The organism is Acidaminobacter sp. JC074 (assembly GCF_022496765.1).
In the GTDB taxonomy this organism is placed as follows: domain Bacteria; phylum Bacillota; class Clostridia; order Peptostreptococcales; family Acidaminobacteraceae; genus JABXKX01.
Genome location: NZ_VANV01000004.1, coordinates 230685 through 283761, shown reverse-complemented (window position 1 = coordinate 283761; position 53077 = coordinate 230685). Strand labels below are relative to the sequence as shown.

Genomic DNA, 53077 nt, shown 5'->3' with positions numbered 1-53077 from the left:
AAGAAATGACATAATACATATAATGACATAAGATCGGCTTTAACAAGGCGTTTGGGGCATTCTTACTGAGATACGATCCCATTCTGTAGGCGAGATTCCTACACGATACAAAGGAGAGCCGTGGCCTTTGGGGTCTTAGGACTTTAACCAGAATGTAATTTTCTATGTTTTACTACATTTTTGGTAACGGTGTATAGAGCGTAATAGACCCTCATTTTGTCCGTTTATATATTCTCTATTATCACGACCTACTTCTTAACCTTTTTCCCAAAATAAAAATCAGAACCACTTCAAGCAGCTCTGACTTAAAAATTATAACTTTTCAAGCTCTTTCTTTGTTTTTACCTTTACTTTGATTTCATCTTCAATTCTAAACTTAAGTCGCTTGTCTGCTTGAATCAGAAATTCAAACTCTTCAAAGCTTACAAGACTATAATAGTTAATTTGCAAATCAGTAAAGATATCTCTAAAAGACACATAACGTCTTTTGTCTTTTAGTTCGTCGAAGGCATAATCACATATGTTGTCTCTTCTAAGTATAATAGGCTTATTGATCCACTTAAAATCATGTTCACTTTTGTTCATACCAAACAGAGCATCTAAAATAATATACTCGACGGGATTTCTCCGGCCCATTTGTAGTAATACTTAGAAATAAAGTCTATGGCTTCCTGATGCATTTTATTGAGGTTATAGGCTTCATAACTCTATAATCCTATAGACATCCTCTCGGTCATTTAAGAACTCTTTGATTTTGTAATCCAAGTATCTCTTATAATCTTTCTTTTCAAGTAGATATTGGTCTACTTCCCAATCTTCAAAACTAGGCATAAGATATCCTTTCTATAGACCAAAAACATCTGATATCTTTGATGCATCCATGGTTCTATCAGTTTTCTTACCCACATGTTCTAGCATATTATCAAGTTTCTTTTCAATAGACTTCTTAATAAGGCTTTCCGTTTCTATTTGTCTTAAGGTAAAGAAGAACAAGGGATCATTATCAAACTTTGCGCCAATGGCGTAAAGGGTTGCTGCTATATGTTTGCACATATAAGCCACATCAGGACAGGAACATCCAAAATGGATTTCATCTGGTGATGGAAAAAGTCCATATGACTTGTCTTTAAAAATCATTAAAAGTTCATCCGAAAAGTTACCAGTTAACAAATCATCTAATGTAGAGATCTTATTTTGACAGTGTTCTAATACCCGATCCCATCTTTCATCAGATAGCTTATCTATATGGATGTCACAGTCATATATCTTAGAACCAGAACCATTAATTTTTGAAAGAACTTTACCTTCTTCAATCTTAAGGTCTAAGACCGCTCCTTGCTTGACATAAGCCTTACCTCTTGAAATCCTGTTACTGTAATCAGCATAGGATTCTAGATTAGTACACCAGGCCTTACCCCACCATGACTTGGCAATGGTTCTGCCTTCTATGGTAACAGGCTCTACAGTCGGATCTTTTTTCATAAGTTTTTTTAGTTTATTCTGTGCCTTTCTTTTCTTTTCTGCAGCCGTTTCGTATCTTCCATAAAAACTCATTTATTCACCACCTAAAGAGAACAACTTCATCAGTTCTTCATCATTGTATTCAGTTAACCACTTCTCACCTGTTTCAGAAAGTATTTCTCCAGATAACTTGATTTTTTCTTCAATCATATCATTGATCTTATCTTCAATTGTCCCAGTAGTTACAAACTTATGGACCATCACTTTCTTCTTCTGACCAATTCTAAAGATTCTATCTGTTGCTTGATTTTCTACAGCAGGATTCCACCATCTATCAAAGTGAATAGCATGATTGGCACCTGTCAAATTCAGTCCAACACCACCAGCTTTTAGAGATAAGACCATAAAAGGTATGTAGTCTTCTCCATTAAAGGCTTCAACCATCTCTTGTCTCTTTTTAACTGGTGTACCACCATGTAAAACAAGACCTTCTTTTTTAAAGATAGTAGACAAATAGTCAGCAATAGGTCCTGTCATCTCCTTAAACTGGGTAAAGACAAGGACACGTTCACGCTTTTCATAGATGGTCTCACAAATGTCTTTAAGCTGCATAAACTTACCAGAGTTTTCTGGTTTATAATCTGTATTACCAAGGTATTGATCTGGGTGGTTACAGATTTGCTTAAACTTCATAATACTAGCCAATACAAGACCCCTCCTGTTAATGCCTTCAGCCTCTCCTATCTTACTTTCAATGTCTTTTAACAACTTCTTATATAAGACTTCTTGCTTCTTGGTTAGACCTGTATATGTGTTCATTTCTAACTTGTCTGGTAGGTCAGAAATGATCTTAGGATCAGTTTTCATTCTTCTTAGAAGAAATGGTTGGATCATTTTTCTAAGCCTTGAATATCCATACGGATTGTCTTTTAAAGACTTAGAGAATGTCTTAAACTCTTTTGGCGTCCCTAAGAGTCCTTGATTCATAAAATCGAATAATGACCATAAGTCGTCTAATCTGTTTTCAATTGGTGTACCTGTCATGGCAATTTTCATCTTAGCAGGAATCTCTTTAATGGCTTTAGTTTGCTTTGTACCGGGATTCTTAATGGCCTGTGCTTCATCTAGGATCAAATAATCCCAGGTCTTATCTCTTAAAAAGTCCAACTTCTTAGCCATAGTATAAGTGGTCATGACTAAGTATTCATTAGAAAGCTCTAGTTCTTCACCTTTTTTAAGCCTTGATTTATGAAGTATTTGATAGGTCATCTCAGGCGCAAACTTTTCAACTTCTTTTACCCAGTTGCCAATTAAAGAAGCTGGCAGTATTAGAAGTGCCTGGCCATCAGATACTTTTCTAGCCTTTTCTAAAAAGGCAATGACTTGAACAGTTTTTCCAAGACCCATATCATCTGCAAGACAAGCTCCAAAACCAAAGTCATTCATTTGATTTAACCAGTTATAACCATCATTTTGATAATGTCTTAGCTGGGCTTTAAATGAATCTTCTAGTGGATAGGTTTGTTTTATTTGGCCACTTAAGGCCTTATACATGTCTTTTAACCACATGCCATTATCAAAGGAAACATCTATATCTGTATCATGATCAAACTCTTCAATCTGCATTCTCAAGGCTTCTGATACCGTCATTTGACCATCTGACAGGACTTTATAATGCTCTAATGCCTCAAGGGCTTTTTCTATATTTTTCTTGTTAATTTCTATCCACTGACCCTTATAAAGCAGAAGGCCTTCTGCCATTTCAAGAAATTCTCTCAATTCTTCTTCTGTAAGGTCTAGACCATTTAAAGAAAGGGTCGGTTTAAAATCCATAAGTGCATCTAAACCTACTTTAGAAGGTTTCTTATCACCAAGTGTAACAGACATCTTAAATGGATTTTTCTTCTTCCACCAGTTAGGGATTCTACACATAATGCCATACTTCTTATAAACATGAACATCTTTTAAAAAGTCATAGGCTTCTTCAGCATTTAACTCAAGTGGTGAAAACAATTCGCCAGATTCTAAAATCTCTGAAATAAAATCACTTTCACCTGCAATCTTGGTTACTGATGCAATTAATTGAATAAGCTTCTTTTGATCATCTTTAAACGTTTCAAAAGCATGCATCAAAGGCATGTGCTTGGCACCAGATTTTGTCTTAACTGAGTATGTTGCTATAAAGGCAAAAGGTAGGTCAGACTGCTTGTTTTCAACTAAATGAAAATAGATTCGATCTGCAACATGTATGTTTTCATCTAAGCTGTTTAGAAACTTTTCAACCGTGTCTTCATAATCTAAAATAAGTCTAGAAAAAACATCATTCAAATGTTGCCACTGTAGATGTAGCCATTCACTTGTTACATGTTCTGCACCAAGTACAAGTGGTAGTTCTTCTAGTAACAATGTGAGATCTTCATCTAGTAGTGGTACCTCAACATCTTGTCTTGAAATTTCTAAATCAGACTGCTCAGACAATCTTTTTAAAAACAAGGATGACAGGTCATGTAGAAAAATAAGTCCCGGTGATAAATGTTCTTTGTCTTTAAATGTTAAATTGAATAAACCTTCATATTTATCTGAAAAAGAATCATATAAGTCTTCTAAACCTAAACATTTTTCTATATAAAACGAATCTTCAGTAAAATAGCCATATAACAGTGTTTTCTTCAAAATCAGTCTCCTTGTAACAATCTTATTACTTCACCAATAGCTTTGGCATCTTTTTTATAAGCTTTTGTTTGCCATACTTTTAAAAATTCTAATACATGTAAAATTTTATGTACTCTAATATGATGGAGTAAGGCATGAATGAGTTCTCTATCCATCTTCACATAAAGTTCAGCTAAACTTTCATAATCCTTTGATTCAAGTATTTTGATGATCTGCTCTTTAACAAATACAGGTTGATACCTGACCCAGCCTTTGTTTGAAAAGACAATTAAGGGCAGTCTTCCAGAATACTCAATACTCAGGTACCTATTTCTAACCATCCAATCTACCATAGGTTCAATATCTACCATTCTTAAATGATTGTAATAGCCATATACAGGACACTTGTCCAGTTCATGTTCTATTAGTTTCTTGTCCTTAGAACCTTTCAGTATTTTAACAAGCATACCTCTACCAGATAAATATATAATATCATCAGCTGCACGAAGAATGACTTCAATATCCTTTTCATCCAGCTTAACTTGACTGGTATCACTTAAATGCACACTGACGCGTTTTCTTCTTTTACTCATGTTTTCACCCGTTCTTTAGTATTTAAAATAAATTGGACCTGATAAAATCCATTAAGTAAATGTGTTTCACACCTTCAATATTGTCTTCATAATGCTCATCCATTGAAACAACATATTTTGGATAATGGTCTTTTACTGATAATAATGGACCAAACTCTCTTGCTATTGTCTTTTCACTCTCCATTTTGTATGTTACTTGAACATACAATTTATCACTTTTCTTTTCAGCTATAAAATCTATTTCTTTGTCTTTAATTTTTCCAATATACACTTTATAGCCACGTCTTACCAACTCGTTATAAACAATGTTTTCTAAGACACCGGAGATATTTCGATTTTTATAACCGAAAACAGCATGTTGTATACCTTGATCTGCGAGATAATATTTTTCTTGTGTTTTTAAAATCTCTTTACCATGTAAATCATATCTATTGACCTTTTCAATAATAAAGGCACTTACAAGAGCATCGATGTAATTATAAACTGTTGTAATATCTACTTTTCTATATTGACTCTTAAAATAATCGGAAATGCTTTTTGCCGAGAATGTATTACCGACATTATCCATAATGTATTTCATAATGCGGTTCAATAACTCAATGTTTCTAATATTATACCGTTGTACAACATCTCTAAGTACTATTGAGTCATAGATATCATTAATGATCATATAGGCTGTTTCTTCATCGTATTCTGCAATGTGAATAGCTGGGAATCCACCTTGGCGGATATATTTATCAACAAGTATATTCTCATCAGTTTCTCCTATTAACTGATTTTGAAAATTAGTCATCTCCACAAAAGACAATGGATACATTCTAAACTGGACATATCGTCCTGTTAATAAAGTTGAAAGCTCTGAAGATAATAAGTTGGAATTAGAACCTGTTATATAAATATCAGCGTTAAAGTCAACTAAAAATGAGTTGACTGCCTCTTCCCAACTATCTACCAACTGAATTTCATCAAAAAAAAGATAAGTTCTTCGTTCAGAAGTGACTAAACTAGAAATATAATCATAAAAGGATTTTGATGATCTAATATTATAGTTTTTCATACTTTCAAAATTGACATATATTATATCTTCATCACCTATACCACGATCCTTAAGATGTGTCTGAAGCAACTTAAGCATCGTTGACTTCCCAGATCGCCTAATACCAGTAATGACTTTAATAACTGGTTTATCTATAAATTTTTCAATAATAGCGTAATATTCATTTCTTTCAAGCATATTCATCACCTCATAATAATTATAATCCTAAAAACAGTTATTTTCAATAAAGTTTTTATGGTTATAACCATAAAAACCTCATATTATTTTTGTGCTATTGTAGATATAATCTAAATAAAGTTAAAACATTTCTCCTTAGAAAAGTTTTCTTCTATCTTTGACTTTAGTGAGTCCAGAACATCAATATCATTTTTTAGATTCTGCTGCTACATTCGGCAAATGCAAAGTCTTTTCCATCAAACGTATAAATCTCCTTACAATCTAAATTGTAACAATTTAGATTGTAAGGTCAAACTACCAAATAACTATAGCCATGTATCTTATTGTACATACTATCTAGAAAGAAAACTGCGAACAGTCGTTGTAGTTCCAGTAGGACAATAGACCGAAAAAATTAAATCTACTCTGACTAATATTTATGCTGTAAACTATTCTGTCATCATTAAAAAATGTAATGGCTAAGCATGCTTTTCTTATTCTTATAGTAGATAAATCGTGGTATAATAGTCAAAATAGAAAGAGGTAATATGAGAACATTAATGTTAATAAAACAACTACTAAAGGACTCAGACTTATCATCAGTTTCATTTAGTTTAAATGAAGATGGTAGCTTAAGTATTCAAACAAATCCTTTAGATCTAGATTTACAAGAGAAAATCCAATCCTTATTAGATAGAGAAATGGATTCATTCTTAAACAAAATTAACTAATCCGTCTGGGATTAGTTTTTCTTTGTTAGCTTAAAAAGAGAACACACCATAATGGTATGTTCTCTTTTAAGTCTTCTGGCTACCGATTTTATTAAAGCACACTATTCGTGCCATTTTTTCCAGTGTTCCTTATGTGTCTGAAGATAAGAACCCGGTTTAAAGAATTCATCGTAAAAGTCAAGATCAATGTGATGAGCTTGCAGGTAAGTTAGAATATAGAGTGAAGGTACTGTTCCCGGGAACTTACCAAAAGTATCAAAGATATATTGAGCCTGTAAAGATACACATTCTATAAATCTTTCATCATGTACCCTTGCTGCTCTACGAACTTTTTCAGAATCTTTCCAAGGACCTGGCGTTTCAGGATGATAAGGTCCGCCTTTACCAAATTTACGATTAACAACAAACTCTACTGCAGCTCGCATATTAGGATAATTGGGTGGACATGTTGCTTCCATTACTCCTTTTAATCCTGTAAAGTTTGGATATGTCCAATCCTCTTTCATAGTATAGTCAAATTTAAGACCTGGTGCCTTATCATCTTCACTAGCACCTAGTATACTAAATGGATCAACGCCATCAAACATCCAACCCCCAAGCCCTAAGGCATTAAGCATCAAAGTACCTGCATAACAACTCGTAGACATTTCAGTTGCAAGTTCTCCCATACTCAATTGTTCTACAAAGGTAAGTGGCCAAACATTGGAAGTGTCTACAATGTCCTTGAAGTCTTCAATACCAGGTATATCACATTTATTAACATCATCATATAAAACATAATTGTTTTGAAGCATATAACAAAGTCCAAATATGACATGTTGAGCCAAATCACCAATCGGAAAAACAAGGAGTGTACTAGGATGGTTTACTACCCATGTATTATGTGCTTCAATAAAAGGCGTTTCAGGTGGTAACTGTAACCGCCCATCTTGTATTTTCTTAACATCTGATTTCATAGCTTCAACTAACTTATCAAAATCAAGCTTGCCATCTGCATCTCTTTCATCAAATGCCCCAGCATCACGATTATCTATGACATAAACGCCTGTATCATCCGTAAAGAAAACCTTACTTGTATGAAATCCAGCTGCTGAAGGAAAAATCCTTCCGCTTGCAGCACCAGAATAATTAGATAGAGTTGGTGCATATGGTTTTGCTCTCATAATCATATGATGCCAACTTGTATTACCGGTCATTGCAGCTAATAAAATATACTTTTCGACTTCATGTAAGGGCTTGTGTTCATGTTTAGATTTATAGGTTAATACACCATCAGGTATTTCTGCTCCCATAAAAAATCGCCTTGACCTTCGCCCTAGCAAGGCTTCTAGGAGTGAAAAACTATTCAGTTGACTATAATCATAAGTCATTTCAAAACCTCCAAACTATGCTGTTGTTTAAGTTAATAACTATATACCATATCCTTACATCTCTAAACATACAGTCCTCGAACTCATTATGACATTTATGTTTAACAATAAAAAACATCTATAAGCAGTTCACTTTATGCTTATAGATGATAGATATAATTTCTGACATTTGAATCCTAAATGGCTTTAAAAATATAGTTTTTCCACAATGACTCAGAATTTTCAACATGCTCATAAACAAACTCAAATTGCTTCTTTGATGCAGTTAAAAGCTCATCAAGTGTATGATCATAAAACTCACGGTCAAAGTCTTCTCCGTCTACTGTTTGCAGACTCATACGTTCACTTTTTCCTATGCCATCATTTACAATAATCAATACATAAGCATCTTTTTTAAGTACTTTGTATAATTGTTTAAAAGCCATCTCTAATCTATTATTTGGTATATGAACCAAACCTGCTAATAAAATACAACCGTCAAACCTACCTAAGTGACTATAGTCTTCTAACATATTACCTACATTGAAGTCATTTTTAGGATAGTTCTTTCTAGCAATTTTTATAGACTCTTCACTAAAATCTAATCCTACAACAGAGGCTCCTAATTGATTTAAACGATCACTGTCTGAACCTACACCACAACACAAGTCTAATATTCTAGGACTTCTGGGTAGATATGTTAATAGTCTCTTAAACATAGGTATTACTGAGTCATCATCTTTTCTTCTATCAAGCCATTCAAAGCCGATTTATTATAGTAAGCTTTAGTACCTTTCAAATCTACTCCCTTCTACATATCCCATTTCAGTTGGCGTCCACCTACTAAATGATAATGCATATGATAGACTTCCTGACCACCTTCTTTATTGGTATTGGTAATTACTCTAAAACCACTTTCATCAATATGAAGTTGTTTTGCAATCTTCTGGAATGCAAAATGAATTTCAGCTATTATATGACTATCCTCGGGTTTGATATCCATGACATTAACAATATGCTTTTTGGGTACAACCAATACATGAGCTCTTGTAAAGGAATGTAGACCATAAAAGCATATGACATGGTCATTCTCAAATATAATCTCCGCCGGTTCCTCTCTGTTTATAATCTTACAAAATATACAATCTTTCATGTGTCCTCCAATATTATCTAATCTATATAGCCTATAAGCTTATAGATATCATCCTCATTATCTTTTACTGATGCTTTAAAGCTTATCATATCTTGATTCTTTAGATACCAATCATAGCAGGCTGATAAACCATCTAGAAAGTCTACTTCTTTATCATAAAAGACCCTAATTTGCGAAGTATCTAGCACATTGTCATAGTCAAAAAACGGAAAGAAATCTCTATCTTTTTTATTATGTGATTTATAATCAAACTTAATTATTTTTGCCTTTTTACCTACTACTTTTTCACAAGATGCTATCCATTCAAGGAAGTTCATAGCTTCTTTATTGCCTACATTTAGTCTCATGTTTTCTTCTGTTTCAGTAGATACTAGCTTTATAACTATCTCGGCTAAATCAATGCTATTGATAAGCTGAATTTTCGACTCACCATTGTTTGGTACTAAGATTGGTCTTTCGTTCTCGATATGGTCAAAGATGAAACTTTCTCTTTGTGCATAGTTTTCTTCACCATAAACATAAGGTGGTCTTATGGCAATAAAATGTGTCTTGGTATTTTTAAAATATTCTTCTAAATACCCTTCTGCCTCTATCTTATTTCTACCATAAAAGGTCCACACTGAGTTTTCTTTTAGGCTATCATTCTCATGATAGGGAGTTTCTAGATGATCAATATCATAGACAGCACTTGAACTCATAAAAATAAACTTTTTTAAGTTAGTCATATCAAGAGCACCACACAATACTTCCATTTGATTTCTATTAAGACCACATACATCAACAACATAATCAAATGCTTTTAATTTTAATGTCTCTTCCATTTGTGTTTTATCATTACGATCTGATATTAGGTTGACTATTTCAGGATGATCACATGGCTTAGAACCTCTATTAAGAATGGTTACATCGTAATTTCCCTTTAAAAACACATCTACAATCTTTTTTCCAATAAAATAACTGCCACCCATCACCAATACTCTTTTCATTCAAGACTCCTTTGTTTTCATCGATAAAAAATAATACCTTTTATACAAATATCCTATAATAAAAAGGCATTCTAAAGAACGCCTTTAACATTAATTACTCAAAAACTGCTTTGCAATATTTGCAAACTCTTCTGCTGATGTCATAACAGAAGGATGTGAGCCAGATTCAAAAATGTGAACACTTACGTCTTGTATAGTTAGACCGAGTTCTTTAAAGAGCTCACTAATCTCTGGACAATACTCATCTTCCTTTGATCCAGTTAAAAGAGTTGCTACCTTAAGTTCACTTATATCCTTATGAAAGAAGTCGCCAACTTCTTTATGATGTCTGATGATGACGTCTGTATCTGCATCAACAACATCCATCCAGTCATCCCCATGCATATAGGCAAAGAAATTTCTGGCGCCTTCATCTACTTTGGAAGCCTCTCTCTCTTTTTGTACTTGTCCTGCGAAATGCTCTATTGATCTTACACCTTCAAAACTATCTGCAATTAACTTTGATACCAAATCAGGATGTTCTAGTGCTACATTAATGCCAGCTAATGCACCACCGCTCGTTCCAAGAATGTTGATATCTTTATAGCCATTTTGCTCACAAAAAGCAATGACCTGCATGCCCTGATCATACCAAAAATCAATTGGAAATTCCTTTATTCTATCTGACTGTCCATGACCTAAAAAATCTATGAGAATAACTTTAAACTGATCCTCATACAAGTCTATGATCGAATCAAACATCTTTGATGAAACAGAGTTTCCATGTAGCATTAATAGCGGCTGACCAGTTCCATACTCTCTGTAAAATACCTTCTTATCTTTATACTTAAAAAATGCCATCTTATCCTCCTAGTTCATTATTTCATTCCATACTTCTTTTCAACTAGATTCTAAATAAACATTTTTACCTCCCTAACAAGCTATACTTTTATCCTCATTCATCATATCACAAAAGGCTTTTAAGATTAATCAAAAGCCTTTTACAGGATTATTACACTCTAAATATTTTTCTTAAAACAAACCAAGCGATTAACTTCCTCAAAGCCTATGGCTTTGTGAAAGTCTATACTTAAAGTATTTTCTAATTCGCAATCTGACGCCAGTTCTACACAGCCTCTATCTTTGCCCCACTTTTCAGCAAAGATCACCATATCCTGAGCGATGCCAGACCTTCTATTGCCTTCTTCTACAAAGATACCTTCTAGATAGGCAACTGGTGAGCTTTCACATCCTTCCACATAGTGATTTCTTATAGATAACTGGATAAAGCCAATATACTCATCAGCGTCCTCATAAAGAAACATATCTTCATCATCTGATACAATAGAATCTCTAAACTCTGATTTCAAATCTTCATAAACATTATCTGGCCACAGTTTTAAGCCAAGTTCTGTTAACTTATCTAAATTCTTTTCGTTTGCCTCAATCATCATCTTACATCTCTTTACATTTTGAACCTTCAACATAAGTCCATCTAATTCTTTCTTACCTTCTCACAGATGTATACTGTCGTACTTACATCCGATGAAATATATGCATCCAACCTATCAAATAAAAGATCCAACTTTATCTTTAGATCCTTTTGCCTTTTTTCATCTAGAGATAAAAAAGAGGATTGAGAATAAAAACCATTGATGGTCTCTTCCCTACTTGCTAAAAGTTGCCATTTATGATCTAGATATGATTTTAGTTGAAATTCTCCACTAGCAGAGATAGCCTTTTTACGGTTTTCTTTTAACACTTCACTATCAATGTGTTTTTTATCTGGACAGAGCTCCCATAATAAGTCGTAAGCATGCTTGATAATCTCATTTTTACTTTCTGAAAACACATTCCAAATGAGTATTAGTTTGCCTTCATCTCTTAAAAGATCAGAGCATTTTTTATATTTAATTTCTGGATCTAACCAATGAAAGGCTGTGGCACAGTAAATAAAATCATATGGTCTTTCAGATGTATTCTGCCATTTTTCAAAGGAAGATACATCCACACTGACATTCATATCCTTGACCTTTTCTATAAGAACATCTGCCAGGTTTCTGCTTAACTCTACACACTTAATTGAAAAACCTCTTCTTGCAAAGGCCATGGTTGCTTGTCCTGTACCAGGTGCAATTTCTAATAATTGATGATTTGTATTCATCCCTGTAGATTTAAGAATCCAATCGTTTATTTGACTTGGATAAGGTGGTCTACCTTTATCATAGCTATCTGCTGCTTTATCATAGGATGCTTTATCAGACATTTTTTCCTCCCACCTTATACTCAAAAAGAGCCATTGCTTTTCCGTTCTCCAAAAACACTTTTTCTACAATTTCGAAGCCCATTGATATATATAGTTCTTTCATTTTGTGCTCATCCCAGCCAGTATCTAAACGTATATACTTTGCACCACGCTTTTTACACTCATCTTCTGCATACTTTAAACATGCCATGGAAAGTCCTTTTCCAGCAAACACTCTTTTTAAACATAGCTTGTGTATATAAGCAGCCTCATTTTCTATAGCATTAGGCCACCAAGTTTCATCACGCCACTGCAGTATCATACAACACGCTGGTAGACCATCAAGGTAGCCAACACAAAAGGTATCAGCACTGGCTTCATGGGTAATAAGTTCTTCACGAACAAGCCACTCATCTAGCCAAACCCTATAGCCTTGATTTCTTCCCCATTCAGCAACTTCTTTCATAATTTCTATAGCTAAATCTACTTCATTGTTTTTCATCTCAAAATTCATATTCTTATACCTTCATTAATCGTGACTACATGACTGACTATCACTAATTCATGTATGACTTTACTCGACAATAAGCTAAAATAGCCTCTCTCTTTATCATAAGCTTTTCATCACTCGTAAACTGGTCTAAACCTAAGTAAGCTTCTTCTTTGAACTCTTCTAGTTTGTTTGTTTCAGCTATTGCATCTAAGATAATTCTGACAGCCGTGTTATTTAAATCTTCCCACCACTCGTCCTTACCCATGTTTTGGGAAAGAAGGCTCCGCCCATAGCGTTGATACGCATATATTCGAGTCTTGGGCGGAGATGAATTTCTTAGCTTCTCGATGATTTTCTTTGCTGTATAAATATCTAGTTGTCCTGCTCTTGTATGTACTTCTTTATAATTTCTATTGGAGCTCCACCACTTGATATGATTAGATAGGAGTTGGTCCATAATTTATCTTTCATATAAAACTGGTCTAAATGACTTTTGTATTCTTTTCTTATTCTTCTTGAAGTACCTGATTTAAAAACATTAATGAACTCTGTAAGTCTTATTTTAGGTGGTGCTTCGAATAACAGGTGTACATGATCAGACTCTCCTCCAAACTCAATCACTTTACATTCGTGACGACTTGTTATTAGTTCAGATATCTCCCTCATTCTATTTATCATTTCCGGTGTTAAGCATTTTCTACGATATTCAGTTGCAACAACCAAATGGTAAACCAACTTATATCTTGCATGTCTACTTTTATCATACATTGTTTTCATAGGACCTCCTTTTGTTTGTTAATTCTAGTATAGAGCATTATTTGTATAATTTGCAATAGTATAATACATTATAAAATAATATAACTTTAGTATTGAAAATCTCTTTACACCCAAACGTTTGTTTGGTACACTTGAAGTGTAGATAGGAGGCCTTATGATTAAAGCTACTAGTAAAAAAAACAAACCTAATAGTACACTTAAAGATAACATGGTTTTAGAACTTGAACTTGTTACAAGCGGTTCTGACATAAAAGCATTGGATAAAAGATTTAAAATTGCTGCTAACATCTACAACACTTTGATTCGCGTATTTAAGAAAAGAGTAAACAGACTACATCATTCGAAAGAATATAAAGAAACCTGTGACTTACATAAGGATGATCCAAATAGAAAAAGAAGGTTTAAGGAACTAAGAGAAGAATATGAATTATCCAAAGGTGATATTGAAAAATATGCAACAGACTTAACCAAGAGATTTACATTCCAGAAAGTTGGTACGACTAAGTTTCAAACACCTAGAGTACATATACATTCTCAAATTGCTCAAAATCTTGCCTATAGAGCTTTACAAGCTATTGAGCAAATGATGTTTCATCGTGCTGATGAACTGACTTTTCATAATTTAGAAAGCTTAGGTACATTAGAAGGAAAATCAAATACAACTGGTATACGATTTATAGATAGAAAAGTTAAGTGGGCTGGTCTTGAAATGAAAATAAGAGTAAAGAAGAATGACACTTATGCAAGGCAAATGCTTACAAATAAAGTTAAATACTGTAGAATCGTCAGAAAAACGATTAGAGGCAAAGTCAGATTTTATGTGCAATTAGTCTTAGAAGGTACACCACCTTTAAAGCTTGATAAAGAAGGAAATTTTAAACATATGATTGGTACAGGCACAGTAGGTATTGATATCGGTGTCTCTCAAGTTGCAGTTACAAGTGAAAATGGCATGATTCATGAGGAATTAGCACCTGGTGTTTTTCAACTAGAGCAGAAAAAGAAGCGTCTTCTTAGAGCGATGGATAGGAGTAGAAAAGCGAATAATCCCGAAAACTTTAATGAAGATGGTACTGTCAAAAAAGGTAAGAAGAAATGGGTTAATTCAAAGCATTATGAAAAACTTAGATTTAGGCATAAAGATATTTGTCGTAAGCAAAAGGTTTATAGGATTCAAGCTCATAACAGGATGGCCAATCAAATCTTAGCTTTAGGTGATGACGTTAAAGTAGAAGAAATGAATTTTGCAGGCTTGAAAAAACGTTCTAAAAAGACAGAAAAATCAAAAAAGACTGGTAGAAATAAGAGGAAGAAGAGATTTGGTAAATCTATTGGTCATAGAGCACCAGCAAGCCTATTGTTGATCATTGATAGAAAGCTCGGTTATATTGATAAAGATTTAAAATGCATAAACACCAAAAAAGTCGCAGCTAGTCAGTACAATCATGTAAGTAACCAGAGAGTCAAAAAAGCCCTAAGTGTACGTGTCCATATAGTTGATGGAAAGCTGGTACAAAGAGATCTTTATTCATCATTTGTTCTTATGTTTGTGAATAATGATTTGGAAACAATTAACCAAGTAGGTATGATTCAATTTTTTGAAGAATATTTGAAAATACAAGATGACATAATGAAGAAAAACAGTGAGATAGCAACACCTAAATGCATGGGTGTCAAAGAGTTTGTTAAAAAGGTAAGTTAAATAAAGTAATAAAAAGGATTGACGATCCTTGTAGGCGTTAATCGCTTATCTGATTCGTAACAATAGTTATTGTAAATCCAGGTAAACGGTTGTCTATGAATGGGGAAAATCTTGAAGAACAATACTTCTAGATGAGTACCACTACGAAGACTACTTTTTATAGTAATATTAAGTATAGAGTCGCTACGAAGCATTATAAGTATCTCGATGCATTGTACGTGAAAACTTCAGTAGTAAAGAGCCTCCGTCCATAGCGGTTCTTGGGCGGAGAGTACGTCAGTGTTAAATGCAAAGTACTTACTGAGGGTTTTTATCTTAATATCTTTAAAGCCTTCAGATTCAAGAATTTCTATTATGCCTTTTTCAGTTGATAAAGGACTTATTTTTTTCTCTTTTGTCTCTATATTTAAATACTTATTTACTAGACCTGTTATCCAGTCTTGGTCTTCTTGTTGTGTCCATGAAGTCAATGCAAATACACCATCTGTTTTTAAAAGCTTGTGTATCAACCGATAGTTTTTATTTATATGAATAAAGCCTAAACCAAAACCACACTGTATGTAATCAAAGCTATTTTCTTCTGAATTAAAATTTTCAAGGTCACTGCAAACGAGTCTTATATTTGATAATCCAAGCTCATCTACTTCTTCTTGCGTATGTCTGATCATCATCTCTGAAGTATCTAGTCCGGTAGCTGATCCATCTAGTCCTATTTCATTAACCGCTGGAAATAGCGATGCACCTCTACCACAGCCTATATCTAGAACCTTTTGGCCTAACTTCAGGTCTGAATGTTCAACTAACTTTTTACCAAACCATGCCCAGTAATCAGGCCCATGTTTTCCAAAATCTTTAGCGACCTTATCCCAAACATTTGTATTTGTACTGATAATGCTCTCCTTTCTCACTCCTATAAGCATTCTTCTTTTTTCCTTAAATACTATATAGTTATTTTTCAATAGGGCTTCATACTTACTTTTCTTAACCAGTTCTTAAACACTACATATTAATCTTACAACATAAGTTTGAAAGATGACATTATTAAAGAATTAAATCCTACCGACTTCATAGACGAAAATATCTTAAAACCAGCACCAACTTACGGAGCCTTGTGCATACAGCACCAAATAGACTGTACTGCTTTAAACACACAGCCCAATGACAGCCCTTTTTATGATCTGTAGAATTATTGTATGGACGTTTATTTGAAAGGAGTAAATATGGCGAATAAAACATATGGTTGGATGGGAAAATTTCTTGATGTAGACTTAAGCAAAAATATGATTGCGATTAAAGATTCCGATTTTGAAACATTAGACTCATATCTTGGTGGCAATGGTATTGGCACCAAAATTGTATATGATGAAGTCACTCCAGAAATCGAGGCATTCGACCCAAGAAATGTACTTGTGTTTGCTGCTGGAAATCTTGCAGGTACAAAGGCTTTTTCTTCAGGTCTCTTAACAGCAACATCAAAATCACCTATTGGAAACAATATGATTGCCTCAAGTCAGGCGAATGGCTTCTTCGGTTCCAGACTAAAGTTTGCTGGTTTCGATTATATTGTTATCAGAGGAAAATCGAATAAACCTGTAACTATAAAAATTACAGATAATCACGCAGAGTTGGTAGATGCTAGCCACCTAGTAGGACTTGATGCACTAGAAACTGCAAAATGTTTAAGAGAGACTTTTAATGAGAAGAAGGTATCAGTTGCAGTAATTGGTGGTGCTGGTGAAAAGAAATCTTTACTTTCAGGGATTCTTGTTGATGATGGACACTTCATAGGATCTGGTGCTTTAGGTGCAGTCATGGGTGCAAAAAACTTGAAAGGAATTGCCGTATCCGGTTCACAAGAGGTACCTGTTTTCAACTCAGAAAAGCTTACTGAGATGGTGAAGGCTTGGGCAAATGATATAAGACAATCGCAATTGGTCAACTTTTTGAGGCAGTCAGGTACAGCAGGCACTGTAGGTCCTTCTTTGGATATGGGGGATCTTATCGCAAAAAATGGTTCGACGAGTATTGGTAACTATGAGGATTTATCATCTTTTTCTTATCGTTCTAGACATAAAGTTAAAGTAGAACCATGTTATAAATGTCCCTTAAATCATTGTAGAGAAATGACCTTACTACAAGGTCCAGGAAAAGGCATTGTTATGGACGAACCAGAGTTTGAAGGCATTGCATCCATTGGAAGCAATCTCGGCATTACCGATGGTGATGTCATGCTCTACCTTCATAGTATCGTGGATAGAGAAGGTCTTGATGTTAGAAAAGTCGGCTCTGTAATCGGACTTTGCATGGAGTGTTATGAGATAGGGCTCCTATCTATAGATCAACTTGATGACATAGACCTCACTTGGGGAAACTACAAAAGTGTTGTAAAACTTATCGATAAAATTGTCAAACGCGAAGGCATTGGTGATGTGTTAGCAGATGGCATTATACCAACCGCAGAATATATTGGTGGAGATGCAAAAGATAGGGCTCTTCATGGTAAAAACGGTGCTGCTTATCATACCCATGATCTAAGAGTTTACTTCGATTATGGTTTAGGTCATATCATTTCAAGTTACTGCGGTACAAAGGAAGGTGTGGGAGTCGGCATGGTTCCAGATACCGAGGTATATGCTGGTCAGCTAAACCCACATACCCCAGAAAAGAAAGCCTACGTATTAAATGAAACTGCTGATAGAGAAGGTGTATGCGATTTAATTGGTTTGTGTCATTTCGCAGCTATATATGATGTTGCACCATCAACACTTGCAGGTGTATTTAATGCAGTAACAGGTCAAGATTACACTTATAGTGATTTGATGAAAATCTACAGAAAGAACAGGGTTCTAGCAAGAGCTTACTCATGTAGACATGGTATGACAGCTAAAGATGACACACTTTCAAAGAGATTTCTTGATAAACCATTTGACGGGCCGAATGTAGATGCTGATTTGAGAAAGCACATGGAAGAGATGAAAAATGACTACTATGACCTTGTAGGATTTGATAAAATATCAGGAAAACCACTACCTGATACACTTAAGAATTTAGGTCTTGACTTTGTTATTAAAGATTTATGGTCATAATATGAAAATCACTTTACAATACTATGAACATAAATCCTTAACTAAAATAGCCGAAGTCATAACGCTCTCTTCTGGTACTACTATTGAAAGTTTTATGAACAATCAAACCTATGATAAAAGCCGCATCTACAGGCTAAATGGCACATGAGCATCAAATGATACAATTTTACAAGAAGGCGATACCTTAACCATTATCCCTTTGATAGCAGGAGGCTAAAAAGAGGCCATTCACATGACCTCTTTCTTTATAACTTACTTAAATAGTTTCTGACCTTTAACGAAAAAAACAACTTAAAACTGTTTTCACCATCAGATAAATCCATGTTTGTGATTTCTCTTATTTTTTTCAACCTATGATTAATTGTATTCCGGTGTGCATATAACAAGCTGGCTGTAAGTGTTATGTTTTTTCCTGACGACAAATAGCAGTGTAACGTATTCAAATAATCTGTTCCGTGTAAATAATCATACTTTTCTATTCTAGATAACTGTGGCAAACAAAGTTGATCTAGACTTACATCCGATACATGCCTTAATAATGAATATACAAGATAATCTTCATAAAAATACATACATCCGCCTGATTTCATAATCTTTGATAGACCTAGTGCTTCAACGGCCTGTAAATAAAAAAACCTAATATCCAGGATATCATCAAACTCATATGAAATACCTGCTTTAAGATCATGTTCTTTTAACAATCCTTCAAGTTTTGAAAATGTCTCTAGATTTTTTTTCGCTTCAGGTAACAATAGAATTAACTCATCCTCACGATCTAGAATAATCCCCTCTGAAAATAGATGATTCAAATACATTTTTAAATAGTAGGTGTTAACAGGTTTATCAGCTATAATTTTTATAGCATAAAATTTTGGAAACTTATTAATCTTTAACATTTCTAGTCTTCTGCTAGCCAGTTCCAAGGAATCCATCTTACCATCTATCAGATCAAAAAGTATCTTTTTATAAGTACCTTTCCTAAACCCTAAAACTGACTTATCTCTTTCAATTTCAATTATCAAAACAGCTGTAATTCTCTTAACTAAAGACAGGATATTCTTGTCTAATCGTTCTTTAGATTGAACAATAGCCAATATAGCAACCATCTTATTTTCTAATGATATTTTACTAAGTATCATAGGTTGGCCACCAGATAATGATTCCACAATTATTGGATTTTCACTTTTTAGTAACTTCTCAATAACCCCATTTCTACGATACAGCCTAATAGCTTCATTGGTAGAATAACCTTTCTTTAAGGTCTCATCCCAAGAAGCATCTTCAAAAGTCTCATTAGCACTGTGATTAACAACTTTATATGAAGCATTCAAAAGAAATACAGGATTCTTTAAAAGCTCAGCTGTTCTATTTATTAAGCTTTGCATGCCTTTTTTTTCTATAACATCATCAAAGAGTCTATTCAGATACGCATCATTTTTAATAGCTTTTGTTATACTGTAACTAATCTCATTTAACAATTTAATTTGGTCCGTATCATAAGAAAATGTCATTAGACAAGAGAAATTTTTGTCACAATCTCTTATAACAATCAAGTTATTATCGAAACTGACTTTACAATCAACTAGATTAGACGCTTTTGCTATATAGAGTGTTGTATTTCTAAAGGTCACAATTTCTTTGTGAAAAATCGTTACATTATCAAAATAAATAGTTTCAGCTGGTAAAAATGTCTTAATAATCTTGTAACTTGATAAGTTATCGATAATTTCATTTAAACTAATCATCATATCCTCCCCAAATATGGTCTTTATAGATCTGATTAATATATCCCTACATGTGTTGAAATCTCTATCACTATTTGACAAGAAATAATCTTCCTTCGAAATTGAGGCAGTTAAGCTACATAATCATTTGTAATGACAATAGGGATAGATGATTCTATCCCTTGTTTGATTATTGTAGTTTAAATCTATCTGTCATCATTTTTACGTATGCTTCATCGCCACTCTCTTGTCTATATCCTATCAATTGTTCAGCATCTTCACCCACAGTATATCTCATTTGACTACTATTATCAGTTGCTGCTTGATAAATAACTTCTGCCACATTTACAGGATCAATGCCAGTATTTTCTGAAGTCATGTGTGAAAAATGACTGATGTATGGCATGTATGGATTATTTTCATCTACTGATGCAAAATCCATTGATCTCCCACCAAAATCAGTATTGATGGTGCCTGGTTCGATAATTTTTATACTAGTATTAAACTCATTAACCTCATAACTTAATGATTCAGCAAATCCTTCTACGGCATACTTTGTGCTGTGGTACGTAGAAACAACAGGAAAAGTTATTTTCCCACCCATAGAAGTCACGAACATAAGTATACCTTTCTTATTTTCTCGAAAGTGTTTAACAAAGGTTTGAGTTGTTCTAAAGACACCAAATACATTTACATCAAACTGTCTTTGAAACTGTTCTTCAGTATAATACTCAAAAGGACCACTTAAAGCATATCCTGCATTGTTAAGAAGTACATCTATCCTTCCATAAGTTTTTAATATCTCTTCATAAGCCTGATCAATAGTCGTTTGTTTTGTAACATCTAATTCAAACAACTTAATATTTTCAAATTCAGTTAATTCTTTTCCTGCTTGTATGTTACGCATAGTAGCTGCTACTTGCCAGCCTTTTTCAGCAAAATACATTGCAGTAGCCTTACCAATACCTGAAGAAGCACCTGTTATCACTATTACCTTTTTGTCCATTATTCATCATCCTTTCTCTTTAAACAGTATATGCACCATCTACAACTAGCTGACTACCTGTTATATAAGTTGCCTCATCTGAAAGTAAAAAGCTTATTGCATTTGCAACTTCTTCAGGTCTACCGAGTCTTCTAAGAGGAATGGCCTGTTTCATCTGTTCTACTGCCTCAGGTTCTGTTTTTAATAGTGGTGTGTCGATGACTCCAGGCACAACTGTATTCACTCTTATATTTTCGTCAGCATAATCTAAAGCTGCAACCTTTGTCATACCATGAGCACCATGTTTGCCTGCTGAATATGCCAGGTTATACATCATGCCCTTTGTACCATATACAGAAGTGACATTGACAATAGAGCCTGAGCCACCTGCTAGCATATGAGGTATTTGAGCTCTCATCGAGTAATAAACACCATCATAGATAATACTTGTTACACGCTTGTATTCTTCTATTGGCAGATCTGCAGTTTTGTCAAAGGCTTGATTTAAACCTGCATTATTGACTGCATAATCAAGCTTGCCATACAGCTTTATTGTTTCAACGAGAGCTCTTTCAATGGATGTTGGATCAGATACATCACACTGAACAGCACTTGCTATGCCACCATTTTTTTCTATTTCATCTACGACCTTATTAAGTTTTTCTAGGGTTCTACCTACAACTACGACACTTGCCCCTTGACTGGCCAGTTTATAAGCAGTTTGCTCGCCTATACCTGAACCACCACCTGTGATAAACGCAACTTTTCCTTTATGTCTCATAAGTTTTCCTTTCTACTTCATTTGTGAAAGCATCATTCTATCAAACATTCTGTCCGATAATAGACGTCTCATCCATAACATCATTGGACCACCAGTACCTACACAGTAACGCGTTTTTGGTCTTCTTGAAGTAACAGCTTTTACAATCGTTTTTCCTATAACACTTGGTTCAGAACCTCTGCCACCAAATCTATTTAGCATATCTGCGTGTTTTCTAGTCAAATTACCATAAGCAGTATGACCTGAAACTTTCAGCATATTTTCTACTGCAATGCCACCCCACTCTGTTTTAATAGAACCTGGCTCTATGATGATGACATCAATGCCAAACTCCGCCAACTCCATCCTTAAAGAATCACTCATTCCCTCTACTGCGAACTTTGCTGCATGGTACCAAGCACCATGAGGTTCACCGATTTTACCTCCAATTGAAGAGATGTTGACGATTGATCCTGAACGCTGCTTTCTCATTAAAGGTAATGCTAGTTGTGTTAAACGGCCTAAGCCCAGTACACAAACATCCATTTGTCTTCTTGCTTCTTCCATTGGGATATCTTCAAGTGCACCGTAAGATCCATATCCTGCATTGTTAACAAGAACATCTAATCTTCCTTCTTCATCTGTAATCTTTTTTATACAGTTGATCATTGATTCATCATCCGTCACATCTAGGTAAATAGTTTTAATACCTTCCTTTTTCAAACCTTTCATTCTCTCTACACGTCTTGCTGCACCATAGACAACATACCCTTCTTTTTTCAATCTTCTTGCTGTATCCTCGCCAATGCCTGATGATGCACCTGTTACTAAAGCTACTTTTTTCATTTAAATTCTCCTTTTAAAGTTTGGATGGATTAATCAATCCAACGTGTTTATTTTTTTACTGCTTGAATCAACAAGCAGCAACATATTAATTATTAACTTTTTACTGAGTCCCAGCAAATCTGCAAAAATGCATTTTCATCTTTGTCTGTAAACTCATACTTACCTGTTCTCATACCTCTGGCAATTGCCATGACAGAACCATTGATCACTTGAATCAAAACTTCTATCTTGCAATCTTTAATCAGTTTTTCTTGCTGACCTCTTTTAATCAAGTCCACTAAGGCAGAGTAGAAACCATCATCGTCAAGTCCGACAATAACGTTGACATCTGCATAGAAGTAAGAAAACTGCTCAACAAAATTTACTTCGTCAATATTATCAATACAATACTTTAAGTATCTAGATACAAACAAATTTAGTTTACTTCTTACATCCATTTGATCATCAAAGTCTGCCAAAACAATATGACTGATTTTTTTTCTGATTTCTTGGTATAAAACTAGAATAAGTTCATCTTTAGACTTAAAGTGGTTATAGAGTGTTCCGTATCCTGCATTTGCCTCTTCTAGAATTGTGGCTAATGTCAAGCTTTGAAATCCACCTTCAATTATCAACTTCAAGGTTGCCTGAAGTATATCATCTTTTTTACTCATCTTATCTCGCCTTTCCGGATTGGATAATCCAAGTATAGATTGTTCAATCCAAAATGTCAAATCTTTTTTGAAAATTTTTTTAATAGACAAAAAAGATACTCATCAATATTTTGAGTATCTTTCCATCATTTATAAATCATTTGCTTGTATATCTTTATCCTTAAACCTTAGAATTTCAATGTTTTCAAGTATGTCCTGACCATCTCTGTTACTATTGTCATTTATACTTAAAATATTACCATCTTTGGTAATAGTATATTCTTGAGAAGAGCCAGAAAACTGTACTACATCATTACCAGCTTTACCATCAATGTGGTTATTGCCACTGTTTCCAAGAAGGATATTGTCGTTGTCATTCGCAGAAATATTAGAGTTGTTTTTTCCTGTTAGACTCAATAGATCTAAGTACTGAGATTTAAATGTATACTTGTCTTTATCATCGAGGTGCATTTTAAAGGTACCTTCAAAACTTGGATCGACTCTCATCATGACATTCATTTGCTTAGGTAAGAAGGATTCTACAATCTCTAGTCCCATTGGATCTAGAGTTTTCAATCCTTCTCTGGTCTTGCCTAGGTATTCCCCAAACAAAGCAGTTGTGTCTGATGCTTCCCATAGACCATAGTAGGTATCAATCACACATATGATGTATTCTGCTTCTAGAGAACCTGGTTCGTTAGCCCACTCCTCTAAACTTTCTTTAGCATTCACACCCCAGATGCCTTTTTTACCCCAGTCCTTCTTATCTTTAGGTAAAGCATTGTTTTTACCATCATTAATCATATTTGCAAGCTTCTTAGAACCACGCTCATTGTTAACAGTACCAACACCGGAATCATGGACAAAGTGGAAGATTTCTTCAAATGTCGAATCACGATGCTCATAATCGTTTTCTATATACCACTTAGAACCCACATTAGCAGTTTCTAATTGATATTGTGGCTGCCCTATGACTGCCTTTTGATTTGTACCATCATCCTTGCCATTTGGCATGACCAAGTAATTACCACTTCCACCAATAAGATTAGGTATCTTTTCACCATAAACCTGAGTCAGGTTCCTTAAGTATAGTTCCATCACTGCATGTGCATAAAGTAACTGCTCATCAGAAATTTTATCTTGGGCTAGAATCTTAATGCTTTTACCACTAGGTGCTAGGTATTCAATGTATTTGGTGTAATACTTTTCTGCTTTACCACCCAAGCCTTTTGTAGATTTAATATCCTTTGTAGACTTATACTCTACGTAATTAACGTTTTCTATTTTCTCTTCTACTTGAGTGGTCTCACTAGTCTGAGCCACCTCTTTAACCTGATTATTTTGACATGAGATCAGCAAGACTTGTGAAAAGATGAGAGTTAATATCAAAATACTATTTATTATTTTCTTCATTGTATGCCTCCTTAACATATATCCATCATAAAAGGCATGTGTATCCTTCATGTATCCATAAGTAACAAATGTTTATAAGCTATCAAGAAGCCACTGATTAACTTGTAGTTCAAAATCAAAATACTAGTTAGTAAAAATAGCTGCCAAATGGCAGCTATTTCATTACTTATTCATAAACAGATACATAACTACTGCTGCTTCACCTCTTGTTGCATTACCTTGTGGTTTAAATGAATTGTCTTCATAACCTGAGATAATTTCAAGTGCTCTAACAGCGTATACCGCATCCTTGTATTCTATACTTTCATCATCAATAAATGTATTCGTAGATGCTTGAGGATTTTCATTAAACTTAATTTTGTATGCTCTGTAGATCATAGCAGCCATTTCTTCTCTGGTAATAGCTTCTTCTGGTCTGAAGGCCATATCAGCTGTACCAGCTGATAATACATTTAACCCTGCTTTACCTACTACATCATAGTACCACTTGTCTTCTTCTACATCTTTAAAGTTTCTTGTCACTTCATCAGTTAGATTTAGGTGGTTTACAAGCATACTTACAAACTCAGCTCTAGTAAGGGTACCGTTTGGATCATATGATGCATCACTTTTACCAGCTACAACACCTCTTGCAGCTAATGATGTGATGAATTTCTTACCCCAGTACTTATCTACATCTGTAAACGATGGCTCATAAGTCATTAATGAGTAAATAGAGAAGTGAGGTGCAGTAAAGATTACTTGACCATTTACAATCTTATAATCAAGTTTTTCCCACTGGCCATTTTCAAATACACCAACCATCAATGAATCTAAATCAGCTTGTACATCATCAAGTGGGAATGACAGTTCAATCAAACCTTTAACATCCTTATCACCTTCAGATACATGTAAATCCATCGTCTTAAGTTCAGTAGCCTTACCTGACTTAGTCTCCTTATTTAAAGATTTCTTATCAGCTTCTTCAACTGGCTTAGATTCAATCTTTAAGCCTGTAGAAGCTGTCTTTAATAGAGCTTCAGGAATAAGGAAACTTACCCCCTTTGCAGCAACTTTAAGGTCTACTGACTCCTCACTTAATAGTGATGTTACCTCAGTATCTAAAGTCAGTACTACAGCTTCCTCTTCTTCTGTTTCAATGTTTAAGTTAACTGTTTCTTTAACAACAACATCTGCCATGTCATTCTTCTTTAATGTCTTTTCTAAATCTTCTTTTGTCTCTTTTACTTTTAAGATAGCAGAAGCCAGTTGACTCTTAGATGCCTTAAAACCTTCTTCTGTTTTTGTAGGCTTCACTTCTGAAGATTTTTCCATCACCTTTTCAATCATCATAGAAACATCTTCTTTAACTTCAGACTTATCTTCTAAACTAGACAATGTACCTTCAATGACTTCTGTTACCATTTCTTTGGCTTCTTCATAAGAAGTTTCAGGATTATCAATGGCCTTTTCCACCATGTCAGAAAGATCTTTTACAATCTCTTTAGCATCTTCACTGTCCATATCTTTAACAACTTCTTTTAATGAATCATTAATAGCCTTTACAGTTTTGTCAGCATCTTTCGCTGATTCTAGGTCTTTATCTAACTCATCTAGTTGATCTTTAAGTTCTTCTCTATAAGCTTCTTTTTCTTCATCAGTAGCATCTTTCTTAGGCTTTTCAATTTCTACTTCAACCTTATCTTCTTCTTTATCTTTATTGCCAGTGTTAGAACCGCCAGGATTTGAAGAATTACCAGAACCCGAATCAGAATCATCTTTGTCATCATCTTCATCATCATTGTCCTTTGGTGGTTCAGGTGGTTCGGGTGTTTCAGTAACTATTGAATCATATGCTGGTGTTTCATCTTCTGTTATTTTAGGTAAATCCTCTGTTGGTGGCACTGTAACATCATCTTCTGCATAAACTGCTACACTTGTAAAGAGTAGAAGACCTGTTAATAGTAAACTTATTATTCTTTTTAAACTCATGACTACTCCTATTCTAATGACACTGTACCGGCATTGACTTCACTACCTGAGTAAGTTTTTGTAAATACATATGCCTTTTCATCTACAACAACCACAAACTCATATGTACCTTCCTCTAAATCACATACAGAGAACTCACCAAATGCATTTGTCATTACTGTTGTTACAGGATTCTTATCTTTATAAATAAATACCTTCTGAAGATCTAATACTTTACCATTTAAATTGATGATACCCTTAACAGATGCTTGATTTCTTAAAAGAATTTCTACATCATTGGTACCTTTTATCACATCTAATTTTTCTGACTTGTAATAGCCTTTTGTGTTGTCAACTTGTACTTGATAAGTCACACCATCTTCTAAGTTACCAAACTTAAAAGTTCCTTCAGTACTGATTTGTGAAGTAGCAATTACAAGGCCATCTTTATAGAGCTTGACCCAACCTTTTTCAAGAACATTACCGTCTGGTAGCTTGACTGTTCCTGTTAGATCTGAAGTGCCTAAGGCTAAATCTTGTGTCAGTGGATTACCTGCATAATCAAACTCAACCATTTCGCTTGATGTATCACTTGCTGAAGCATTAGGTACAGCTTGAATATAGTACTTACCAGATAATAAACCGCCTAAACTAAAACTTGTATCCTCCGCTTTTACCACAGTCACAAACTGTTTGTTATCATCGTAGACAATCACATCGATACTCATTGCATCATCTTTTTGAATAGATCCTGTCACTTGAGCCTGTGTCAATCTTAAATCTAAAGCGTTCTCATTATTAACGCTATCATTTGTAATTGTAAATGTACTCATCGGTGAATCAAAATCGCCACCTTCTCCTAAGGCCTTCACTTTATAAGCACCATCAGCTAAAGCTGCTAATACATAGTTACCAGAGTCGTCTGTACTTGCAGAGTAGACCATGTCACCTGAAGCATCATAAACGAGTACCCACCCTTTAACAAGTGGTTGACCATTTGCTAAAGTTACATTTCCTCTAGCAATCTTTCTTATTAATGGTACATCAAAGTTTGATTGTCCTGAGTCATCTACAACAAATGCAACTCTTTCTGAAGATGCATAATCTGCAGCTAACTCTGCATAAGGTGTCACAAAGGCTTGTGCATAATATCTGCCTGTATCTAAATCTGATACACCAAATAATCCATCTTCTCTAACTCTACCATTAGTAACATATTCACCGAATTCGTTGTATATATTTACATATGTTCTTCTAAACTTGTTTTCATATTTTGCTTGATGTTCTGCTAGAACAACCATCTTACCATAAACCTTGTTCTTAGGAAGTTCAATTTCCATAAAGTCAGCATGAGGTAAGGTAATATCTACAACTGTACCTGCATATTGAAGGCTTGTTTCTGGTTCACCGATAATAAGCTTGTAGTCACCATCTTCAACCTTAATACCACCCATAACAAATACACCTGACTTGTTGACTGGTGTACCTGGTACTGTAGATGAATAAGTTGAAGCTCTAACAACTACCTCATCACCCTTCATTAGGGTTACATTTATGTGGTCTGTTGTTGCCACACCACCTAATAGAACTTGACCCTTTAAGAAGGCTTCTGTCATTTTTATGTCTAATGTGATTAAACCATTTTGGTCTACAGTATAGTTTACTGTCTCACCAAACTCATCAATACCTTGATAATCACCTGGTGTATCATGATAAATTAGCTCAACCCATGGTGCTGCGGTTAAAAATAAATCATCAAAATCACCTGGATCAGGATGAATATCTATTCTATACTTCTTACCATCAACCAAATCACTTGTCTTATAAGACCCTGTGTTAATGACATAGTTGGCAATCTCAACACGTGAGTTTTCAGTAATTTCCTCTATTTTTACATGAACATCACGGCCTTGACCATTTGGAATTGGATTGCCATCAGGCTTTAACATGTTTCCTTGTAGCTTTGTCTCACCCTCTACATATTCAACGGTCTCATCTTCCGCAGTTGAAATATCAACTGTCATGTTAATCTTTTCTGGCTTGTTATATTGGAAGTACTTCAGTTCAAACGTGTTACTAAAGTCTTCACCAAATGATGCAAAAGCAGCTACATTGCCTACAGCACTGATAGAACTCGCTTCAGCGCCTATAATGTTGGCATTTTGACCCTGATATGCACTTTCTACTCCAAATACCAGTTGATTCCAACCTGAACCATCTTCGTTAACTACAGTCGCTGTATACTCAGGTTCTTGGAAATCAGCTGAGCCCATATCAAATATCAACTCTGAGTTACCCATAATATTTGTAAAATCTTTATACTCTGCATTGGCATAAACTTTGTCATTTACTTTTTCACCTGGCCATAATAAAACAAAAGCATATTCAACATCTAAAAGACCATTCATTACAGGAATCGGTAAGATACCATTGTAAGCGTGAGCATTGGTGTTACTTCCAGATTGACCTTTATCTCCTTTGTAGCCAACAAGATAATTGACATTACCTTCATATAAACCATCAGGAGAGGATACTTGAAGTTCACCTAGCTTACCCTTGTAAACAACAATATGTAATCCCACTGGCACATGATTATCATCAAAAAATACATTACCACCAAATTGATCTGCGTAACCGCCTGAAACAGGGTATACCGTCAACTCTTTTGTATCTTTATTATAGCTCGGTTCACTGGCATGACCATCATTGAATCTGATGTCTATGACAGCATCACCAATATCTAATATATCTCCATTCTCATCTCTAAACTCAAGCTCAAGTTTCGATGTTGCATTTGATCCTTCTGGAACCGAAATGTATAAACTTCTCTTTCTATCACTAGTATAAAACTTCGAACCTGGCGTAGGTTGATCGTTAGTTGTTATGATAGGTGTAATTGATGCAACTTTTTCGTGAAGCTGTTTTTCTGTAGGTGTATTATCTCCACCATTGTTTTGGTCACCATTGTCTTGATTTCCATCGTCAGCACCGTCTAAAGTCCATAATACATCATCAGATCCAATACTTACATCCCCAGTTTTTAGATGATTCATATTACCTGAGGCAAACTGATAAATCGATATATGAACACCTGCAAAGTAGTCAGATCCAAAACTTGCTAAATGCAGTTTGTCATCTGGGTATGTAGAAATTGTTACACCTGATGCATTCAATTTTCCTACAGAAGCTCGTACTGATATATTCGAAACATTATTACCCTGGTCATCTTTTAACGTCACAGTCGTTTCAGGAGTTTGGAAAGAGATTTCACCACATCTGTATCTCACATCATTTTCAACTGTTGGTGACAAAGACGTCACTTGTGTATTGGCAAAGTCACTTCTTTCAGGATAGGCAATGATCGATAAAGTGTCATTGGTAGCAGCACCTTCAGGTAAAAATACAACCATGTTGCCACCGATGGCTTCTGAACTGTAATTGTAGAGGGTATCATCCCCATCTAATAAAGTATAGTTGACTCTACCATCATAATCTTGGCCATCTGCATCTTTTACAGCTACGTGACCTAGTTTATCTCTAAATGAATAAACAACTAGTTGACCAACTCTTGCAACTGAACTATCAGATACCTTTTGAATGTAAACATCCATTCTTTTGTCAGCATAATGACGATCATCAGCTATTGTTTCAGTTGTAAAACTACCGAAAGTCTTATACTCTTCTCCATCTTTGTAAACAGCTTGGTAACCATCCATTTCGATACCTTCAAAAGTTACAGCTAAATCAACTGTCTCTTTCTGAGGCAAATAGATACTGGTATACTTATTGCTATACTCATTTCTAGATCTCTCATTGGCACTATCATTGCCTGAGATAACTACATGAATCTTGTTTATCGATCCCACTAGTGCATTCACATCTGTTTGTTCAACTTCATTTGCATAAACAAACGTTGACATCAGCGTGGTAATCAACAAAATTAGGCTTAATATTTTCTTCAAATCTTCCTCCATTCTCAACCACAAAACCCTTGTTATATTTTTAACCATCGTATATAAAAGTATACTGTAATTGCACACAAAAAACCACAAAAACACACGATTCTAAGGCCTCTTGCATAAAAATATTCAATATTCTGACTTTATACTTACAGTGCTAGAAAAGATTGGTATTTATATTCTCATAACTAAAAAAATATTCTTAAAATTTAGAACATCTTCCTGAAAAATTTATATGATTAAAGCCGGTACAAGACCGGCTTCATTTTAATATCTATTGATGATTTTTTCTCTGTAGTCAATTCTGATGTTGTCTTTCATATGATCAATTAATGACTTGATCATGGCAGAACCTTCTGCTCTTGTTACATGGGCATTTGGTTTAATTGTATTATCTGGAAAACCAGATACCAAGTTAATCTCATCCGCCATGTAAATAAATCTCTTTGACCAATTTGGAATGTCAGCATCATCCGAATACCTTGTTTCAAATGGTAACTGTGGTGCCCTGTTTTCTAGGCCAAGGGCATTTACCATAATGGTAATAACTTCAGCTCTAGAAATCTTATCTTCTGGATTAAAGTAATTGCCATAACCATTCATAATATCATTGTTATAAACAAAGGCTACGTAATTATAAAATTCATAGTCATTTGGTATATCATTAAACATCTGAGTAGCACCAGGCCTTAATGATCTTATGATCTCTGTTTGCGACCTGTCTTCTATAGTTGCTATGGCATTTGAAATCATTTCAGCAAATTCTATTCTAGTAAGAGGCTGGTCTGGACCGTAAAACTCTGATTTATTGTTGATGACTTCTAAGCTGGCTAAGAAAAAGATGTTGTCTTCTCCCCAGTGTCCGCCAGTATCTTTGAAATGGGGTACTACCATTGAGTCACCGTCAATGATCTTATCATTTCTTAAAGTTTCTTCACCTGTATTTCTCTTGGTAGTCGGTAAGTTATTCTCAAAGACAGGCATGTCATAAGTATACTGGAAGACATTTTCTATCTCATCGATTCTTACATAGGAGCCTACAAAAGATATAGATTGCGGTGCCGTCGATTGATATTGGAACTCAGAAAACTTTTGATAAGAAGATCTTAAGTCTACCTGACCGTACCATTCTAGTTTTTCTTCTGAATCTGGGTCTGATGAATCATAATCTGGATTTGGTACTTCACCGTTAAGGGTCATCTTTGACATATACGTCTCTGCATTCCCCCATAGGTGATCATAACCTATCATAGCACCTTCATCGTGATTAGATGTTATTTCAATGGTTACCTTGATGTTATAGTTTTCAGGTGTACCACCTGTATAATATGTTCTTTTTAGATACATATTGCCTGAGAAATAATCTACAGCAGCTGTATTATCATAGATCATTGAACGATTGTATAAAAAAGAATTAAGAACATACTCTGTTCCAGCCACATTAATGGTCTCGTCTAAAGACGTCAGCTCATACTTGTAAGTCGTTTGACCATACTCTTCTTTAGAAGTTTTGGTTACCTGGAAAGTTGCTGTTCTATCTACTTCCACATTCTTATCAGAGTTTAAAAGCTCATAATTATAAGTGATGGTATATTGATCTGTATTTTCAGGTACTGTAGGTACCTGGACTGTTCCTGTCATGACGATAGGTTCACCAGTAATAAACAAAACTTCTTGATAATTAAACTGATTATTGGTTAGGGTCGGATCTCCTACAAGACCCCCCTCAAATGAAACCACCTCTGCCATGGATGGTGTTATTATCATTGCCATAATTATTAATAATATTACTATCTTCTTCATAAGCATCCCTTCTTACGTTACTCACATAAGTTTATCGGCATAATTCTAACTTCACTTTATGTAACATATTCACTGTAACCTTATCTTAATATGAATTCAAGAAGATAGGCTTAATCGTAAAGGTTTATTAATACGTTACAAATAGATGCAAATTGTAAAATCAGTTCAGATATGTTAATATACTTATAAGTATACTACTCGTAAGTATATAAAAGGGAGACTATTATGTTCTTAGCTAGAGAAAAGGAAATGATGCAACTAGAGCGCTTCTATCAATCAAATAAATTTGAAATGATAATTATGTATGGTCGTCGTCGTGTAGGAAAAACCAAATTAATCACAGAATTCATAAAAGATAAAAATGCAATATTTTATGTTGCTGAGGAAAATAATGACCTTCTTAATAAGAATAAATTTACCCGCACAGTTCTTAGTCACTACAAGATGGATCTTAATATTACTTTTGAATACTGGGAAGATATATTTAAATTTATATCAACACAAGCAGGTGAGAATAGACTCATCTTGGTCATTGATGAACTTCCGTATTTAGCAAAAGCCAATACAAGCTTTTTATCTATTCTACAAAATATAATTGATCATCAACTTAGTAATAAAAATATCATGATTATACTCTGTGGATCATCTATTAGTTTTATGGAGAATGAACTCGTTTCCCATAAAAGTCCTATCTATGGTAGAAAGACAGGACAGATGAAGATATATCCCATGAATTATATGAGCTCACAGCTTTTCTTTCCAGAATACTCTGTAGAAGATAAATTTAAAACATTTTCAATACTAGGCGGTATTCCTCATTATATGATTCAATTTGATCCTTCAAAAACCTTTGTAGACAATGTCATAGAAAAATGCTTAAACAATACGACATTGTTTTATGACGAACCAAGAAATCTTTTACATCAAGAGTTAAGAACACCTGTCGTTTACTATGCGATTATTGAAGCAATAGCAAATGGTGCTTCTAAGCTCAACGAAATTGCTACTAAAATTGGAGAAAGTTCATCAAAAACTAGCAAGTACATTCTTTCATTATTAGAGCTAGAAATCATAAAAAAAATTCAACCAATAGGTGCCAGCAACTCAAAAAAAAGCATCTATCATATCGCAGATCCACTTTATGTCTTTATGTTTAAATATGTCTACAACCATAGAAGTTTAATTGAACAGGATTTAGGCCCTGCTGTATGGGAAATGAAAATAAGTGAAAATATTGGTACACTCTACGGGCTAATGTTTGAAAAAGTTTGTACCCAGTATTTAATAAAGAAAAATCAGACTATGGACTTGCCATTTCTCGTTGAAGTATTTGGTTCTTGGTGGGGAAGTAATCCTGTCACCAAAACACAAGAGGAAATTGATATTGTAGGACTTTCTAAAGATTCAGGCATATATTGTGAATGCAAGTTTAAAAACGAAAAAGTCGGAATCAAAGTTTATGAGAAACTCATTGAGAGAAGCCTGCTTATAAATCGTGAGAATAAGTATTACTATATTTTCTCAAAATCAGGTTTCACAAAAGAGCTACTCAAGTTAGAAGAGCAAGTCACGCATTTAAAACTTGTTACCTTAGACAATTTATACGAATAAGGAGTTTCAAATGAAACACGAAAGCATATTTTCAAGTATTATTCTTGAAAGAGGTTACGATTATTATATGAATGACCGTGTGAACATTATAAACTACAACAAATCAAGCCTTGAGGCTAATGTCAGTGGTTATGATCTATATCATGTTTATGTTAAATTTGATGGACAATCCATAAAATACATGAAATGCACATGTCCTTACTATTATGACAATCATTCTTGCAAACACATTGTTGCAGCCTTATATGAATATGAGAATTTACCACAAAGAGACTATGACCTATCTCTTGTAGATAGACTCGATGAAGATGATTTAAGAAAATATTTAAAGATAATACTCGAAAACAATGCAAATTTAAGAGAATCCTTCATGGTTAAGTTTGCATCGACTTTAGATATCGGTCCAATGATTTCATACATAGAAAAAACATTTCATAAGTATGATTATATAGACGATTATACTTATGATGACTTTCTAGAAGAAATCGATCAAGTACAAACTTACATCAAGACACTCTACGATAAAGGACAACATCAAGATATGCTTGAAGTATTTAAATCTTTTGTAAACACCTTAGGTAACATAGACGACCATACAAGCATGTCAACACCCGACAACTTCTATTGTATACTCCAAGTTCTTGAAAAAGAAAGTTCGATCAGATCAGAAATACTTTCATATTGTTATACCGTCTACAAAGAGAGCTTGTTTTATTACTCTTATGAGATAAAAGATTGGTTCATTAATTTTTTAGACGAACCAGTCTACAATGAACTTTTCTTAAAAGAGCTAGAAGATGAACTACAACATGAAATTGCATCAGGGAGATATTATTCTTCTACAATATTTAACAGAGATTCTCTTTATGAGAAATTTGGTAAAAGCTATCAGGAAAGATTAGATGCATTAAGTACTTTTGAAGACAACAGTTTGGTTTACAATCGAATCATTGAAATGCGTTTAGAGGAAGAAGACTACCACGGCCTAGAAGCCTATATAATGAATGCTCCTAAAAATTATTATACTTTTAACTACCTCAAGCAGTATTATCTAGCAATAGATGACAAAGATAAACTTATCCAGCTATACCTTGATAATTTAAACGTGAAAATTAGTATTTCATATTATCAAGAGTTAAAGGCACTTTACAATGATGAACAGTGGCAAGTAGGAAAAACTATAATCATCTCAATGCTTTCTGACTGGAATCAGATTGATTATGTCTATTCTTCTGAAAATATGATTACAGAGTTACTTAATTATGTCTTGGAAAACAAGTCGTTTTCAGCTTTACATAAACATCAAGATCAACTTAAAAGTGACTTTAATGATATTTTATTAGACTTTTACAGGATAGGAGAAAAAAAAGATATTACACAACTTCGCTCTCGAGGACAGTATGCCAACTACTTGTCCAACTTCCATAAGCTTTTTGAGTTAGAAGGTGGTCAAGATTTATTCAGCGAACTATCTTCTTTCTGGAAAAGTAAATATTCAACTAGAAAGGCTTTTATAGATGAACTTAATAAGTTTGAAAGCATGCATATATAAAGATAAGACCATCGCTTCCTGTGATGGTCTTTATTTTGATAATTTAAAATGATCAAATTGTTCTTTTAGTTTCTCTGTTAAGTTGTTAAGGGCATCTGCATGTTTCTTGACTTCTCTCATAGATTAATTTTGTTCAGTCATGGCATCGATGCTTCTTGTCTGCTTGTAGTGGTCTCTTCAGATACAACTAATATATTAGAAGTAGCATCTACAATGATGTCCCTATTAAACTCTATAACAAAAGCATTCTTACCCAAGATTCTCACTAATTTTCTTTTCATGAAATACATTAGAAATATTCTTATAAAGTTTAGGTAGTAGACAAAGTGTTATGATACCACCAATGACTTCTGATATGGGTTGAGCACTTACTGCTAGGTTAAAACCAAAGTTTTTGAGGATGAGCAAAAGAGGCATAAAAAGGATTAACTGTTGAAGTGTAAAGATTATGGTTGAGGTATTCTCCATTTCAACTAATGTCATCACATATAAAAACACATTTGTTGTAAATATAAATGTTGCTGTATAGCCATAAACCAAGGCTGGTATTCTTGCACTTGCCATAACACTTGTTGAGTCTGTAAATATTGCCACAAGCCCATTTGAGTTCAGTATCATAGGTAAATTCAGTATCAAGGCTGATAAAGAAACCAAAACCAAAGACTGCTTCAAGAGGTTTTTAAATCTACTATAATCTCTAGCACCCACACAATAGGACATTAAAACGACTGCTGCTGATAATATACCACTTGCAACAGAGCCTGTTGCAGAGAAGATATAAGCTGTGATGGCCTGGACCGATAAAGCATCTGGTCCAAAGGATGATATCACTTTGGATTCAAAAGCTAATGTAATAGAAAGTAATATCATGGTCATAAAACTTGGCATACCAAGTGGTACAACTTTTTTAATAAAGGACCATTCTAAATGAACATAAGAAAAGTCTATCTTCAAAGCCACCTTGTCTGATTGAATATACTTAACCATAAAAAAGATTTGTAGAATCATTGATACAAGCGTCGCAATGGCGATACTCATCACACTTAAATTTAATATCCCAATAAAGACAAAGTTCATAATCACATTGGCAAGAAGTTGGAAAACTGCTAAGTAAAGAGAAATTTTTGAATGACCTTCTGTGTATAACATTTCATTCAGCAAAGTACTTATTAACATAATTGGCATACCTAAGCTGATGATCTCCATGTATATTTGTGAAAATTCCCTGGTAGCCTGACTTATTTCAAACATAGACAATATATGCGGTATCATAACATAGGAGAATATACCTACGATACATCCCGTTATAAATGTTAAAACCACTGTATTCATAAAAGTTTGATTGGCCTTTTTTACATCTTTTGCACCTAGGCTTTTACCAATAAGTATCATGGCACCAGCTGAAAATATGGTGCCTATTGAAATGAGTAACAACATAAAGGGGAAAATGATAGACATGGAAGCCACAGCCTGGCTTCCGAAGTATTGTCCCATAAAAACAGCATCAATAACTGAATTCAGTTCATCTATTAAAGCCCTTAATACAGATGGCATGCCTAATGTGAAAAGGGCTTTTAAAGGTGTCATCTTTAATAATTTCTCAAAAGTTTTCATCTTAAATCTTTCTATATAAATCTGCTTGTCTTATCAGTTCTTCTACCTTGTCTATTTGTTCCCAAGGTAAGCTAACATCGCTTCTACCAAAGTGACCATAAGCAGCTGTTTGCCTGTAAATCGGTCTTCTTAAATCCAGTGTTCTAATGATACCGCCTGGAGATAAATCAAAGACGCTCTTAATCAGTGAAACAATTAAATCATCCTCTAGTTTACCTGTTCCAAATGTGTTGACATAAATTGAAATAGGCGTTTTGACACCAATGGCATAAGATACTTCAATTTCTAACTTTTCTGCAAGTCCTGCAGCAACTACATTTTTAGCTATATACCTTGCCATGTAAGCACCAGATCTGTCTACTTTCGTTGGGTCCTTTCCTGAAAAAGCCCCACCGCCATGTGAGGCATAGCCTCCATAAGTATCAACAATGATCTTTCTACCAGTTAAGCCAGCATCACCAACTGGACCACCAATAACAAATCTGCCAGTTGGATTGATCAAAATCTTGGTATTTAAATCAATCAATTCATTTGGTATAACAGGTTTAATAACGGTAAATATCAAATCTTTGTCAATCATGTCATGTTCTATACCATCATCGTGTTGGGTAGAAATAACAATGGTATCGATTCTACTTGCCTTACCGTCCTCATACTCAACAGTTACCTGGGTCTTGCCATCTGGTCTTAAATATTCAAGTGTACCATCTTTTCTTACTTCTGATAATCTCTTGGCTAGCCTATGAGATAAGGCAATTGGTAAAGGCATCATTTCTTCTGTTTCCTTACAGGCATAACCAATCATCATCCCCTGGTCACCTGCACCAATATCTTTGATGTCTTCTTTTGACCTTGTTTCTAATGCTTGGTCTACCCCCATAGCTATGTCAGGTGATTGTTCGTCAAGAGCGACAAGTACGGCACATGATTTATAATCAAAACCAAAGTCAGGATCATCGTAACCGATTTCTCTAATGGTTTGTCTAACGATGGCTTTAATGTCCACATAACAATTGGTCGTGATTTCTCCCATGACCAAAACCATACCAGTTGTAACAGCGGTTTCACAAGCGACTCTCGCTTGAGGGTCTTGATTTAAAATGGCATCTAAAATGGCATCTGAAATTTGGTCACATATCTTATCTGGGTGCCCCTCAGTTACTGACTCTGATGTAAATAATCTTCTCATAAAATTCTCCTTAAGTTCTTTGTTAACATAAGATTACATCTTAGAGTGACTATAAGGTCAAGACTCAAAAAAGAAAAAAAACAGATTTTCATCTGGCATGGTTCATATATTGTAAAATGACATCGTGAAAGCCTTCAAATGAAGCTTCTTTAGTCTCATGTAGTGGGCCTGTTGTAAAAGTCTTGTTTTCCATATTCTTTTGAATTTGTTCACACACATACATGTCTTCAATCATAAAATCATATGACTTCAATGGCTCATTAAAGTCACTCACTTCAATAGGCTTTTTCTCTTTCTTTTTAAACCAAGATTTATTCTTATAAGATGGCATGACTTTAGACCTAAAAATCAAAAGTGTTTTATTAACCTCTAATGGCAGGATCTGAAGCACTGTCCAAGTAGATTCCGATTCCGTGATACCTAGATTAGGAAAAAGTAGATGAACATAAGCTCCTAGTTTTTCTTTAGGAATATGGTCTATAGCTTCATAACCGTACTTGCCAATATTGTTTTCATAATCCTTTGTAAGTGGTTCATAGAAAGCCCAGTGGTCTCCAGCATATCTCGATACTTGCTTGCTGTGGTCATACATGTAAAGGGTCTCTGAATGCAAGTAAGGCAGGTGGTAACCATCCATATAATTTTCACAGAATAACTTCCAATTGCAGTGAGCAAGATAGACGTTATTTTCATCATGGTATTCTTCTAATAATTCTGGTTTATGAGGACCCATAAAGTTTTCAAGTTCTGATACATGTTCATAAAAATCTGGTGCATCTTCTTTTGGATGGGCAAAAACAAGTGTTTTCCATCTTACTACCGAGCCTCTTACTAGGTGTATATCTTCTTTATTAAATTCGTGCAACTCTCTTGATTCAGGTGCTGCGATTAACTGACCCTTTAAATCATATGCCCACCTATGATAAGGACAAATAATCTTATTACCCTGAACCTCTTTTAAACGGTTGCCTCTATGACAGCATGCTGTATGAAGGGCCGAAAGTTTTTTATCTTCTCCTAAAACAACCATCAGATGAAGATCGCCGAAGTTTACACATTTATGGTCACCAGTTTCTTTAAAATCCTCTATAAATCCTACAAACTGCCATGTGTTTGAAAAAATCTTTTCTTGTTCGTTTTTAAACCACGATTCACTTGTGTAGGCCTCTAATGGTAACTTATACATCATTCATCCTCCTTGTCTACTAAAAACTGTTCTAAAGCATAAGGTTTATAATAGTCAGCAAACACCTCTTTCTGTGATTTGCCTATTTGAGTATTAAATAAGATCAAACTTTCTAACATAGAGATCACATCTTCATTCTCGCTATCATAGGCCTGATATAAGTCCTCTAATCATTTCACATCTGCTTCTTTGAAAGCAGAGAATGTTAACTTATATGTCTCAATGGGTAGAAAACTCTTTTTTATATCTTTGTCGAACCAAAAGTCTTTCATCCTTTCATGCATCTCTTTAATAGCATCTTGATCACCTTTTAATTTGGCTTTCATAAAGTCATCATACATATTTGTATATACCTCATCAGTCATCATAAATAACCTTGAGTTTAAAAAAGTCTCATAATCATAATCAACCTCAGTAACTGTAGGTGCTTTAATTTTCTTAATGATCTTATCTTCAAGCTCAAGAACAATCAACTGATTGTTTTTTATCTCATCTCTATAAGTGCTATAGAGATTATTGAGGCTTTCATAATATTTTTCATAAAATAAGCCAACAGATTTAAATAAGGTATTCTTGTCAATCGGTCTATCTAAGAAGATTTTTTCCTTCAGTTTCTTTAAGTTTTCAGCATCCTCGTATAATAGAAACTGATCATCGATTTCTATATCAACAAGCTTTGATAAATAATCTTCTGAATACCAGTACTTATCTAGAACTTGTTCAATTTCATCCAGTTTACCTTTTACTTGATCCTTCTTTCCTACGTTAAACAAATCTACAATTTCTTCGAAAGTGACTTCAAGAGCCTCTTTGTCTTCAATACCTAAACTGAATGGCAAGGCTTTAAGATAAGCCTCATAGTCAATAGATTTTCTAATCTCTTCGATGATTACTTGCTCTTTTTCTTGATTCTCACCACTGTTATAATCCGGTACAAAAAAAGTAATGGTTTGTATAACTATTGCAATCACAACAGCCAATAGAAATGGTTTTAATTTTTCTAACATAATGCCTCCTCTTTACTAATTAAGAGTATAGACCTTAGAGCAACTGTAATGTCAAATATAGAAAACTTGAATATTGAGACTTGAGCTTAAAGCGACTCTAACCTGTATGATAAAGAAAGAAAGGTTGTGATTATATGAACATAGGTGAAACAAAGATTTTGGCTATACTTGGGCTTTTGATGGTTATTACTGCTACTATATTTGATATGCCTATTTTATTTGGTATACTTTATTTAACATGGGCCATACAAGATTTACAGTCCGGCTATGCCTTCATACTTGAAGATGTTTCAAGAGATGCTAACCCTATACTCTACTATATAACCTGTTCCATATGGTTATTGGGTGGGCTTTATGTACTAGCTGAACCTTTAATCATCAAGTTGATGTACTTGTTCTATTATTTATAAAGGAAGAATAAAATGAGAGATTTATTAACAATCGGAGAACTGGCAAGATTTTTAGATACATCTACATTTAACATCAGATATTATGAGAAAGAGGGCCTTATCGAGCCTGCTGAAATCAATGAAAAAGGCTATCGCTTGTACGACTCTGACCAACTCATAAAATACAATATTCTGATGCTACTAAGAGACAGTAAAATCCCAATTAAAGAACTGAAGCAACTACTAGATGATTTCAATGTTAAAACATATGAGTCTGCCTTAAATCAGTCAGAAGATCTTTTAAAAGCAGAAATCGAAAAACTGATAAAAATTCAGAAGGAAATCCAAATGAGAAAGAATACTCTAAAAAGTATCACAGATAAGGATCATGTTTTCGAAATTAGAAAGATCAATACAAGACATGTTTATCATATCAGTGAAGATTCATATGAAGCGAAACTCTCTATAAAAGAGCTTTATGATCTCTTTTCAAGTAAAGGTGTGGATATGACCAATATCTATAAAAAAGAAGACTATTACATTTTTACAGACAGCAGTAAAATACATGGCTTTATTGATAAGCCAGACCGATACAAGATGCCTTATACTTCTTTTCCAAAAGCGCCATATTTATGTTATCGTTTTAAAATTTCTAAAGACGAAGAATATGACGTAAGATATGAGGAAATGATGACATATATGTATGATAATAATATTCATGGTGCAGACAAGCTTTTATTAAAGATTGACCCAACTTCTATCATTACTGATGCATCATACATTGCAGAGTATCAAATACAAATTCTCGAATAACTAGACAAAGGATCAACTTGATTCTTTGTTTTTTTAGTAATCATAACTCTGATAAGACCCCCACCTAGTCTTCCAATCGTAATCTCTTTTTATCACCTTAAGATTCACATAATCATATAAATCTATGTGTTTGCCACAGCCTAACCAATAAATCGAATCCAAAGAACGGCTATAAAGATCTAAGACGTAGTCATATAAGACTTCTATATCGGGTTTAGTAATTTGAGTATGTATCATCAAACTTATCTTTACATCATATTCATGAAGATAGGCAATCACATGATATAAGCTATCCATACTGGTTTGTAGCTCCTTGTCATCAAGATCAACAATTATATAACGTAATCCGCTATCTATAGAAGTTCTTACCATTTGCATATTATCGAAAAAAGTCATGCCTACGCGCGAAAACCAAATGATGTCTAGCTCTCTAATTCGATCAAGAATTTCAATTTTATATTGATTATCATCTGTAATCAACTCAATAAAATCAGTACCACAGGTTAGGATCTCATCGACAATATCATCAATCGGTCTATAAAAGCCATCTCTAGATAGGACTATACTCCAAGTGTAATTGTAATAAGATGCTGGAATAATATCTGAAGGATAAGGCCTAAGAGTTGAAGTTGTACATGTGTATTTTGATTTTATGCCTTCTTTATTGTAGTCTAATAAAGTTTCCTCCAAAATGTCTGCAAAGTTCCCTAAAACGATACTGTCTGAGTGATCTAAAGCAGAAGCTTCATCTAATACCTGTCCAGATAATATGGTTAATTTACCCAGTAATCTAAATTTATCAGAAATATTATATGCATGAGTAAGCGAAAATTCATCTGTTAAGATGATTACTAAATCAGCTTTTAAACTGTAATCTATCGTCATCCCAATTGTCATGTCAACAAGGATTACTTTTACCCAAGTTGGTGTCGCAGCAGCTAAAGAAAACAAATCATCTGGTATACCGTATCGGTCTTCCATTTTTATTGGCTTGTCAGATACTTTAATGATCAGTAGGTCTAAGGTTTCCTCTTTTGAAACCAATGATGGTCTATAGAAATTATTCAACAATTCTTCCTTTCTTTAAAAGCCACTATACTATTGCATAGTGGCTAGACTGTTAAGAGCGGATGAAGACAACTTCTTCGAAGAAATCACCATAGTACTCTCTTATTTGTTGACCAAATACTTTGTAATAATCATTGATTGCTTCAAAGTACTCATCATATAATTCGTCTGAGATTTCCTTTGATTCCTTCACTGCTTTAAATGCATCTTGAGCCTTCTTATATGCATCAAACATGGCCATTTGTCCCTTTCTTGAAAAATGATTGATAGCCTTGTATTGATAAGATTCATGAGGCAATAAAGCCTTAAATGTCTTATCCTTGATCCAATAAGGTGCTAGAATATCATTTAACTTCTCTACATCAATCTTAGCTTCTTTGTCTTCATTCGCCTTAAGATGGTCAATGATATCCTTGAAGATTTTTTTACCTTTTGCATAATCTGAATCGTTTAAATCGAAAGGTAAAATTTCTAAATAATCATTAAAGTTATAGTTGGATAAATCTTTAATTGTCAGTTTATCAGCACCCTTGATGTATTGAACCAATTGCAATTCATTGTTTACATCACCAATTGATTTAGCAAGTACATCATAAAAGTCATTGTATATTTCTTGAATTTGCTTAAAGTAAGCTTCAAAGTCTTTCTTATTTCTTATTTCTGCAAGCTTCTTATATGCATCTCTTAAGGATTTTTCATCTTCTGGCGTTATTAGCTGACCACCTTCTTTTAACATCTCATCAAGTGGTAAAAGTACATTCAAGGTCTTTGAATTCATCCAGTACTTAGAAATGATACCATAAAACTCATCTAAAAGTTCTCTAGCCTTTTCTAAGTCATTTCTAAAGAAAGCATAACCAATCTCATTAAATAATCCTCTTGCAGCTTCTTTATCTTTTTCCACCATTTCAAAAGGCAGAATGTTTAGGTACTTCTCATAAGTGTAATCAAAACCATACTTTTCAACCTTCTTAATCAAATCGTCATTTGTTTCAGCAAATGCTGGTACACTTGAGAGCAACATTACAAATGACAATACTAAAATCATAAATCTTTTTAACATAATAAACTCCTTTCATGAGTATATCAAAACGTGTTATTTCAATCGGTTAACCTTACTACATCTAGTATGTTACATCTTAGAGTAACTGTAAGGTCAACAAAAAAATAAAAAAAATAACAAACTGCTTAAATACTGTTTATTAGGAAGAAGCCACTAGATTAAAAAAGTTTATGATAAAATAATAATGGAGTTCATTTATCTTAAACCAAGCGAGGAAAATTATGAAGAAACAACTTTTTGCCATCTCTATCGTGCCATCCATCACAGGGCTACTATTGTTTTTAATTTACTTTATACCTATGTTAAAATTTCTTTTTCTACCAATAGCCTTTCTTTTTATTGTTCTTTGGTTCTTTTTAGGAGAATACAGTACAAAAATTTCATCAAATATTTTTGAAGCTTTGTTCTTTTGTAATGTCATATCTCTTATAATCCTTTTGGATAGATACCTTACTTTTCACAGAATTTTTCTTCCTTTTAGTGGAGCACTAAGCTTTATTAAACAATTAAACTTTTATCCTATCAATATCATCACTTCCAGCTTGAATAATATCGGCTTAAGTGACATTAACTATACTATTTATCATGATTATATCGCTTTCATCATTATGATCATTGTATTTCTACTGGGTTACCAATTGGGTACTAGACGCCGTTAATTCAATCATTGACAACATACAGCAATCTTCAGCATGACTGTTTAAACCAAAAATAATAACCAGTGACATTCACTGGTTATTATTAAGATATGAAAGGTCTAATAATAAGAACCTATCGACATGTATAAGCTGGCACCTGCTATAAGTGACCAAATGAGCATGTAAAACCAATACTTACCTGGTTCACTTGACCTATATATTTTATAATAGGACCAAACTTCCCCCTTAATTAAGTCGTACAAAACCCAAAGTACCAAAACAATTGAAATGATAAACCACATACTAACTCCTTTTCTTATGACCATCTACTATGCCATTTAAATACCCTTTTCTTGTGTTTTTTATTGAACTCTTTTTCAAATTTCATAATATCCTTGTAAAGTTTCATAACTTCAAAGTTTCTATGTCTAAATACCAACCAAGAACCATCATACTTAGACCAGTCATAAGTTGTTAAGCGACCTTTCTCTTCTAAATTAACAAATAACTCAGTACCTGGAAAAGGAATCGGTATAACACCATGAGTCACATCAATATCAATGTCTAAAACAAAGTCTAATGTCTTTTCAAAAATATCTTGATCATGATCTTCAAAACCAAATAACATGGCTGAATCGATTTCTATATCAAACGAATGTAAATAAGCTATATGTTCTTTTAATTTATCTAGATCTAGTTGACCTTTCTTATTATCTACTAGAGCTTCTCTTGATGGTGTTTCAATACCAAGTAGAATGCTTCTTAAACCAGACTTGGCTGCAGCCTCTACTAGCTCTTTATCTTCTGCAAAGCCAGGTTCTAAACATGTCATCCATATGATGTTAAGGGGTTCAATGGCTTTAAAAAGCTCCAAACAGTATTCTCTGTCAATGGTCATATTATCTGCTTTTAGCTCTATAAAATCGGTAGGGGCGTTTTTGATTTCTTCAACAATATCTTGTATAGGTCTTTTCCTGTAGGTTGGAAAAAACTTGTGTACAGTACAATAAGAACACTTATTAGGACAGCCCCTAGAAACGGTCACAGTCCAGGAGTAATCATAAACTTCTGTAGGTATAATATCAGTTGGATATGGCTTTAAATCACTCATATCTAACACAGTTTTACGAATGTATCTTTGTTTAAGACTACCAGCTAAATAATCTTCTAAAAATTCTTCCCAAATCTCTTCTGACTCTCCAATTAAAATAGCATCAGCATGACTGAGTGCTTCATCTTGCATAAAAGAGGTATGAAGACCACCAAGTACGACTGTTATGCCTTTCTTTTTAAATTTATCTGCAATTTCGTAAGCTCTCATAGCATCAGGCGTATGAAACATCACGACTACTATGTCCGCTTTTGTTTTCCAATCTACTTTTACACCTACAGTCTCATCAATCATTTGAATGGTTGCCCATTCTGGTGAACAAGCTGCAAGTGAAAATATATTTTGAGGTAACCCTAACATCTTTCTTTTATAATCTGCAAAACCAGTCTTATCAGAAGCTTTGATCATACAGACATTAACTCTCTCGTTACCAGCATAACGGATATATTTTTTCATAGTCAAACTCCTTTCCATTTGACACCATCATAGCGCTTAGAGTTACTATAATGTCAACCAAAAAAAGAAAAAAACATGCTTGAACATGTTTTTATATCTATAGTTTATCCACTAAATCATCGATGTCACTCTGACTAGCACCTTGTTTTTCCATTTCGCTAGTCAGTGGTCCCATATCATCCATAGGGAATCTTAGACCAGCCATGACTCTCTTTACAGCATCTATTTCTTCTGTTTCTACACCATTTAATGCAACAACATTACAAAGCATGGCTAAAAATCTAATATTATCATAAGTTCTGTTCTTATCCTTTGTGTACTTGTTGATGAGGCCAGTATAAGTATCTACCATATCAGGATTGTTTTTTGTATATTCAATGATTTCTCTATAACCTTTTAAATCTCTTTTAGACATGTTATACGATTTTTTTAAGTGAAGATATACACTTTCATACTCGTTTTCATCTACTCTGCCATCTGCATTTGAAACATAACCAAATATACCAACCACTGCTACTACAAGGGGGTTGTAGTCTCTTAGCTCAGAAATATGATCAAAGTCTTTATCTGTCTTTGGATACTTTCTTGTTAATATTAGAAGTGTTATTAATGCTACAAATGGTGCAAATGCCCCAATTAACATCCAGCCTAGTGTATTTCTTCCTCTGGCTTTAGCCATACCGCCTATCATTAATATAAATACGATTTCTATGATGATAAAAATAAACATCATCATGGTGTTCATTGCAAATAATGTGATACCACCTAAAATTTCTAACATAAGTCCTCTCTCCTTTTCTTTGTAACCATAATAGCAAAGTAAAATAAAAAAGGACTTAAGCAACTTTAAAGTTTTTATAAAGAATATGATGGTGATTTATAAAGAGATTTATGTCGTCATACATCTTTTTCAACCGGATAAAGTGAAGGGTCTACATATTATTCGTAGGAAAAAAGTGTGGATAATTTCTTCTTTTATGAAATTATCCACACAAGTTATACACTTATTCTATTCGTATGCTTTTCTTCATCTCAACAGTATTTGGATAATGGTTAAAGTCAATTAGAATTTTTTCATCATCTAAATTTTCCTTTTCAACTTCCAAATGGTATTCTCTACCTTCATCTAAATACATGGTGCCTATAGAAGAAAAGTGATGGTCATCATACTGACTAAAGCCAACTCTTTCATCACCAGATGACTTAAACTTGACCGTGTAGATATCAGCTGATTTAGAAACTCCGATAAACTCAAGTTTATCATCTGATCCTTTAATCATTTCATTATTCTCTAAATCTATTTCTACATAAGACAGGTCTATCGGTAAAGCATAGACATCTTCAATAACTATCTCAAAGTCTTTATAGCTGTCAAAGTAGGGTGATTTAAAGAAGTAAGTCATACCACTTTCCATATTACCTGACCGAACAAGACCATCTGATATTCTTTCATAGACATTTTCACCAGACTTGATATAAATCTTTTTAAAATCATAAAATACCATGTCATCACTTGAAACATCCATCTGAAGGTTCATCGTTGTTGGGGTGATTTCTAGACTTATAAAGTCAAAGTTCATATTTTCATGATGGACAGTTTCCGATATATCTATCATATTAGAAACATCCTTTACCTTCTTTTTTAACTTAAGAGACAAGTCTTCTAAATAGATATAGTCATCACCAAATCTTCCTCTTTTATCATCTCTAGTAAGATCAAACTTTATGGTAAGCGTGTCAGGTAATGTATGGTCTATCATATTGACTTCTATGTTGGTAAGACCTTCATCATTAAATGCATCAAAGCCAATTGAACCTCCTTTTATAAAGTCCATATTTTCATCTAGCATTTCAAAGTTAGTAATGGCATGATAATCTTCATTATCTGATTCTAAGGTAAAGTATAAGTTTAGATCTTTGTCTGAAAAATAATACGCCAATAAAGAAAGTTTGTATGATTCATCTTCATAAATCACCTCACCTTTTTCGAACATACCTTTTTCAGCTACTTCTTCGTAGCCTGAACCTATTCTTACAAGCTTAACAATCTCACCGATTACTGGTACATCTATTAATGAGTCAGCAAAAGAAGGTGATACATTGACCATGAGTGCAAGTGACATAAACATTACAGCAAAGACTGTCAATACACCTTGTGATGCTCTTTTAAAATGGTAAGCTTTTTTTCCTCTATTTATGCCGACTTGTAAAGATTCCAATACTTGCGCTTCATTATAATCATTCATCTGCGACCTCCCCTTTAAGAGATTTTAAACCTCTAGACAACCAAGTCTTTATGGTAGCCTCCGGTTTATTAAAGATTTCTGCAATCTCTTTTATCTTGTAGCCTTCTAGGTATTTCATCACAATCACATCACGGTATTTGGTTTTTATTTTCATGATCATTTCACTCACTTCAAGCTTACTGTCCAGATCATAAGTCTTGCCAATACGTTCATCTAGTTCAACCCATTCATACTGCTTCTTCTTTCTTAACATATCAAAACACGTATTGATTAAAATCCTTGTTATCCACGTAGAAGCATAGTCTTTATTCTTAAGTTTATTAGAGTTCTTAATGGCCTTATAGGCTGTCTCTTGTAAGGCATCTAATGTATCTTCATGATTATTTAAATACTTGAAGGCTATCCGATAATACATCTCCTGTTTTTCTATAATAGCTTTCTCAATAATTTTCATTTAGTTCTCCTTAAAAGTACTTTCATACTATTAGAGTAAGACAGATGCAAAAAGGTTTCAATAAAATCAAAATTATTTTTTTATAGATCATTTGTGTGTATCAGTCTAATTATTTTGTGCTACAATAGACCTGAATATAGGAGGGGCATATGATTAATGAAAAGAGATTGATAGATGAATTTATGAACTATGTAACAATTGATAGCGAAAGCCTTAATGAAGGTAACTTCGAAAAGTATATTGTGAGTCAACTATTAGACTTAGATTTTGAAATCATACCAGATGATACAGGTAGTAAGATTGGATCTAATGGCAACAACATCATCGCTAGAAGAAAAGGTACTCTAGCAGGAGACATGATTGGCTTTTGTGCCCATCTAGATACTGTATCACCGGGTATAGGAATAAAGCCTATTCTAAAAGATGGCATCATCACTTCATCAGGTGACACCATCTTAGGTGCAGACGACAAGGCAGGTATTGCTATTATCCTTGAGATTATTCGTTCAGCCATTGAAAATGAACTTGAGTTAGGTCCTATAGAAATCTTCTTTGCCATTTCAGAAGAAAAAGGCATTCAAGGATCAAAGTATGTAGATCCAAACACCATTAAAGCAAAGAATTACTATATATTAGACGGGACTGGTCATCCAGGTGAGATTATTACAAAAGGTCCTGGTGCCAATACAATTAATATCACAGTAAAAGGCACACCTGCTCATGCTGGTCTATGCCCTGAAAAAGGCATCTCTGCCATTGAAGTTATTTCAGAAGCCATTTCTAAGATGAAACTAGGAAGAATTTCAGAGATTACAACAGCCAATGTTGGTGTCATTCAAGGTGGTAGTGCCACAAACATTGTTTGTCCAGAGGTTCAAATTAAAGCAGAAGTAAGATCTCGATCTAAAGAAGAGTTACAAGCCCAAACAGACCATATCTGTGACGCAGTCAAAGCAGCTTGTGACAGAAGAAAGGCTGAGGCCCTTATAAAAGTAGATTCAGTCTATGAGTCATTTGAAATCCATGAAGACAATGCGTTTCTTAAATACACCGAAAAAGTCATTAATGATATGAATCTGCCACTCAGTGTGATTGCTACAGGCGGTGGCAGTGATGCCAACAATCTAAGTAAACATGACATAGCACCTATCATATTAGGTATCGGTATCAAAGATTGCCATACAACGGAAGAGTCCATTACAACTAAGATCCTCAAAGAATCTGCAGAAATGTGTTACAACTTTATAAAAAACTATTGGGATTAACCAAAGAAGTTTCTTCAAAATTTATATTAACAACCAAAAAAAACTCTGATGAATTTCAGAGTTTTTTTACACGACTAAATATACACAAACATATACCGATAATCAGAAGGACCAATGTAAAAGACTGAACAGGAAGTTCACTAGAATAAACCATCATGGTAGAGTTGCCTCTTCCGTAAAAGCCCTGCTCTTCATCATGATCTCTTATATCTACTTTATCTTCTGTATAGAATAAGATTTCTTTGTTGTCTTTATAAATCAAATGATCAATAAACATAATAAATGGGCCAGAGTCAATAGCCTGCATGCCGATATTGCCATAGTGGTCATGAAAATTAACCATTTTGACGATATCATCTTTATTTTCAGATGCCATTATAGTTGTTCCATCAATGTGATGACCCCTTATAAATTTCTTGATGGTATATTTAGAATCACTATACATCATATAATTCAGACGATACTTGCCATTGATACCCTTGTCTAAAATTGTTATGCCCCAGTCCAAGTCAGAAAGTGTTTTAAATAGCACCACATGATTTCTCTTATAATCTACCTCTTTTAAAATCCTTACGTCTTTGCCACTGTAGTCTTTAACCAATTCGATTAACTTGTCTTCACTAAGCTCTACTGAGTATGAGTAAAAATAAAAGCTAAGTGCAATGACTATTAAAAACAAACCTATAACCAAACTCTTTTTCTTCATAACCACCTCTAAAGTGATTATACTTTATCCAGCAAATGATTATTTCAAATGATTTACTTTGTCATGAAACTGTAAAAACTCTCCATTTCTAGAGAGCTTCATTGACTATATCTTTAAAAGATTTTAAAACATCCAGACATGTCTCATAGTAGTCAAGCCTTATACTATAAAAATCTGTCAACAGGCTGATATAAGCCTCTTCAGAATCCACTACACCTTTAACATCTATTCTATGGCTGTCAAAGCTCTTTCTTAAGCTTTTAAGAACTTGTCTAGCTTCATCAAGCTGATTATCAGTCAAGACAATATCTGTATCAAGTACCATTAGGTCTTCAATCAAATCATTGGTCTCTATCATGACTTTATCCATCTCTGTTTTAACGTTTTTAAGAGCCTCTAAATCCGCGTCTTCATCTTGGCTGTTTCGGATTTTAACAGATGGATTGAATGAGTTTTGAAGCTGATGAAAATGACCTAAATAAGTTATCATTTCATCTAAATCTGCCTCATCACTAAGTGCATAGCTTTCTGCTTTTTCCCTAATTGAAACTGTTTTAACTTCTATTGTATCTTGCTGACAAGATACCAACAGAAAACAGATCAACAACCATAATATTTTCTTCATACCCCAGCCTCCAAATCCATTTTAGCAAGGAGATTTAAAGACCTACTTAAGCAATTTTAAAAAAATTATTAATTTATGGCAGTCTGACTAAGCCAATAAATAGCGCTGCGCCTGTACCACCCTCTCTAATAATATAAATAAAGGGCTTGTTGCAAACAAAGTCAACTGGGTCACTAGGCATTGCAGATGTACATTCCATTTCAACAACCGTTACTGCAGCTGCTTCTGTACCTTCTTCATCTACGATGATTCTTGCATTTTGAAAGATATCACTGACATATACATTTCGGCCTTTTACTTCAATCATACTAGAAAAATCAGCCTGAGTTTCCGAAAAAGATTCCGCCATGCCTTTTTCAATTAACAAATCCTTTAATGGGTTTTTAGTCTTGTAATCCAACTTCGGAAAACTGATATTCAGTTCTTGATAAGATGTGTTGTCTAACATATTACTTATTTCATCATACTCTAACTTGTCTAAATATGTTCCCATATCCTCTTTTGGCAAGATGACCACCATTTCACTATTACCGTAATAAGGCATGGTCATCATCTGACACTCCTTATCTTCAAAATAAGACATCGCATCTCTTTTATGCATCATATCAACAGATTTTGTTTCTTTGCCATAAAAGTCTTCTAACAAAGTGTTGCCTTCATAAAACTCACTTTCCCATGTTCCTTTGAAATAAACTGTGTTCATTAAATAAGCGACGGCATCTTCTGATATCTTGTCTAATGTATCTTTCAAAAGATGGTTGGTCATTTCCTCTACCCATAAGTTCATCTTATCTAAGGTAGCAGGATCTTTAAAATCTTCAGAATAAACTTCTGCGTCATAATACTTGGTTAAATCATTTACATAATCATCTTTAGGTTCAAAAGCCTTTTCTATCCAAAATGAATTGGCTATTGTCATCTTTATGGAAGGCTGATCAGAATCTTCTAGACCATTTAGATAGTTTATGAATGTGTTATAAGATGTCTTCATACTCGTTGAATCATCCTTCATAACCTTGTAAATGCCTTCTTTTGTACTCCCCTCTGCTCCTTCTTGAAGCATGGCCAATGCAATGGATAAACTTGTGGGTGATAACAAAACATTGTCATCACTTAACTTGGCTATATCTTTCACCAAGTCCAATCCCATTTCATTGGATGCATCTACACTTTCCATAACTTCCGAATCCACACTTGAAACTTTTTTCTCCTCAAAGTCAACATTTGCTTCTACCATGCCTGATGAACATGATGTAAGAAACAACATCATGGCCAAACCTAAAATCATTAATCCCCTCATCTTAAACCCCTTTCTTATTTCATTTCAATCATTAGACGCACTTAAGAGCTGAAAAGTTCCCTTAAATAAAAAACTCAACACACTAGGTGTTAAGCTTCTTGATTTCCTCTATTTCTAGTGGCTTACTGAAGTAATAGCCTTGTATCACATCACAATTGACTTGTCTAAGTTTGTCATACTGTTCTTTGGTCTCTATGCCTTCTGCTACAACCTTTAAATCAATACTATGGGCCAGTTCAATGATATGACTGATAAATGCTTCATGTGTTGATAAGAACTTATCCATAAGACT

The 53077-nt window shown here is 34.1% G+C and carries 49 protein-coding genes and 1 pseudogene (1 of these 50 running past the window's edge); 9 read left to right on the top strand and 41 right to left on the bottom strand.

Translation table 11 applies throughout. From position 1 onward, the window contains the following. Positions 1 to 312: 312 nt before the first annotated feature. The 6 genes from EZV73_RS06105 to EZV73_RS06085 form a co-directional block, all read right to left on the bottom strand. On the bottom strand, positions 313 to 585 hold the full coding sequence (locus EZV73_RS06105; RefSeq protein WP_240839316.1) for a hypothetical protein: 273 nt from the start codon (positions 583 to 585) through the stop codon (positions 313 to 315). A gap of 114 nt (positions 586 to 699) precedes the next feature. Further along, positions 700 to 831, bottom strand: coding sequence for a hypothetical protein (locus EZV73_RS28605; RefSeq protein ID WP_255812901.1), 132 nt, complete (start codon positions 829 to 831; stop codon positions 700 to 702). 12 nt (positions 832 to 843) lie between these two features. Then, positions 844 to 1554, bottom strand: coding sequence for an SWIM zinc finger family protein (locus tag EZV73_RS06100; RefSeq protein WP_240839315.1), 711 nt, complete (start codon positions 1552 to 1554; stop codon positions 844 to 846). Next, the gene (locus EZV73_RS06095) at positions 1555 to 4134 is read right to left on the bottom strand and encodes a DEAD/DEAH box helicase (protein WP_240839313.1); all 2580 of its coding nucleotides are present in this window, start codon (positions 4132 to 4134) and stop codon (positions 1555 to 1557) included. A 2-nt stretch (positions 4135 to 4136) separates the two neighbouring features. Then, complete coding sequence (locus tag EZV73_RS06090) at positions 4137 to 4706, bottom strand: RQC-minor-1 family DNA-binding protein (protein WP_240839311.1); 570 nt, start codon at positions 4704 to 4706, stop codon at positions 4137 to 4139. 22 nt (positions 4707 to 4728) lie between these two features. Beyond that, on the bottom strand, positions 4729 to 5940 hold the full coding sequence (locus tag EZV73_RS06085; protein ID WP_240839309.1) for an ATP-binding protein: 1212 nt from the start codon (positions 5938 to 5940) through the stop codon (positions 4729 to 4731). A 527-nt stretch (positions 5941 to 6467) separates the two neighbouring features. Here EZV73_RS06085 and EZV73_RS06080 point away from each other — a divergent pair. Next, on the top strand, positions 6468 to 6650 hold the full coding sequence (locus tag EZV73_RS06080; RefSeq protein ID WP_240839307.1) for a hypothetical protein: 183 nt from the start codon (positions 6468 to 6470) through the stop codon (positions 6648 to 6650). Positions 6651 to 6751: 101 nt separating this feature from the next. Here EZV73_RS06080 and EZV73_RS06075 read toward each other — a convergent pair whose 3' ends face one another. From EZV73_RS06075 to tnpA, 10 genes are all read right to left on the bottom strand, one after another. Next, positions 6752 to 8020 (bottom strand): hypothetical protein, encoded by a 1269-nt coding sequence (locus EZV73_RS06075; RefSeq protein WP_240839305.1) that lies wholly within the window; start codon positions 8018 to 8020, stop codon positions 6752 to 6754. 176 nt (positions 8021 to 8196) lie between these two features. Further along, positions 8197 to 8718: a class I SAM-dependent methyltransferase gene (locus EZV73_RS06070; protein ID WP_240839303.1), complete on the bottom strand. Its 522-nt coding sequence runs from the start codon at positions 8716 to 8718 to the stop codon at positions 8197 to 8199. 92 nt (positions 8719 to 8810) lie between these two features. After that, a complete protein-coding gene (locus tag EZV73_RS06065; protein ID WP_240839301.1) occupies positions 8811 to 9152 on the bottom strand; it encodes an HIT domain-containing protein in 342 nt (113 codons plus the stop codon). 17 nt (positions 9153 to 9169) lie between these two features. Continuing rightward, positions 9170 to 10138: an NAD-dependent epimerase/dehydratase family protein gene (locus tag EZV73_RS06060; protein WP_240839299.1), complete on the bottom strand. Its 969-nt coding sequence runs from the start codon at positions 10136 to 10138 to the stop codon at positions 9170 to 9172. Positions 10139 to 10228: 90 nt separating this feature from the next. Continuing rightward, the gene (locus tag EZV73_RS06055) at positions 10229 to 10978 is read right to left on the bottom strand and encodes an alpha/beta fold hydrolase (RefSeq protein ID WP_240839298.1); all 750 of its coding nucleotides are present in this window, start codon (positions 10976 to 10978) and stop codon (positions 10229 to 10231) included. A 158-nt stretch (positions 10979 to 11136) separates the two neighbouring features. Continuing rightward, on the bottom strand, positions 11137 to 11604 hold the full coding sequence (gene aac(6'), locus EZV73_RS06050; protein WP_240839297.1) for an aminoglycoside 6'-N-acetyltransferase: 468 nt from the start codon (positions 11602 to 11604) through the stop codon (positions 11137 to 11139). Between the two features lie 8 nt (positions 11605 to 11612). Continuing rightward, positions 11613 to 12383 (bottom strand): bifunctional 2-polyprenyl-6-hydroxyphenol methylase/3-demethylubiquinol 3-O-methyltransferase UbiG, encoded by a 771-nt coding sequence (locus EZV73_RS06045; RefSeq protein ID WP_240839295.1) that lies wholly within the window; start codon positions 12381 to 12383, stop codon positions 11613 to 11615. Next, the gene (locus EZV73_RS06040) at positions 12376 to 12876 is read right to left on the bottom strand and encodes a GNAT family N-acetyltransferase (protein WP_240839293.1); all 501 of its coding nucleotides are present in this window, start codon (positions 12874 to 12876) and stop codon (positions 12376 to 12378) included. The genes EZV73_RS06045 and EZV73_RS06040 overlap by 8 nt, the downstream gene beginning before the upstream one ends. A gap of 43 nt (positions 12877 to 12919) precedes the next feature. Continuing rightward, complete coding sequence (locus tag EZV73_RS06035) at positions 12920 to 13120, bottom strand: hypothetical protein (RefSeq protein WP_240839291.1); 201 nt, start codon at positions 13118 to 13120, stop codon at positions 12920 to 12922. A 107-nt stretch (positions 13121 to 13227) separates the two neighbouring features. Continuing rightward, positions 13228 to 13632 carry an IS200/IS605 family transposase gene (gene tnpA / locus EZV73_RS06030; RefSeq protein WP_240839289.1) on the bottom strand — a complete coding sequence of 135 codons (405 nt, stop codon included), beginning with the start codon at positions 13630 to 13632 and terminating at the stop codon, positions 13228 to 13230. A 154-nt stretch (positions 13633 to 13786) separates the two neighbouring features. Between tnpA and EZV73_RS06025 the strand changes: the two genes are divergently transcribed. Continuing rightward, positions 13787 to 15334, top strand: coding sequence for a hypothetical protein (locus tag EZV73_RS06025; RefSeq protein WP_240839287.1), 1548 nt, complete (start codon positions 13787 to 13789; stop codon positions 15332 to 15334). Positions 15335 to 15561: 227 nt separating this feature from the next. On the opposite strand, the gene EZV73_RS06020 is transcribed toward EZV73_RS06025, so the two are convergent. After that, entirely contained in the window at positions 15562 to 16254 is a 693-nt protein-coding gene (locus tag EZV73_RS06020) for a class I SAM-dependent methyltransferase (RefSeq protein ID WP_240839285.1), read from the bottom strand. 300 nt (positions 16255 to 16554) lie between these two features. Between EZV73_RS06020 and EZV73_RS06015 the strand changes: the two genes are divergently transcribed. Together EZV73_RS06015 and EZV73_RS28970 are read left to right on the top strand one after the other, a co-directional pair. Further along, positions 16555 to 18420 (top strand): aldehyde ferredoxin oxidoreductase family protein, encoded by a 1866-nt coding sequence (locus EZV73_RS06015; RefSeq protein WP_240839283.1) that lies wholly within the window; start codon positions 16555 to 16557, stop codon positions 18418 to 18420. Between the two features lie 157 nt (positions 18421 to 18577). Next, positions 18578 to 18637: pseudogene (locus EZV73_RS28970) on the top strand (hypothetical protein); the annotation flags it as partial. 28 nt (positions 18638 to 18665) lie between these two features. Here the strand turns inward: EZV73_RS28970 and EZV73_RS06010 are convergent. From EZV73_RS06010 to EZV73_RS05970, 9 genes are all read right to left on the bottom strand, one after another. Next, positions 18666 to 20165: a CdaR family transcriptional regulator gene (locus EZV73_RS06010; RefSeq protein ID WP_240839281.1), complete on the bottom strand. Its 1500-nt coding sequence runs from the start codon at positions 20163 to 20165 to the stop codon at positions 18666 to 18668. A gap of 169 nt (positions 20166 to 20334) precedes the next feature. After that, complete coding sequence (locus tag EZV73_RS06005) at positions 20335 to 21150, bottom strand: SDR family oxidoreductase (RefSeq protein WP_240839279.1); 816 nt, start codon at positions 21148 to 21150, stop codon at positions 20335 to 20337. Positions 21151 to 21169: 19 nt separating this feature from the next. Continuing rightward, complete coding sequence (locus EZV73_RS06000; RefSeq protein WP_240839277.1) at positions 21170 to 21910, bottom strand: SDR family NAD(P)-dependent oxidoreductase; 741 nt, start codon at positions 21908 to 21910, stop codon at positions 21170 to 21172. A 12-nt stretch (positions 21911 to 21922) separates the two neighbouring features. After that, positions 21923 to 22735: an oxidoreductase gene (locus EZV73_RS05995; protein ID WP_240839275.1), complete on the bottom strand. Its 813-nt coding sequence runs from the start codon at positions 22733 to 22735 to the stop codon at positions 21923 to 21925. A gap of 92 nt (positions 22736 to 22827) precedes the next feature. Beyond that, positions 22828 to 23388, bottom strand: a complete 561-nt coding sequence (locus EZV73_RS05990; RefSeq protein WP_240839273.1) for a TetR/AcrR family transcriptional regulator — start codon at positions 23386 to 23388, stop codon at positions 22828 to 22830. A gap of 129 nt (positions 23389 to 23517) precedes the next feature. Then, the gene (locus EZV73_RS05985; protein WP_240839271.1) at positions 23518 to 24780 is read right to left on the bottom strand and encodes a hypothetical protein; all 1263 of its coding nucleotides are present in this window, start codon (positions 24778 to 24780) and stop codon (positions 23518 to 23520) included. A 162-nt stretch (positions 24781 to 24942) separates the two neighbouring features. Next, a complete protein-coding gene (locus tag EZV73_RS05980; RefSeq protein WP_240839269.1) occupies positions 24943 to 26751 on the bottom strand; it encodes an S-layer homology domain-containing protein in 1809 nt (602 codons plus the stop codon). Between the two features lie 8 nt (positions 26752 to 26759). After that, a complete protein-coding gene (locus tag EZV73_RS05975; protein WP_240839267.1) occupies positions 26760 to 30692 on the bottom strand; it encodes a carboxypeptidase-like regulatory domain-containing protein in 3933 nt (1310 codons plus the stop codon). 264 nt (positions 30693 to 30956) lie between these two features. Further along, positions 30957 to 32492 (bottom strand): S-layer homology domain-containing protein, encoded by a 1536-nt coding sequence (locus EZV73_RS05970; protein ID WP_240839265.1) that lies wholly within the window; start codon positions 32490 to 32492, stop codon positions 30957 to 30959. A gap of 225 nt (positions 32493 to 32717) precedes the next feature. Here EZV73_RS05970 and EZV73_RS05965 point away from each other — a divergent pair, with 225 nt between their 5' ends. Together EZV73_RS05965 and EZV73_RS05960 are read left to right on the top strand one after the other, a co-directional pair. Beyond that, a complete protein-coding gene (locus tag EZV73_RS05965) occupies positions 32718 to 34103 on the top strand; it encodes an ATP-binding protein (protein ID WP_240839263.1) in 1386 nt (461 codons plus the stop codon). Between the two features lie 10 nt (positions 34104 to 34113). Continuing rightward, positions 34114 to 35655 carry an SWIM zinc finger domain-containing protein gene (locus tag EZV73_RS05960; protein ID WP_240839261.1) on the top strand — a complete coding sequence of 514 codons (1542 nt, stop codon included), beginning with the start codon at positions 34114 to 34116 and terminating at the stop codon, positions 35653 to 35655. A 249-nt stretch (positions 35656 to 35904) separates the two neighbouring features. On the opposite strand, the gene EZV73_RS05955 is transcribed toward EZV73_RS05960, so the two are convergent. The 4 genes from EZV73_RS05955 to EZV73_RS05940 all read right to left on the bottom strand — a co-directional run bounded on the left by EZV73_RS05955 (position 35905) and on the right by EZV73_RS05940 (position 40651). Continuing rightward, the gene (locus EZV73_RS05955; RefSeq protein ID WP_240839259.1) at positions 35905 to 37269 is read right to left on the bottom strand and encodes an MATE family efflux transporter; all 1365 of its coding nucleotides are present in this window, start codon (positions 37267 to 37269) and stop codon (positions 35905 to 35907) included. Between the two features lies 1 nt (position 37270). After that, positions 37271 to 38458, bottom strand: coding sequence for a methionine adenosyltransferase (metK, locus tag EZV73_RS05950; protein ID WP_240839257.1), 1188 nt, complete (start codon positions 38456 to 38458; stop codon positions 37271 to 37273). 88 nt (positions 38459 to 38546) lie between these two features. Continuing rightward, positions 38547 to 39647, bottom strand: a complete 1101-nt coding sequence (locus tag EZV73_RS05945; protein ID WP_240839256.1) for an aromatic ring-hydroxylating dioxygenase subunit alpha — start codon at positions 39645 to 39647, stop codon at positions 38547 to 38549. 167 nt (positions 39648 to 39814) lie between these two features. Beyond that, positions 39815 to 40651: a hypothetical protein gene (locus EZV73_RS05940; RefSeq protein ID WP_240839253.1), complete on the bottom strand. Its 837-nt coding sequence runs from the start codon at positions 40649 to 40651 to the stop codon at positions 39815 to 39817. A 134-nt stretch (positions 40652 to 40785) separates the two neighbouring features. Between EZV73_RS05940 and EZV73_RS05935 the strand changes: the two genes are divergently transcribed. Together EZV73_RS05935 and EZV73_RS05930 are read left to right on the top strand one after the other, a co-directional pair. Beyond that, a complete protein-coding gene (locus EZV73_RS05935) occupies positions 40786 to 41061 on the top strand; it encodes a hypothetical protein (protein ID WP_240839251.1) in 276 nt (91 codons plus the stop codon). A 12-nt stretch (positions 41062 to 41073) separates the two neighbouring features. Next, positions 41074 to 41853 (top strand): MerR family transcriptional regulator, encoded by a 780-nt coding sequence (locus EZV73_RS05930; RefSeq protein ID WP_240839249.1) that lies wholly within the window; start codon positions 41074 to 41076, stop codon positions 41851 to 41853. Positions 41854 to 41886: 33 nt separating this feature from the next. Here EZV73_RS05930 and EZV73_RS05925 read toward each other — a convergent pair whose 3' ends face one another. From EZV73_RS05925 to EZV73_RS05895, 7 genes are all read right to left on the bottom strand, one after another. Next, positions 41887 to 42921, bottom strand: a complete 1035-nt coding sequence (locus tag EZV73_RS05925; RefSeq protein ID WP_240839247.1) for a hypothetical protein — start codon at positions 42919 to 42921, stop codon at positions 41887 to 41889. A gap of 52 nt (positions 42922 to 42973) precedes the next feature. Beyond that, on the bottom strand, positions 42974 to 43984 hold the full coding sequence (locus tag EZV73_RS05920; protein WP_240839245.1) for a hypothetical protein: 1011 nt from the start codon (positions 43982 to 43984) through the stop codon (positions 42974 to 42976). Positions 43985 to 44741: 757 nt separating this feature from the next. Continuing rightward, a complete protein-coding gene (locus tag EZV73_RS05915) occupies positions 44742 to 44924 on the bottom strand; it encodes a hypothetical protein (protein ID WP_240839242.1) in 183 nt (60 codons plus the stop codon). 14 nt (positions 44925 to 44938) lie between these two features. Next, positions 44939 to 46189, bottom strand: coding sequence for a radical SAM protein (locus EZV73_RS05910; protein WP_240839240.1), 1251 nt, complete (start codon positions 46187 to 46189; stop codon positions 44939 to 44941). Between the two features lie 97 nt (positions 46190 to 46286). Further along, entirely contained in the window at positions 46287 to 46970 is a 684-nt protein-coding gene (locus EZV73_RS05905) for a TerB family tellurite resistance protein (protein ID WP_240839238.1), read from the bottom strand. 223 nt (positions 46971 to 47193) lie between these two features. Next, positions 47194 to 48435, bottom strand: coding sequence for a DUF4179 domain-containing protein (locus EZV73_RS05900; RefSeq protein WP_240839237.1), 1242 nt, complete (start codon positions 48433 to 48435; stop codon positions 47194 to 47196). Beyond that, positions 48428 to 48889 carry a sigma-70 family RNA polymerase sigma factor gene (locus tag EZV73_RS05895; RefSeq protein ID WP_240839235.1) on the bottom strand — a complete coding sequence of 154 codons (462 nt, stop codon included), beginning with the start codon at positions 48887 to 48889 and terminating at the stop codon, positions 48428 to 48430. The genes EZV73_RS05900 and EZV73_RS05895 overlap by 8 nt, the downstream gene beginning before the upstream one ends. Positions 48890 to 49038: 149 nt before the next feature. On the opposite strand from EZV73_RS05895, the gene EZV73_RS05890 reads away from it, so the two are divergent. Further along, positions 49039 to 50154 (top strand): M20/M25/M40 family metallo-hydrolase, encoded by a 1116-nt coding sequence (locus EZV73_RS05890; protein ID WP_240839233.1) that lies wholly within the window; start codon positions 49039 to 49041, stop codon positions 50152 to 50154. Positions 50155 to 50209: 55 nt separating this feature from the next. Here the strand turns inward: EZV73_RS05890 and EZV73_RS05885 are convergent, their stop codons facing one another. The 4 genes from EZV73_RS05885 to EZV73_RS05870 all read right to left on the bottom strand — a co-directional run. Then, positions 50210 to 50860, bottom strand: a complete 651-nt coding sequence (locus EZV73_RS05885; RefSeq protein WP_240839231.1) for a hypothetical protein — start codon at positions 50858 to 50860, stop codon at positions 50210 to 50212. A gap of 88 nt (positions 50861 to 50948) precedes the next feature. After that, positions 50949 to 51485, bottom strand: coding sequence for a hypothetical protein (locus tag EZV73_RS05880; protein ID WP_240839229.1), 537 nt, complete (start codon positions 51483 to 51485; stop codon positions 50949 to 50951). Between the two features lie 73 nt (positions 51486 to 51558). Next, positions 51559 to 52785 carry a serpin family protein gene (locus EZV73_RS05875; protein ID WP_240839227.1) on the bottom strand — a complete coding sequence of 409 codons (1227 nt, stop codon included), beginning with the start codon at positions 52783 to 52785 and terminating at the stop codon, positions 51559 to 51561. An 82-nt stretch (positions 52786 to 52867) separates the two neighbouring features. Then, positions 52868 to 53077: the 3' portion of an EAL domain-containing protein gene (locus tag EZV73_RS05870; protein ID WP_240839225.1), read on the bottom strand. It continues 2463 nt past the right edge of the window; 210 of the gene's 2673 nt are visible here — the last part of the coding sequence; its start codon lies beyond the right edge, outside the window; the stop codon is at positions 52868 to 52870.

What these genes read in the sequence shown, in the direction of transcription:
- EZV73_RS06105 (WP_240839316.1), bottom strand. Translation starts at nt 585, where the DNA reads ATGAACAAAAGTGAACATGATTTTAAGTGGATCAATAAGCCTATTATA.
- EZV73_RS28605 (WP_255812901.1), bottom strand. Translation starts at nt 831, where the DNA reads ATGCCTAGTTTTGAAGATTGGGAAGTAGACCAATATCTACTTGAAAAG.
- EZV73_RS06100 (WP_240839315.1), bottom strand. Translation starts at nt 1,554, where the DNA reads ATGAGTTTTTATGGAAGATACGAAACGGCTGCAGAAAAGAAAAGAAAG.
- EZV73_RS06090 (WP_240839311.1), bottom strand. Translation starts at nt 4,706, where the DNA reads ATGAGTAAAAGAAGAAAACGCGTCAGTGTGCATTTAAGTGATACCAGT.
- EZV73_RS06085 (WP_240839309.1), bottom strand. Translation starts at nt 5,940, where the DNA reads ATGCTTGAAAGAAATGAATATTACGCTATTATTGAAAAATTTATAGAT.
- EZV73_RS06080 (WP_240839307.1), top strand. Translation starts at nt 6,468, where the DNA reads ATGAGAACATTAATGTTAATAAAACAACTACTAAAGGACTCAGACTTA.
- EZV73_RS06075 (WP_240839305.1), bottom strand. Translation starts at nt 8,020, where the DNA reads ATGACTTATGATTATAGTCAACTGAATAGTTTTTCACTCCTAGAAGCC.
- EZV73_RS06070 (WP_240839303.1), bottom strand. Translation starts at nt 8,718, where the DNA reads ATGTTTAAGAGACTATTAACATATCTACCCAGAAGTCCTAGAATATTA.
- EZV73_RS06065 (WP_240839301.1), bottom strand. Translation starts at nt 9,152, where the DNA reads ATGAAAGATTGTATATTTTGTAAGATTATAAACAGAGAGGAACCGGCG.
- EZV73_RS06060 (WP_240839299.1), bottom strand. Translation starts at nt 10,138, where the DNA reads ATGAAAAGAGTATTGGTGATGGGTGGCAGTTATTTTATTGGAAAAAAG.
- EZV73_RS06055 (WP_240839298.1), bottom strand. Translation starts at nt 10,978, where the DNA reads ATGGCATTTTTTAAGTATAAAGATAAGAAGGTATTTTACAGAGAGTAT.
- EZV73_RS06045 (WP_240839295.1), bottom strand. Translation starts at nt 12,383, where the DNA reads ATGTCTGATAAAGCATCCTATGATAAAGCAGCAGATAGCTATGATAAA.
- EZV73_RS06040 (WP_240839293.1), bottom strand. Translation starts at nt 12,876, where the DNA reads ATGAATTTTGAGATGAAAAACAATGAAGTAGATTTAGCTATAGAAATT.
- EZV73_RS06035 (WP_240839291.1), bottom strand. Translation starts at nt 13,120, where the DNA reads ATGGGTAAGGACGAGTGGTGGGAAGATTTAAATAACACGGCTGTCAGA.
- tnpA (WP_240839289.1), bottom strand. Translation starts at nt 13,632, where the DNA reads ATGAAAACAATGTATGATAAAAGTAGACATGCAAGATATAAGTTGGTT.
- EZV73_RS06025 (WP_240839287.1), top strand. Translation starts at nt 13,787, where the DNA reads ATGATTAAAGCTACTAGTAAAAAAAACAAACCTAATAGTACACTTAAA.
- EZV73_RS06020 (WP_240839285.1), bottom strand. Translation starts at nt 16,254, where the DNA reads ATGCTTATAGGAGTGAGAAAGGAGAGCATTATCAGTACAAATACAAAT.
- EZV73_RS06015 (WP_240839283.1), top strand. Translation starts at nt 16,555, where the DNA reads ATGGCGAATAAAACATATGGTTGGATGGGAAAATTTCTTGATGTAGAC.
- EZV73_RS06010 (WP_240839281.1), bottom strand. Translation starts at nt 20,165, where the DNA reads ATGATTAGTTTAAATGAAATTATCGATAACTTATCAAGTTACAAGATT.
- EZV73_RS06005 (WP_240839279.1), bottom strand. Translation starts at nt 21,150, where the DNA reads ATGGACAAAAAGGTAATAGTGATAACAGGTGCTTCTTCAGGTATTGGT.
- EZV73_RS06000 (WP_240839277.1), bottom strand. Translation starts at nt 21,910, where the DNA reads ATGAGACATAAAGGAAAAGTTGCGTTTATCACAGGTGGTGGTTCAGGT.
- EZV73_RS05995 (WP_240839275.1), bottom strand. Translation starts at nt 22,735, where the DNA reads ATGAAAAAAGTAGCTTTAGTAACAGGTGCATCATCAGGCATTGGCGAG.
- EZV73_RS05990 (WP_240839273.1), bottom strand. Translation starts at nt 23,388, where the DNA reads ATGAGTAAAAAAGATGATATACTTCAGGCAACCTTGAAGTTGATAATT.
- EZV73_RS05985 (WP_240839271.1), bottom strand. Translation starts at nt 24,780, where the DNA reads ATGAAGAAAATAATAAATAGTATTTTGATATTAACTCTCATCTTTTCA.
- EZV73_RS05980 (WP_240839269.1), bottom strand. Translation starts at nt 26,751, where the DNA reads ATGAGTTTAAAAAGAATAATAAGTTTACTATTAACAGGTCTTCTACTC.
- EZV73_RS05970 (WP_240839265.1), bottom strand. Translation starts at nt 32,492, where the DNA reads ATGAAGAAGATAGTAATATTATTAATAATTATGGCAATGATAATAACA.
- EZV73_RS05965 (WP_240839263.1), top strand. Translation starts at nt 32,718, where the DNA reads ATGTTCTTAGCTAGAGAAAAGGAAATGATGCAACTAGAGCGCTTCTAT.
- EZV73_RS05960 (WP_240839261.1), top strand. Translation starts at nt 34,114, where the DNA reads ATGAAACACGAAAGCATATTTTCAAGTATTATTCTTGAAAGAGGTTAC.
- EZV73_RS05955 (WP_240839259.1), bottom strand. Translation starts at nt 37,269, where the DNA reads ATGAAAACTTTTGAGAAATTATTAAAGATGACACCTTTAAAAGCCCTT.
- metK (WP_240839257.1), bottom strand. Translation starts at nt 38,458, where the DNA reads ATGAGAAGATTATTTACATCAGAGTCAGTAACTGAGGGGCACCCAGAT.
- EZV73_RS05945 (WP_240839256.1), bottom strand. Translation starts at nt 39,647, where the DNA reads ATGATGTATAAGTTACCATTAGAGGCCTACACAAGTGAATCGTGGTTT.
- EZV73_RS05940 (WP_240839253.1), bottom strand. Translation starts at nt 40,651, where the DNA reads ATGTTAGAAAAATTAAAACCATTTCTATTGGCTGTTGTGATTGCAATA.
- EZV73_RS05935 (WP_240839251.1), top strand. Translation starts at nt 40,786, where the DNA reads ATGAACATAGGTGAAACAAAGATTTTGGCTATACTTGGGCTTTTGATG.
- EZV73_RS05930 (WP_240839249.1), top strand. Translation starts at nt 41,074, where the DNA reads ATGAGAGATTTATTAACAATCGGAGAACTGGCAAGATTTTTAGATACA.
- EZV73_RS05920 (WP_240839245.1), bottom strand. Translation starts at nt 43,984, where the DNA reads ATGTTAAAAAGATTTATGATTTTAGTATTGTCATTTGTAATGTTGCTC.
- EZV73_RS05915 (WP_240839242.1), bottom strand. Translation starts at nt 44,924, where the DNA reads ATGTGGTTTATCATTTCAATTGTTTTGGTACTTTGGGTTTTGTACGAC.
- EZV73_RS05910 (WP_240839240.1), bottom strand. Translation starts at nt 46,189, where the DNA reads ATGAAAAAATATATCCGTTATGCTGGTAACGAGAGAGTTAATGTCTGT.
- EZV73_RS05905 (WP_240839238.1), bottom strand. Translation starts at nt 46,970, where the DNA reads ATGTTAGAAATTTTAGGTGGTATCACATTATTTGCAATGAACACCATG.
- EZV73_RS05900 (WP_240839237.1), bottom strand. Translation starts at nt 48,435, where the DNA reads ATGAATGATTATAATGAAGCGCAAGTATTGGAATCTTTACAAGTCGGC.
- EZV73_RS05895 (WP_240839235.1), bottom strand. Translation starts at nt 48,889, where the DNA reads ATGAAAATTATTGAGAAAGCTATTATAGAAAAACAGGAGATGTATTAT.
- EZV73_RS05890 (WP_240839233.1), top strand. Translation starts at nt 49,039, where the DNA reads ATGATTAATGAAAAGAGATTGATAGATGAATTTATGAACTATGTAACA.
- EZV73_RS05885 (WP_240839231.1), bottom strand. Translation starts at nt 50,860, where the DNA reads ATGAAGAAAAAGAGTTTGGTTATAGGTTTGTTTTTAATAGTCATTGCA.
- EZV73_RS05880 (WP_240839229.1), bottom strand. Translation starts at nt 51,485, where the DNA reads ATGAAGAAAATATTATGGTTGTTGATCTGTTTTCTGTTGGTATCTTGT.
- EZV73_RS05875 (WP_240839227.1), bottom strand. Translation starts at nt 52,785, where the DNA reads ATGAGGGGATTAATGATTTTAGGTTTGGCCATGATGTTGTTTCTTACA.